This is a genomic window from Gluconobacter sp. P5E10 (assembly GCF_018812145.1).
Taxonomy (GTDB): Bacteria; Pseudomonadota; Alphaproteobacteria; order Acetobacterales; family Acetobacteraceae; genus Gluconobacter; species Gluconobacter cerinus.
In genome coordinates this window covers 1-55,841 of sequence record NZ_JACRVZ010000010.1, presented here as the reverse complement: position 1 = coordinate 55,841, position 55,841 = coordinate 1, and the positions used below count along the sequence as shown (strand labels likewise).

Below are 55,841 nucleotides of genomic sequence, written 5' to 3'. Positions count from 1 at the left end.
ATGATCGGGCAGGGATATTACGACACGGTTCTTCCGCCGGTCATTCAGCGCAATATTCTGGAAAACCCGGCCTGGTACACGGCTTACACGCCGTATCAGCCGGAAATCAGTCAGGGCCGCCTTGAGGCGCTTCTGAACTTCCAGACGCTTGTGGCCGATCTGACAGGGCTCGATATCGCCAATGCGTCTCTGCTGGATGAGAGCACGGCCTGTGCGGAGGCGATGGCGCTGGCCAAGCGCGTCTGCAAGTCCAAGTCCGAACGCTTCTTCGTAGATGCCGACACGCACCCGCAGACGCTGGCTGTTCTGAAGACGCGGGCCGAGCCGCTGGGCTGGGAGATTGTCGTGGGTGATCCGGCGACGGATCTGGATGCGGCGTCCGTGTTTGGTGCGCTGCTGTCCTATCCGGGGTCGTCCGGGGCTGTGCGTGACCCGCGGAGTGTGATTGAGGCAGTTCATGCTCAGGGCGGTATTGTTGCCGTGACCTGTGATCCGCTGGCTCTTGTGATGCTGGAAAGCCCGGGGGCTCTGGGCGCGGACATCGCCATCGGGTCCATGCAGCGTTATGGCGTGCCGATGGGTGGTGGTGGCCCGCATGCCGGGTTCATGGCGACGAAGGATGCTTATAAGCGGCATATGCCGGGGCGTCTGGTCGGTGTTTCACGTGATAGCGCCGGGCGCCCCGCTTACCGACTGGCGTTGCAGACCCGTGAGCAGCATATCCGCCGCGAGAAGGCAACGTCCAACATCTGCACGGCGCAGGTTCTGCTGGCTGTCATTGCGTCCATGTATGCGGTGTATCATGGACCGGAAGGGCTGAAGGCGATTGCGGGTCGCACGCATCGTCTGGCGGCTATTTTGGCTGCGGGCCTGAAGGCCTTGGGTGTGACGGTTGAGACGGAAACGTTTTTCGACACGCTGACAGTTCAGGCTGGTTCCGAGGCGCAGGGCATTCTTGCCAAGGCTCTGGATGCCGGGATTAATCTGCGTGATGCGGGCGAAGGACGGATTGGTCTGTCCTGTGATGAGACGACGACGCCTGAAACCATCCGGGCGCTGTGGCAGTGCTTTGGAGCGGATGAGGCGCGTGTTGCGGTTCTGGAGCGCGAGCTTTCCGTGGAAGAAGCTCTACCGCAGGCGCTGTCCCGTCAGGCGGCTTTGCTGATGCATCCGGTGTTCCATGTTCATCGTTCGGAGACGGATCTGCTGCGGTATATGCGGTCTCTGTCTGACAAGGATCTGGCGCTGGATCGGACGATGATTCCGCTGGGCTCCTGCACGATGAAGCTTAATGCAACCGCAGAAATGATTCCTATCACCTGGTCTGAATTTGGGCGGATTCATCCGTTTGCGCCGAGGGATCAGCAGCTTGGGTATGCGGAACTGTTCGCATATCTGGAGCGGACGCTGTGTGCGATTTCTGGCTACGATGCTGTGTCGCTTCAGCCAAATTCTGGCGCGCAGGGTGAGTTTGCGGGCCTTCTGGCGATCCGTGGGTATCATCAGGCGCGCGGAGATATGGATCGGGATGTGTGCCTGATTCCGGCGTCCGCGCATGGGACAAACCCGGCGTCTGCCCACATGGTGGGAATGCGGGTGGTTGTTGTAGCCTGTGACAGCAACGGGAACGTTGATGTTGAAGATTTGAAGGCAAAAATCGCGCAGCATGACGGACGTGTGGCGGCCATTATGATTACCTATCCTTCTACGCATGGTGTGTTTGAGGAACGGATTGTCGAGATCTGTGATCTTGTTCATGCGGCTGGTGGGCAGGTTTATCTGGATGGTGCGAACCTGAATGCGCAGGTCGGTCTGGCGCGGCCGGGTCTGTACGGGGCTGATGTTTCGCATTTCAATCTGCACAAGACGTTCTGCATTCCGCATGGCGGTGGTGGACCGGGCATGGGGCCGATTGGTGTGGGCAGCCATCTGGCGCCGTATCTGCCGGGCCAGAACGGAATTGCCGTTTCTGCTGCACCGTATGGGTCAGCGTCCATTCTGCCGATCTCTGCGGCGTACATCATGATGATGGGGGATGAGGGACTGCGCCGTGCAACGGAAGCGGCCATTCTGAATGCGAACTACATCGCGGCGCGTCTGGAAGCGCATTACCCGGTGCTGTATCGGGGCAGCAATGGCTTTACGGCGCATGAGTGCATTGTTGATCTGCGGCCCATCAAGGATGCGGTTGGTGTAACGGTGGACGATATTGCCAAGCGTCTGATTGATCACGGGTTCCATGCGCCGACGGTCAGTTTCCCGGTGGCGGGGACATTCATGATCGAGCCGACAGAGTCCGAGGGGAAGGTCGAGCTGGATCGGTTCTGCGATGCGATGATCGCCATTCGGGCAGAAATTGCAGATGTGGAAGCAGGGGCAGTTGCCGTAGAGGATAGCCCGCTACGGTTTGCGCCTCACACGACGGCTGACTTGGCCGGTGAGTGGGGTCGCCCCTATGCGCGGGAGAAGGGCTGTTTCCCGGGTGGGGTTAACACGTCCAAGTACTGGTCGCCTGTCGGACGGCTGGATAACGCGTGGGGCGACCGGAATCTGGTGTGTTCCTGCCCGGATATTTCGACTTACGCAGACGCGTAATATTAATCTGTTTTGTGAGTAGAAAAGGGCGCCCTCAAAAGGAGCGCCTTTTTTATTGTCTATCAGGATATGACGGTGACCCATTGTGCAGACGTCAGTTCTGCCAAACGCGCCGGGGTGAGCATGACAGAGGCATTGGTGGCACCTGCAGCAGGGATCACGATGTTAAATGCGCGAAGAGACTCATCGCAATAAACGGGAAGTGGCTTTGATAGTCCAAAGGGGCAAACGCCGCCGGGCGGATGGCTTGTAAGTGCCAGCACCTCGTCTCCGTTAAGGAAGCGGGGGCGCCCTCCCAGAGCGTCTTTTGTCAGACGATTATCCAGACGTTTGGTTCCTGCCATGACGATCAGCACAGTTTTAGCTTGTGGCCCTGACCCAACCTTCACACCGAGTGTTTTGGCAATCTGATCGGGCTCGACATTGTGTGTGGCAGCAGCTTCTTCAACGGTAGCCGTGGAACGCTCCGTCACAATGATGGAGAGATCAGGCGCGCGCTGGGCGAGATCAGTCCTTACGCTTTCAAGACTCATGAGTAGGTGCCTCCGGAAATTTCAGGAAGATGTTTCATGTGAAACATGGGGGAGATTTCAGAAAACGTATCTTGTAGAAATGGCAGCGCACAGGGGCGAGGGCCATCAGTTTACCGATGGGAACCAGATCCTGTATCTTTTTTTGTGAGGAAAACATCGTGAGTCATGCTGCCTGTGTTGTCGCCATTCTGACTGTATCGTCTGACCAGGCACGAGAGCTGGAGCTGGAACTGGTACGCTGCATTGTTGCATCACGTGCGGAAGAAGGCTGCCAGCGTTACGTAATCAGCCGCGATCAGGACCATGCAGGACGCTTCACGGCCGAGGAGCGCTGGGCTTCGACGGAGGCTTTCGAGCAGCATTTGGAGACGCCACATTTTAGGTCTCTTGCCGCGTTGCTGGATCGTCTGGATGCTTCTGTGCAGTTGATGAAGGTGACGCCGCTTGATGAAATCAGTGACGCGATCTGAAAGCTGTTTCAATTCCAGCGGGAATATGTCTCTTCTGATGTGTCGCTGTTGGGGCGGCAAACCATGCACGAAGGAGAGACACCCATGACAGCAACCGTAACATTTCAGGTCGAAGGCATGTCCTGCACAGGGTGTTCAGGCAAGCTCCAGAAAGCCCTTGAAGCTGTTCCTGGCGTTTCTGCTGCGGATGTAACCCTGGAGCCAGCACAGGCTGTCATTCAGTATGACGATGCCAAGGTTTCTACGGCGGCGCTGAAAGAGACAGTGGAAGACGTTGGCTTTGATGTTGTTGGCTGACTGAGAGATTGCCTTTGGCGGTCAGAGCCTGAGGTGCAGGCTCTGGGCTGCCATAATGAAGTGGACGCCTGTTGTATTGCCCGCTTCCAGTTCTTCATGAATGCGCAGAACGGGATCTTGCTGGCGTCTGAGTGTCGGTTTGACGTGCGTGATTACGACGGGCAGATTTTTGAGCGAAACGCCTGCGATCTGCTGAAGATCTTCCAGTTCTGCCTCTACCCAGTGCGGCGTCAGATGCCCGTACAGGTGGCTATCGGAAATGGAGTTGTCATAAGAGCACTCTATCATGATGGCATGGAGATGTTTCTGACGCACAAGGGGCGCGACAGCCTGCCAGAGACGATGGAGGTGATCTGAGTGCTGTGGGGCGTCTGGCCCGGTATCTCCGAGATAGAGCAGGGCGTCTTGGCCGTTTGTGAGCAGAAATGCTGTTGATTCCACACCTCCGTGGTTCAATGGATAGGCCTGAACCTGCAAAGATGTTCCGCTAATAGGTGTGGGTTTCTCGGGTGTTAGATCGTCATAGCGGTATGTGCTGAGCCGGGGTTTGACGCCTTGGTCGCCCATGTTGGGCCAAATCTGCCAGTTGAAGATATGTTCGGCGAGAATGGCGTTGACGGATGCGAGAGCCATGATCGGTTTGGGTGTGTCATCCGGGGAGATGGCGACCAGACCGGCAATATGATCCAAGTGAGCATGGCTTATCAGATAGGCCGCAATGGTCGTGTGAAGGATTTCCCCTTCCGGCGTCAGTGTTGCGGACTTGAGAGAAAGGGTTTTGAACGCACCCTCTTTTGCGGCGTCTTTCAGGCCATGCAGAACGGTTCCCGCATCGCAGAGAACGCCTTTGTCAGAACCTTCAGGCCGGATCAGGTAGGCGCTTAACGTTCCGTCATCCAGGCCCCCGGCGGCTCCCAGTACGACGATATCAAAGTCTGAGGCGTGCGCTATGGGGGCACAAAGAAGCAGAGGGAGAGCGGCTAGAAGTCCCTTCAGGACGGGGGCGATGCGCATGAGCGGATGTTCTTTTCCGTGAGGAGGGGCTATTTTCGATAATGCGGCAGCGACAGTCCCTTGAGAAGAGCAAGTGCGCGAAGGGCAAACCCTGCGAAAATGGCGATGGCAGCTGCCAGTGTGGTGTCACACCCTGCTTTTGTCAGGAGCACATAGCTGCACGATGAGAGGGCAACAGCAGTAACATACAGCTCTGGACGAATGATGATGGATGGGACGCCAGCCAGCACATCGCGAAAAATGCCTCCCATGCAGGCACTGACAATTCCCATCAGAGCGGCTGGTACAGGTGGGATGCCATAGGCAATGGCTTTGGCTGCGCCATACACGCCATAAGCCGCAATCCCCATCCCGTCGAACCAGTCTACGGCGCGCTCGGACCAGAGGCGACCTGGCGTGAACCAGACGAGCAAAGCGCAGGCCATGCAGACCGTGATGCCAGTGGAGTTGTGCATCCATGAGACAGGTGCACCGATCAGCAGATCGCGCACGGTTCCACCGCCAACACCTGTAATGGCGGCGAAGAACATGAAAGTCAGGATTGTCAGGCGTTCCCGTGCGGCGGCGAGGGCTCCTGAAACGGCAAAGACGGCCGTTCCGGCAATATCCAGAATGGGCAAGACAGAAGTTGAGAAAGCCTCGAAAGCGGGATGCATCATGACGGGTGCCGTAACAGGGAAAGCGGGTACGAAAAAGCCCGGCGCAATGGCCGGGCTTCTCCGTTTTGCAGAAGTCTGCTCGGATTAGACCGAGTAGTACATCTCGAACTCGACCGGGTGGGGTGTGTGTTCGAACTTGTAAACTTCAGGCCACTTGATGTCGATGTAGCTCTCGATCTGGTCCTTGGTGAAAACGCCGCCTTCGAGAAGGAATGCGTGATCTTCCTGAAGGGCTTCGAGGGCTTCACGGAGCGAACCGCAGACCGTCGGGATCTGAGCAAGCTCTTCCTTCGGCAGTTCGTACAGATCCTTGTCCATGGCGTCGCCAGGGTGGATCTTGTTGCGGATGCCATCAAGACCGGCCATCAGCATGGCTGCGAATGCAAGATATGGGTTTGCCATCGGGTCCGGGAAGCGGACTTCAACGCGCTTTGCCTTCGGGTTCGTGGCGTGCGGGATACGACACGAAGCTGAACGGTTGGCAGCGGAGTAGGCCAGCAGCACGGGCGCTTCAAAGCCCGGGATCAGGCGCTTGTAGGAGTTGGTGGACGGGTTCGTGAACGCGTTCAGAGCCTTGGCGTGCTTGATGATGCCGCCAATGTAGAACAGTGCGTCTTCGGACAGGTCCGCATACTTGTCGCCAGCGAAGGTTGGCTTGCCGTCTTTCCAGATGGACTGGTGAACGTGCATGCCGGAACCGTTGTCGCCCGAGATCGGCTTCGGCATGAACGTGGCCGTTTTGCCGTAGGAGTGGGCGACGTTGTGCACGCAGTACTTGTAGATCTGCATGAAGTCAGCAGACTTCACGAGCGTGTCGAACTTCGTGCCAAGCTCGTGCTGGGACTGTGCAACTTCGTGATGGTGCTTCTCGATCGGAAGACCCATTTCGCCCATCGTGGAAAGCATTTCGGCGCGGAGGTCATGCTCGCTGTCCACTGGCGGGACCGGGAAGTAACCACCCTTGACGACAGGGCGATGGCCCATGTTGCCTTCCGGGTAGGCTTTCAGAGATGCGCCTGGGCCTTCGATGCTGTCGAGCTGGTACGTGCCAAAGTTCGGGCCGGTGCCGAACTGGACGTTGTCGAAGATGAAGAATTCAGCTTCCGGGCCGAAGAAAGCGGTATCGCCGAAGCCGGCTTCCTTCAGATAGGCTTCTGCAAGCTTGGCCGTCGAGCGGGGATCACGATTGTAGAAGTTGCCTGTCTTGGGATCAATAATGTCACAGAACAGGATCAGCTGCGGCTTTGCGGAGAACGGGTCCATGACGGCCGTTTCCGGATCTGGCAGCAGGACCATGTCGGACTCGTTGATCGCTTTCCAGCCCTGGATGGACGAGCCATCGAACATGAAGCCTTCAACGAACGTGTCGTCTTCAATGGTGGAGACCGTCTGGGTCGTGTGGTGCCACTTGCCCTTGGGATCGGTGAAGCGCAGATCGACGAACTCAGCCGCATGTTCTTGGATCATCTCGAAAACGCGGGCAACGGCCTCGGGCTTCGGTGCTGGTGGCTTGCCAGCTGCGGCGGTTGTCTTGGGGGAAGCAGCCTTGGCGGAAGCGCGGCGTGGAGCTGCAGCTTTCGGTTTGGCGGTGGAGGAAGTAGGGGCTTTTCTGGCCATCGATCTGTCGCCTTGCATCGTGTGAACGGCTTCAAAACGATTACGGGACAATTTCCCATCTGTCGAGTACGACATACACCTTCATTTCATCATCAATTGAAGAAAGAAAGTGTCTCAAAATGGCACTTGGCCTGATTGGACGCGTTTTTCTGGCCGATCAGGGATGGGGAAGCTCTGACTTGCCGGGGTGTTGTCCGATCGGGAAAATTTTATTGATCGGGAATTCCATAGTTACTGGGCGGGTACTGATTCCAAAAAGACGTTTGTTCAACTGAGAACGTGAGGTGAGGACCAAAGCGCAGGGAATGGCTTTTCAGGACGAGCGGGTCCTGCAATGGTGAGGTCTCTCTTCCGTTCCATGTCTTAAAAGCGCTGGTCCATGAAAACGCCCAATACTTATCTGTCTTCGCTGCCCACGACCGTTTTCACGATTATGTCTCAGCTTGCTGCCAGGTATGATGCAATCAATCTGGGGCAGGGCTTTCCGGACACTGAAGGCCCGGCGGATATTATCAACGTCGCGGCTGAGGCGTTGAAGGATAATAGAAACCAGTATGCGCCGCTAACGGGGTTGCCGGAGTTGCGGCAGGCTGTCGCTGAATCAAACCGGCGTTTTTATGGGCTTGAGATTGATCCGGCGACAGAGGTCGTTGTGACGTCCGGAGCAACGGAAGCTCTGGCAGCCTGCCTGATGGCTGTTGTGGAAGCTGGTGATGAAGTGGTTCTGATCGAACCTCTCTATGATACCTATCTTCCCATGCTCAAGATGATAGGCGCGGTTCCCAAGTGCGTCCGTCTTCAGCCGCCACACTGGAAGCTTCCTGAAGAAGAATTGCGTGCAGCCTTTGGTCCCAAAACAAAAGCCATGATCCTGAACTCTCCGATGAACCCTGCGGGCAAGGTCTTTTCACAGACTGAACTTGAGCTGATTGCAGGATTGGTGAAGGAACATGATGCCTATGTGATCTGTGACGAAGTTTACGAACACCTGACGTTTCACGTGAAACACATTCCCCTCATGACGCTGCCTGACATGCGAGAGCGCTGCATGCGCATTGGGAGCGCAGGCAAGAGCTTCTCTCTGACGGGGTGGAAAGTCGGGTATGTCACGGCTCCTTCAGCTCTGGCGTCTGTGGTTGCCAAGGCTCATCAGGTGCTGGTGTTTGCCACGGCTCCTAATCTTCAGCGCGCTGTGGCGCATGGTCTCAATAAAGACGACAGCTACTACAAAAGTTTGTCCGCTGACCTAGAATTGCGCAGAGACATTCTTGTGGAAGGATTGCATCGCCTCGGTTTTGAGACACTTCCCGCAGATGGAAGCTATTTTGTCGTGGCGGATACGTCACGCCATGCTCAGGGACGAACGGATGTGGAGTTTGCCGAATGGCTGGTTGAGCATGCAGGCGTAGCAACAATCCCGGTCTCTGCCTTTTATGACCCGGAGGGCGCTGAACCGCCACGCAACATGATCCGCTTTGCATTCTGCAAGAAGCCGGAAATTCTTCAGGACGCCCTGCGTCGCCTCGAAAAAGCACTCACCTGAAGGCGGCCTCTTTCAATTCGCGTGCTATGACCCATTTCTAGTTCTTCACCATCCTCTCAGCCAGGAGATTATCCCGATGTCCATTGCCGCAAATGCGCTGGGAGCCCTTGCCACAACTGATGCCCTGTTTTTTGACCGCCCCGGTTCCCGACTGACGCGGGAGGGTGCCGAAGCACTGGTTGCACAGGGATTGGCAGGGGTAGATGATGGAGAACTGTTTCTCGAATACCGCGAAAATGAGGGGATCTCACTGGATGACGGGACAATCCGATCAGCGAGTTTCACAACCTCTTCCGGCTTCGGTCTGCGCGCAGTCTTGGGAACAGAAACGGCTTTCGCCCATTCTGATGAAATGAGTGAAGACGCCCTGGCACGTGCGGTTAGCACGGTCGGTGCCGTGCGACAGGGACGAAGTGGCGTGATGGCACCGGGGCCGCGATCAACCAATCAGCGTCTCTATTCTGACTCCCGACCGCTGGAGGGAACGGACTTTGCAGCGCGTGCGGCAGTTCTGGGCGAAATTGACGCCTATGCCCGTGGTGTGGATACCCGTGTTGTTCAGGTCAGTGCCAGTCTGAGTTCCGAGTGGCAGGCCGTGCAGATCATGCGGCGTTCGGATACTGGAGATCGCGTTGCGGATCTTCGTCCGCTGGTCCGTCTTAATGTATCGGTCGTGGTTGAAAAGGACGGTCGTCGCGAGAGTGGCAGTCATGGACAGGGAGGACGGTATGAACTGGATCGTCTTCTGGATGGCGCAACATGGAAAGCAGCAGTTGATGAAGCTCTGAGGCAGGCTCTGCTAAACCTCGATGCAGCGCCGGCACCTGCAGGAGAAATGGATGTGGTGCTTGGACCAGGATGGCCAGGTATTCTGCTCCATGAAGCTGTTGGCCATGGGCTGGAGGGGGACTTCAACCGGAAGGGAACATCCTCCTTCACCGGTATGGTTGGGAAGCGTGTGGCTGCTCCTGGGGTGACGGTTATTGATGATGGCACCCTGCCGGAGCGTCGAGGATCTTTGAGCATCGACGATGAAGGAACGCCAACAGGACGGACTGTTCTGATCGAAGACGGCATTCTGACGGGCTATTTGCAGGATCGCCTGAATGCCCGTCTGATGGGGGTGTCTTCCACGGGAAATGGCCGTCGGGAATCTTACGCTCATGCTCCTATGCCACGTATGACAAATACGGTGATGCTTGAAGGAACAGCGACGACCGACGAGATGATCCGCTCTACAAAGCGTGGACTGTATGCTGTCAATTTTGGCGGTGGTCAGGTTGATATTACGTCCGGGAAGTTCGTTTTCGCGGCGTCTGAAGCTTATCTGATTGAAGATGGAAAAGTGACGCGCCCGGTGAAGGGTGCGACGCTCATTGGAAACGGTGCAGATGCCATGAACCAGATTTCGATGATCGGATCAGATGTGGCGCTTGATCCAGGAATTGGGACATGCGGCAAAGCTGGTCAGGGCGTACCTGTCGGAGTGGGGCAACCAACGTTGAAGTTGTCTGGCCTGACGGTAGGTGGCACAGCCTGACAGGGTAAAACTCTCCGGCTTTCCGGCTCTTAAAGTAGCCGTAACTCATTTCCGGATATTGCAGCTGGCAGCATCGTGCCTATTTAAAAGGCATAAGATGTTTTGAGCTGTGATGTCCGGTTTTTTTGTTTTTGCCATGGTCATTGCAGCTCAGGAGTTCACGTTGTGAAAGGAGCTCCACCATGGGGCATAATTACGCCAAGCCACTGACCAGTCAGGTGCGGATGGAGCGTGTGTTAAGCCGCTTGCCTGAAGACTGGTCTGTTCGCATTGAACGTGAGCCTAGAAAAGGGTGGCGCGCCTGGATGCAACCGCCGACGCACTCAGGCCAGTGGAGTGAGCCGCATAATGACTTGGCTGATGCGCTGGAGGAAGTGTGGCGCGCAGTCCGGTAAGTCTTAGAAAGCCGGGTGGTAAATCAGCATGGCGAACACACGGTTGACCAAGGGATAGACCAGAAACTGGATTGCCAGCAGCAGGACCATCGGCGCGAAGTCCATGCCGCCTGTGCTGGGAAGGATATTCCGAATAGGGGCCAGAATCGGTTCGACGACGCGCGCGAGGGTGTTGAAGAGCGAGTAGAAAAACCGGTTACGAATATCCAGCACGCCAAAGCCCAGCAGCATGGACAGGATACAGTAAGCCAGAAGAGCCCATACGAATGCCTGAATGATCATCAGGATAATGGCGTGCAGGGCAAGCATGCTGAAAACCTCGTCGGAAAACGCGGAAGACCGGGTAAGCGGCCAGCTAGGAACAGGTTTTGTATCTGCCTCGGCGAGACAGGACAACCTCATCCGGATTGCTTGACAGAAACCGGGCTGATGGGAACTATCAAAAGTGCCATGGGGCTGTAGCTCAGTTGGGAGAGCGCCTCGTTCGCAATGAGGAGGTCAGGGGTTCGATTCCCCTCAGCTCCACCATGGCAATTTCCAGAAATTTAGTCTGGGGCGAACATGCCCAGGTCAAGATGATGACCGTTTGAGTAGTTCAGGCCTTGGATACGGCCATATTCTACGATGCTGAGGTTGGTTCGGTTCAATGCATCCCGAAAGGTCTTTTCATCCTTTCGGTCTACCAGAGCGAGGGTGCAACGAGGATTCTGCTGGAGATAAGCTGCCGCTGCTTCTGGGCCAATCAACTGCGTGTGTTCACCCACCAGGAAGACCAGGCTTGGCTCGGAATAAGATGTCGAGACAAGCACAGTTTGAGCGCATGGCTTCACGTCTTCAAAAAGTGCAGCCACTCGGGGAGCCAGGCGAATGGTTTGCAGGTTGGGGATTACGGCCAGGAAGAGGCCGGCCTGTGCAATGACAGCGGCACCCATCGCGCAAAACGCTGCCTGCTGACGATGATTGCGGATTAAAAGAAGAATTGCTCCTCCCATGAGAGGGAGTGCTCCGCAGAGCGCCAGGCATTCGCGGATCGAAAGCATGTGCTGCATTTTATACAGCACGACCGTGCCAGCGAAACAGAAGGCCAAGCCAACTGCGGCCCATATTACGCCGTAGAATCCGAGAGCGATTTTGCTCCATTTGGAAAGAGCTGGACGACTCCAGATCGTTAGAGCCGCGGCAGTCAGGATTGCAATGGCCGGATATGTGGGGAGCACGTAATGCGGAAGCTTCGTGGCGATTAGTTCAAAGACCAGCCAGTGCGGGATAATCCAGCTCAGCAAAAACCGGACCTGAGGCAGTTTTCGATTTTTCCAGACTGACGGAATTGCCAAAGCGGCAAAAAAAGATCCAGGCCAGAATGCCAGCGCAAAAACAATAAGATGGAATCCTGGTGGTAGGCCGTGAGCTTCCTGGCCATGTGCCACTTTCCCCAGAAAGTTACGGCCAATGGCGCGTGAAAAGAAGTCCCCGTGACTGACAACATCAATCGCGACACACCAGGGAACGACTACGGCAAGCATGAGCAGCCAACCCCAGCGTGGACGCAGTCTGGACCACCACTCTCGATCACGTTCGACAGCCCATAGGGCCAGTGGGGTACAAAAGCCTGGAATGAGAACAACAGGGCCCTTGAGCATTAGGCCGACGCCCAACGCCAGCCAGTAACCGCACGCAACCCAAACAGATGTCGGACTGTTCTTCTGACGATCGAGAAATGCCTTCAGAAGCATTGCTTCAAAGCACAGGATATCCAGGAGTAGGACTGTATCGATTGTCGCCATATGGCTTTCGGCAACAAAGAGCGTCGAAACCATCAGGAGGCCTGCAGCCATCAGACCGGTGACGGCTCCGAAGAGTGCGCTTCCCATCCAGGCTGTCAGGGGGATGATAAGGGCGGCGGCTATGAGGCTTGGAATGCGATAGGGCCAGGTTTTGCGAAGGACGTCTGAGCCAAAGAGTTCTTCCGCAATTTTTGCTGAAGAGGCTTCAAGCCAGTAGATGCCAGCCGGCTGCAAATAGCGTGGCTTGTCCTGAAAGCGGACGTCTACGAAATTTCCGGACGTGAGCATCTGCTCTGACGCTTCCATATAACGTGGCTCGTCACGATCCAGCGGGGGCAATGTCATGCGTCCCGGCAAGGCAAGCAGAAAGGTCACTAGCCCGAGGAGGGCATAATGCCGGAATGTCAGTTTCATGCAGAGGCTCCGTTCCGGTCCATCAGAGAATGGTGGCCAGAAAGTGTCTGAAAGGCCATCCTCGTTACAGGATGGATCAGTGTTCGGTCAGACGATCGGGCAGGTGGGTTCGGTTTTGCAGCCACATGACACCCAGAAGATCACGGATGCCAACAAGAGCCCGATTGAAGTTGGTATATTTTGATGAGCCGTGCAGACGAGCACGGTGCTGAACTTCATGGCAGATCAGCGGGGCGCCATAGTGTCCGAGGAGGGCCGGTAGAAAGCGGTGTACACCCTCAAACTGCGGAATACGCAGGAACATCTCACGAGAGAAAAGTTTGAGGGGCGCTCCGGTGTCCGGGCAACCATCATTCAGAAGGCGACGGCGCAAGCCGTTGGCCAGCTTTGTCGCAATGCGCCGGGAGAGACGGTCATTCCTTTTTCGACGGACACCAACCACCAGCGGCGGCTTGGAATTGGCTGAACGCGCCAGCTCAAGCATGCGGATGATGGAAGAAGGATCGTCCTGACCATCGCCATCAATGGTCGCCATCCATTCGCCATGAGCGGCTGTTGCTCCGGTTCTCAGAGCAGCAGATTTGCCAAGGCGCCGTGGGTGGCTAAGAATTCTGAGATTTGGAAGATACTGACGTCGTGCTTCAAGAAGCTTCTCGACGGTGGCATCTGTACTGCCATCGTCGATGGCAAGAATTTCAGTATTTTCCGGGAAGCCATCAAGAACTCCGGCGAGTTCCTGACAAACAGGTAGAATATTGTCCGCCTCATTCAGGACTGCCATGACAATGGAAAGCGTCACAGGAGTCTGGGATGGGCGGACGGATGTCATAAACTCAGGCCGCAGAACGGCGCAGCGCTTCAGGAAGGTTCTGAATGCTCTGCTCAATCAGCTGAGCAGCAATGTCCGGGCTTTCGGAAAGACGGGAGGCCACAACATCGCGAGCTGCCGAGATGGCAATGGCTGTTGCGCGCTCTTGAACTTCACGGATTGCAGCGCGCTCTGCGGCTTCAATCCGGTCATGTGCCATCTTCTCGTAACGGCCGGCTGCTGCTTCTGCTTCGTGACGGGCGCGTTCTGCCAGAGCAGCAGCTTCCGTCTCTGAGCGGGCAATCATGGCCTGCGTTTCTGCCAGCGTCTTCTCACGCTCGCGGGTCGCATCTTCGAGCATCTGCTCTGCCTCACGGCGGAGACGGGCTGCCTCGTCCAGATCGCGGCGAACGCCTTCTGCACGGGCATCAAGATGGCTCGTGATGACGGCCCAGAGCTTGCGACCAAAGATCACGAAGAAGAGGACAAATGCCAGGGCAGTCCAGAAACGGGGTTCTTGGAACATCGTCGTCTCCTTAGGCGCTGACGCGTTTCACGGCGCTGGCGACAGTCTGTTCATCCTGTTCCCCGATCAGACGGGAGACTAGGTTCTGAGCGGTACCAGTAGCAATCGCGGGGAGGCTGGAAAGAGCCTGCTCGCGGGACTGGGCAATCCGGGCTTCGGCGTTTGCGACTTCAGCTTCGAGACGCTTTGCGGTTTCCCGTGCATGCGTTTCAGCGCTGAGGCGAGCCTCATTCTGGATGCGCTCTACATTGGCCCGGGCCTGTGCGGCCGCTTCATGGCGGGTGCTCAGGAGTTCGGCGCTTGCGCGGTCGGACTCGGCTTTCGCACGGCGGGCAATATCGAGGTCGTTCTGGATGCGGGTGCGTCGGTTCGACAGCACGCGCTCGATCCGCGGCAGAGCGGAACGGCTAAGGACGACATAGAAGCCGGCAAAAATGACGGCTCCCCAGGCGACCTGTCCGATCAGCAGCGGATCATGGACGTTCAGCTGCGGCATGCCCGCAGCCACAGCTCGGCCCGGCACAGCCGCCAGCGGAGCGGCGAACAGGAAAAGACGTGGCGTGCGGTGCATGTTCGACCTCAGGCGAACAGGATCAGGAAGGCGATCAGCAGCGCGAACAGAGCAACGGCTTCCGTCAGCGCGAAGCCGAGCATGCCGAGGCCGAAAACGTGCGGGCGGGAAGCCGGGTTGCGAGCGATGGAGCTCACGAGCGTCGAGAAGATGTTGCCGAGGCCGATGCCGACGCCTGCGAGGGCGATTACTGCAATACCGGCGCCGATGTCACGAGCGGCTTGAACGTCCATGGTCAGGTTCCTTTAGGGTCGATACAGGGGTTGTGCAAAACCGCGCTCAGTGAGCGACGGCCTCGCGCAGATAGATGCAGGTGAGAATGGCGAAAACGTATGCCTGAAGCACACCCACCAGCAATTCCAGAGCCGTCAGCGCAATGTTGATCGCGATCGGGGCAACGGCCAGGATATGACCGAAGAAGCCCAGACCGGCGAGCATGATTGTGAAGCCGGCAAACACCTCGAGCAGAACGTGACCGGCCACCATATTGGCGAACAGACGGATCGACAGGCTGACGGGGCGAGAAAGAAAAGAAAGGATCTCGATTGGCACGAGCAGCGGCGACAGCCACACAGGGGCGCCAGCTGGCATGAAGTGCTTGAAGAAACCCAGACCCTGAAAGCGCAGGGAAGCCAGGATCGAGATCACGAACACCGTTACGGCCAGCGCAAGTGTCACTGCGATATGGCTTGTATAGGTGAAGGAGAAGGGAAGCAGGCCGAGGTAGTTGCCGGCGAGAATGAAGAAGAACAGAGCGAACACGAACGGGAAGAAAGCAGCGCCTTCTTCACCCATCGTGCCGATGGCAAGGTCATGAATGAAGTCGTAACCAATTTCGGCTGCGGCCTGAAGACGGCCAGGAACGACGGAGGCTGGGCGCATTCCGATAAAGAGGAATGCGAGCACCAGCACAACGGCGATCAGCATGAACAGTGGAGACTGTGAGAACCGCAGAGCTTCGCCCAGAGATCCGAGAACCGGATGGAGCTCGAACTGTCCGAGCGCGTCAATCGTCGATCCGGCTGCCACGCTGGCTTCTCCCGTCATCTTTCAGCTCGGGCACCATGCCCGGCCCATTCAAAACCCGCCAGACATTCATCATGCCGGCACCAAAACCTAGCAGGGCAAAAATCAGAAGGAAAAGAACCCTGTAACCCAGCCAGCGGTCAAGAGCGTAGCCTAATGCCACACCAACCGCCAGACCGGCTACGAGCTCCGTTCCGACCCGGATCGCAACACCGAAAGATGCGATAGAACCCGCATCTCCATCGGAGGACTTTGTGGAAAACTCTTCCGCGTGGGGATCAAGCTTTTTGCTTGCGCGCTTCAGGCGCACATCAAAGCTGTCATCCTCGTCGGAAGGGGCGTGTCCCACGCTGTCTGATCCCTTACCCTGTGCGCATCCTGTCCACCGGGCACAATGACCGGATTCCTTCTCAGCGCAGGCGCTAGCTACCGACGTGTCCGCAGGCTGTCAATGTATTCCAGCAGCGCAGACGTCGGAAGACGCCATATTTTCATCAACTCACCAGTCTGAGGCGTCGACCGCGGGGTGTATCGCCCGACGAATGATCGAACGGCAACATAGGAGATGTATCTTCCGCGTTGGGTTCAATCTGTGGTGCGTCTGGCATGTGCTGCCCGAGATAAGCCTCCGAAAGTGTTCGGAAGGCGTAATCGAGCATCGACGATGCATAGGCTGCGCCCGGATCACCTTCGACCGTACCCGCAGGCCCGAAGCGGGTATAAGCGAATCGTTCGACAAAAGCGTCCAGCGGCGCGCCAAATTGAAGACCAATGCTGACAGCCTGCCCGAGACAATCCATTAAACCCCGGGCCATTGGCGTTTCTCGGGTCGGGATGATGCTGACTTCACCCAGGGTGCCATCTTCAAACTCGCTCGTGCGCATGAAGAGACTGTGACCGCCGACAGCAGTACGTTGAGTGAAGCCGGTTTGACGCATTGGAAGCTGACGCCGAGCGCCCCGTTCCAGTCTGGCACGCAGATTCGCCAGTTCGGGTTCTGGCAACTCCGGAAGAAAATCGACGGAGCGTTCCATGGCCTTATGCATGGCGGCATGGGCTTCCGGCCTTGTCGGAGGAAGGGGAGCTTCACCAGCAAGCGCCATTGCAAGGGCGGATTCGGGCGTCAGGCCTCTGTAAGCCAATCGGGCAAGGGTCGAGGCGCGGAGATGTCCGTCGCTTCGCAGGGGCGAAAAGACCGGCGCCAACCCACAGGATTCAACACCTAGAAGTGCATCGACAGGCCCGGGTCCGGAAAATCCCGTTTCTACAGGGGAAAGATGCTGGCCTTCCATGGCCGCGCAGGCCTCTGCCGCGAGAGCGCGCAGCCCCGGTAGGGATGCGCAGGCGGGAATGGTCGGGAGCGAGAGATTTGTGCCTGCATGTGCGATGCTCGTGGCCAGCGCTGCAATGGCTCTGGCGGCCTCTCGTCCTGCATCACTGTCGTAGTCGAGCCCCATGGATGCGAGGCAAGCGTCCAGGTCCGTTAGCAGGATAATGCCTGCGGGTTCTTCTGACGGATCAGCGGGCAGATCAAAGAGCGGCAGTTCGCCTGTTCGCTCCACGCGTGTTGTAGCGTGAAGTCGACGCAGGGAATCGCAGGCCAGCTTCAGGCAGGCTACGAAATGCTCTGGTGCGAAACCGTCCTCCTGAACAAAGCCAGACAGTCGCACAACAAAACCTGGAATTTCGTCAGGGTGACGTTCCCACAGGGCAATGTTGGGGGCGAGCTGACGCATCAGCAGAAGATAAGACAGGCTCCGGGCAGGAGAGGGGGCATTGGCTGGCGTGCCGGGGAGAGGCGGACACGCATCAATTGTGTCAACCCAACGTGCCGCTTCCGTCGAAAGGCGGATGGGGCCACCATTTTGCGTGATCTGGGCCAGCGCCTGCGCGGCATCATCCTCCCAGGCGGCCGGAAGGGTGACGGAGCGCGTGGCGCTGTCGTCCGGATCGGTGGTGACCCGAAGCGTTCTCATGCGAACGCCGGTCCAATGAAGACGGGCTGTCATGCTGCGAATCTACGCTGCGTTCCGGTGCCCCGGAAGCGGGAAAACGTGCCTTTTGGCCGGGTTAATGGGTGGGAACATGGGGATATGGGGGATAACATTTTCCCAGGCTGATAATCTCTGTTTCCAAAGGGAGGGTTGGACTGCGGCGATGGAGTCCGCTAGTGCAGGAAAATGATTTTTTCGAAGGTGATGTCATGAGCGCAGCCACGGGAACAGCGCCTGCCGCAGCTCGCCACGATCGGCTTGAGCTTCTGGCTGGGTTTCTGGTGCTGGTCTTTCTGGTCGGGATGCTGGTTCTGGCGATGCTGGGTCATCATCAGCATGATGATGGTGGCTACCAGGTTCATGCGTCTTTCAGCCAGATTGATGGTCTGAATGTCGGATCAGATGTGCGTCTGGCTGGAATTACCGTCGGCCATGTGATGTCTGAGGTTGTGGACCCGAAGACTTTTCAGGCGCAGGTGACGTTCACACTGTCGCCGGACGTGAAGCTGCCAACGGATTCTGCCGCGATTGTGACGTCTGACAGCCTGTTGGGCGGAAAGTACATTGCGTTGTCACCGGGTGGCGCTGACTCCCTTATCAAGGCTGGCGGAGCGCTGACGGAGACACAGGGGTCTATCAGTCTTGAGCAGCTTCTGAGCAAATTCATCTTTTCGGTCACGGATACGCTTCAGAAGGCTCAAAAGCCCCAGAAGCCTGCTGGTGGCCTGTCAGACGAGCCGTGAGCTCCAAGGATTTTCCCTGGCTGGATCGTGATGGGCAGCCAGTGGCCTGCGTTGAGAAAGTGCGTGTGCTGAGAGAAAATGATGCCGAATTGCGTCAGACCCTGCAGGATGCGTTTGAGGACGGTATTCTGATGGGTGTTTCCCCAGATGCCATGCGCCAGTCCTTCATTGCCATGCTTGCCGATCTCGTGGACCCGAAATCCCAAGGAAACGCCTGATCATGACCAATCGGTTCCTGTTTGCCGGTGCGGCGCTTCTGGCTCTGTCTGTAACGTCATCGGCGTTTGCTGCTGTAGGGGTTGCTCCCCCGGCGATGTACCCGGCTAATACCTGGCAGGGACGGACACAGGCTGTCATTCGTGTTCTGGATCGGCTGGATGCCCATATTGAAACGCTGACGATTCCGGTGGGTGCAAATGCCTCCTACCGAACGCTTTCGGTCGCTGTTGAGGCGTGTGTCAGTCGTCCGGAAACATTGCCGGCTGACTCTGGTGCGTTGCTGCACCTGCGTGATTCGGGAGATTCGGCTCGACCACCCTTCGACGGATGGATGTTGCAGAATGAGCCATCTCTCGGGACTTATGGCAGCTCGCTTTATGATGTGCGTGTTGTGGCGTGCACGGGAGATCGTGTTGCGCCGGACGCTGGACCGCTGCCCGTCATAAAAGCGCCTCAACTGGCCGGTACGATAGCAACGGAAGATGAAGGGGGGACCGATCAGTCCGGTTCTTCATCATCATCTGAAGGAGGAGCGGTTCCGCTGGCGCCAGACAGCCACGCACCGATTCCTCTCGCGCCACCTTCTGGTGGTGCGCAGTCTCTTGTGCCTCCCGCACCACCGGCATCAGCCGGACCGTCCTTGCCTCCTCCCGCAGCCGATCCCGGCCTGGAATAAGGAGTGGGCGGAGCGGGGGTACCCCTGAAACTGGAAAGAGAAGCCTACTCATGATCCAGATTCCTTTTCCGCCTTCAAAAGCTGCAATCCTGCTGGATTTCGACGGAACACTGGTCGATATCGCTCCTACTCCTGAAAGTGTGGTTGTCCCCCCGGGACTGGCAGACGATCTCCTCCGCCTGAAAGATATGCTCGGCGGAGCGCTGGCTATCGTGACTGGCCGACCGATCGCCCAGATCGACCATTTTTTGCCCGGCATTCCTCATGCCGTAGCGGGGGAGCATGGAGTGGCCGTGCGGACCTCGCCTGAAAAAGACATCACCCATCCTGCTCTCCCCTCTGTGCCAGCTGACTGGCTACAGAAGGCGGAAGATATTGTCTCTTTGCATCCCGGTGCGAGCGTGGAACGCAAAAAGGCTGGAATGGTCCTGCACTATCGTCAGGCGCCGGAGGCTGAGACGGCGTTTCGGGCGTTGACGGAGCAATGGTCACCGGAAGCTGGCGGTTTCCGTTTGCAGGACGCTCACATGGCTATCGAGCTTCGTCCGTTGGGCGTGGACAAGGGAGGAGCCGTGCGGGAGTTGATGTCTGAAAATCCTTTTCGCGGTCGCTTGCCACTCTTTGTCGGGGATGACGTTACAGACATGGACGGAGTGAGGGCTGCGCGCCAGATGGGTGGTGCTGGCTGGCTCATTCCGGATGATTTTCCTGATGCAGTCACGTTCCGCCGGTGGCTGCACGATTTATCGGAGGGGCATGGATGGGGCGCCTGATAGTTGTTTCCAATCGTACACCAGCGCCCGGAGAACGGACGCAGCCTGCGGGTGGTCTGACTGTTGGGTTGTATGATGCTGTTCAGACACGGGACAGCCTTTGGTTCGGCTGGTCCGGGGAACAGTGCGAAGACGCACTGGACCGGCCTGTCATGGAGGACCGTGCTGGGAATGTGACGTATGCCACATTTGATATGACGCCCCGGCAATATGACAGGTTCTATCTGAACTTCTCCAATGGCGTTCTCTGGCCGTTATGCCACTACAGAACGCAGCTTATCCGTTACACGCGTGAAGATTGCGAGGCTTACTACGAAGCCAATGCCGTCTTTGCCGATCGTCTGGTTCCTCTTCTGAAAGAGGACGATACGATCTGGATTCATGATTATCATCTGTTCCCGCTGGCTGAGATGCTGCGGGACAGAGGGGTCACGGGCCGGATTGGCTTTTTCCTGCATATTCCTTTTCCACCCTGGAGTGTGGCCCGTCTCCTGCCGCAATTGCAGCGCCTTTTGAAAGGGCTTGCAGGTTGTGACCGAATTGGCGTGCAGACACCGGAAGATGCCCAGAACCTTCGGGGATGTTTCGCGGAGTATGGCCTCAAAGCAGAAGTAGAGGCAGTTCCGATCGGGATTGATCCGATCCGTTTCAGGCAGCAGGCCATTGAAAGTGCATCCACGGAAGACGTGGAGCAGATTGTGGACAGTCTGGTTGGAAAGCGCCTGATTATCGGTGTGGATCGGCTGGATTATTCCAAAGGTCTGCCTGAGCGGATGCGGGGGTATGAAATGCTCCTGAAAAACTATCCAGAATATCGCGGCAAGGTGACGTTCTTACAGATCACGCCCGTCTCCCGGACGGGCGTGGAAAGCTATCGGCTTCTCAAGGAAGAGCTTGATGGCCTGGTGGGAACGATCAACGGGGCATATGGCACGCCGGACTGGGTGCCGATCCGTTATACGACCTGGCCAATTTCCCGGAATGTTCTGGCAGGGCTCTATCGGGTGTCTGATGTCGGTTACATCACCCCGTTGCGCGATGGCATGAATCTTGTCGCCAAAGAGTTCATCGCGGCTCAGGATTCCAAGGACCCGGGCGTGTTGGTTCTGTCACGGTTCGCTGGTGCAGCACCTGAGATGCCAGAGGCGCTTCAGGTCAATCCGCTGGACGCTGAGGGGATGGCAGATGCACTTCATGCGGCACTCACCATGGACGTGCAGACCCGTCATGAGGCATGGTCCGCACTTTACGGCGAAGTCTCTCGCAACACAGCGGGAAGCTGGGCCAAGCAGTTTCTAGATAGCCTGGAGGCCTCTCGCACATGACACTGACCGGAACGAAGCAGCCCGATATGACCAGGATACTGGGAGGGCTGTTCGTTCTGGCCGGGGTTTTGGCGCTCGGGACGGCATGGTTTGCGGAGCATCGGCTTCTGCTGGCGCCGTGTGAACTGTGTCTGTGGGAGCGGAGGCCCTGGCGGGTTCTGATCGGGATTGGCGCTTTGACGTTGCTTTTGCCGCGACGTTACGCGCGATATCCCGTCTTTGCGGGTCTGCTGTGTCTGGCGGTCAGTATCGGGTTGGCAGTTCTGCACGCTGGCGTCGAACACAAGTTTTGGCCAAGCCCTGCTGCCGAGTGCCGTGCGCCGGTTTTTCATGGCGGTAGCTTCAAGGACTGGATGGCAGCGATGCCGGCCCGGCCGAACAAGCCCTGTGATTCGCCCGATTATCTATTCGGCCTTCCGATTTCCATGACGGAAATGGGCGGTTTGTATGCTGTAGTCGTATTTGTAGTGGCCAGCCTCGGAAGCGTGCGCATGCTGCGCTCCCGAGGCTGAAACCTGTCAGAGTCTCGGGCGACCGCGACCGAAGATCAGGCTGATGATCAGCAGTACGAGGAAGATGAAGAACAGGATCTTGCCGATATAGGCGAAATCTGCCGAAATCCCACCGAACCCGAGCACGGCGGCGCACAGGGCAAGGATGAGGAAGACAACCGTCCAGCGAAGCAGATCCATTGGTAAGTCTCCTGGGTCATAATGTTCCTCCGGTTGGAGAAACGGGGTGAGCAAGCCAGAACGGCACAGAGCCTCTCCGGTTCAATTTCGTAATGGCTGTATCGCTGAACATATTGAAACGTGGCGCCCGCTTCTGCGTCGCCTGGGTCTGAGAGAGGCACCATGACCAGATTCCGCTCACTTTATCATCAGGGCTTTGCCCGGATTGCGGCCTGTACGCTTCCCGTTTCGCTGGCTGAACCGCACGCCAATGCGGAGAGGGTTCTCGAGGTCCTGAAGGAATGCGACCGCCAGCGTGTTGCTACGGTTGTTTTTCCGGAACTGGGACTGACTGGCTACACGCTTGATGATCTGCGGTTTCAGGATGTGGTGCTGGATGGTGCCCGAACTGCCCTTGAATGGCTCGCCAGGCAGACGGCTGACCTGATGAGTGTTGCTGTGGTCGGGCTGCCGCTTTGCCGGGGGGAGCTGCTCTATAATTGTGCAGCAGTCATTCATCGTGGGCGTATTCTGGGTGTGGTTCCCAAATCCTATCTTCCACGATACCGGGAATTTTATGAGCCCAGACAGTTCACGTCTGGCTTGGGAACGTCCGGACTGGTGCGGATTGGTGGCGCTGAGGTTCCGTTTGGCGCGGACCTTCTGTTTGAAGCACATGATCTGTCGGGTCTGACGCTGGGCGTCGAGATTTGTGAGGATTTGTGGGTGGCCAACCCTCCTAGCGGAATGCTGGCTCAGGCGGGGGCGAGTGTTGTTCTCAATCCTTCTGCGTCGCCAGTCACTATTGGCCGTACAGATGATCGTTCTCTGCTGTGCCAGGCTCAATCCATGCGGACTTTGACAGCGTATGCGTATGCAGCGGCTGGGGAAGGGGAATCCACCACTGATCTGGCATGGGATGGTCAGGTTTCCATTCACGAGAATGGCCGCCTTCTCGCGCAGTCAGATCGCTTCCCTCAGGGAGAGCGGCTGGTGGTGGCGGATGTGGATCTTGATCTTCTTCGGCAGGAGCGCTTGCGGACGGGGCAGTTTGGTGTCGGGTGTGACCGTTTCAGAACCATTGGGTTCGCCTTGTCTGCCCCACTGGAAGACCTTGGGTTAAAGCGCGACGTTGCAAGATTCCCATTTGTTCCCTCTGATCCGAAGACGCTGGCTCGGGATTGCTATGAAGCCTGGACCATTCAGGTGAGCGCGCTGCGTCAACGGTTGCAGGCGAGTGGTGCCCAGCGTGCTGTCATTGGTGTTTCCGGCGGACTTGATAGTACGCTGGCGCTGCTGGTCGCTGTCAGAGCTGCTGATGAGCTTGGCTGGCCCCGAACGCATGTCCTTGCCTACACGATGCCCGGATTTGCCACTGGCAGTGAAAGTCGTGGGCTTGCTCATGCGCTCATGTCAGCGCTGGGTGTAGAAACCAATGAGCTCGATATTCGGCCTGCGGCCGAGACGATGCTGGCGGGCATTGGTCATCCTTATGCAGAGGGCAAGCCGGTTCATGACATCACCTTCGAGAATGTGCAGGCAGGACTGAGAACGGACTTTCTCTTCCGTCTGGCCAATCATCGAAACGGCATTGTCATCGGGACGGGTGATCTCTCCGAGTTGGCGCTGGGGTGGTGCACCTATGGCGTCGGGGATCAGATGTCTCACTACAATGTGAACGCTGGAATGCCGAAGACGCTGATCCAGCATGTCATTCGCTGGTTGGTCCGGGAAGGGGGGCTGGAAGGCGGTGCACCAGACGTTCTGGAGAAGATCGTCAATGCTGAAATCTCCCCTGAGCTCGTTCCGGATGTGGGGCAGGGAATTCAGAGTACGGAGCAGATAATTGGGCCGTATGCCTTGCAGGATTTCACGCTTTTCTATGTGCTAAGATATGGATTTCGCCCTTCACGTATCGCCTTTTTGGCTGAAAAGGCATGGGGACGTGTTACAACCGGTTCGTGGCCGATGCATTTCCCTGAAGACCGGCGAAAATCCTATGATCTGGAAGAAATCTGTCACTGGTTAAGGATTTTTATCCACAGGTTTTTTGCTACCAGTCAGTTCAAGCGCTCTGCCATGCCAAATGGGCCAAAAATCGTTGCTGGCGGCTCTCTTTCTCCGCGCGGAGACTGGAGGGCACCGTCCGATGGTAACGCACGAGCATGGCTGGAAGAGCTTAAACAGAACACGGCTATGTGAACTTTCAAACTTTTGAGGGGTTGGGGGTTCCGTACCATGGCTTTCATGCCAATATGCAGGGTACCATTTTATTCAACGGAGATTTTCCGTCATGGCTTACGCTACGACCAATCCATATACGGGTGAAACACTTAAAACCTTCCCGGAAGCAACTGACCAGGAAGTTCAGCAGGCGATCACCGACGCGTATGAGGCATTTAAGAGTTGGCGCGACGTTTCCTTTGCAGACCGCGCCAAGGTTATGGCTGCTGCAGGCGCAATCCTTCGTCGTGATATCGATAAATATGCGAAGCTTCTCACCCTTGAGATGGGCAAGCTTTATGAAGAAGCAAAGCTGGAGACCATTCTCTCCGCTGAGATCTTTGAATATTACGCCAAGAACGCAGAAGAGCTTCTGAAGCCGGAAAAGCTTCCGGTTGCTGATCCGAAGGAAGGCGAAGCCATCCTGATCCATCAGCCGCAGGGTATTGTCTTTGCGATTGAGCCTTGGAATTTCCCATACTACCAGATCGCTCGTATCATCGCACCGCAGCTCTCTGCCGGTAATACGGTTCTGCTGAAGCATGCATCCAATGTGCCGCAGTGTGCTGCCATCTTCGATGATCTGATGATCGAGGCCGGCCTGCCCAAGGGCGCATTCCACAATCTTTATGCTGCCCGTCATCATACGGCCGTGATCCTGAATGATCCGCGCGTCTGTGGTGTGGCGCTGACTGGCTCTGAAGGTGCGGGCGCTATTGTGGCCAGTACGGCTGGTCAGGCGCTCAAGAAGGCAACGATGGAACTCGGCGGTGCCGATGCATTCGTTGTGCTTGAAGATGCCGATGTTGAAAAGGCTGCCAAGTGGGCTGCTTTCGGGCGTCATTGGAATGCCGGCCAGGTCTGCGTGTCTTCCAAGCGCCTGATCGTTGTAGACGCCATCTACGACAAGTTCCTTGAGATCTATAAGGCTGAGGTTCTCAAGTTCAAGGCTGGTGATCCGATGGATCCGGCTACGACGCTTGCGCCGCTGTCTTCACAGAAGGCTGCTGATGATCTGAAGGCTCAGGTTGAAGAAGCCAAGAAGCATGGAGCTGTTGTTGAAGTGATCGGCGCACCGGTTCCAGAAAAGGGTGCCTTCTTCCAGCCGCTTCTGATGACGAACCTGCATGGTGACAATGAAGCCCGTCACTGGGAGTTCTTTGGCCCTGTCACGCAGCTTTATCGTGTGAAGGACGAGGCTGAGGCGATCCGGATTGCCAATGACTCGCCGTTTGGTCTGGGCGGCTCTGTCTTTACCAAGGACACGGCGCGTGGCGTGAAGGTTGCCGAGAAGATCCACACGGGCATGGTCTATGTGAACCATCCGACGATGGTGAAGGCTGATCTGCCGTTCGGTGGTGTGGCTCGTTCTGGTTATGGCCGTGAGCTGATTGGTCTGGGTATCAAGGAGTTTGTGAATCACAAGCTGATTGATGTCGTGGATATCGACGCACCTTTCTGATTATGAGTTGGCTGGATCTTGCGATCCGGCCTTTTCATGAAAAACCCCGGACAGGAAACTGTCCGGGGTTTTTTCGTCTGAGAGATGTATCGGAGAGGTCAGACTCTCTGATGGGCCTTCTCTGCTGTCAGATTAATCCAGGGGTGTCTGTCCTGCACATATGCGACGACGCGCGCTTTATGGGCAGCACGCTCTGTCGATGCGTTGGTCATGGAACTGCTGTGTTGCCTGTAATCCGCCAAAATGGCTGGAACCTGCCGTCCTGGTAGTCCAAGTTCAGCAAAAGTGCACCAGAGGTCATAGTCTTCCCAGCCCATTGCTTCACGTGAAACATAGTAGCCGCCGGCTGCTGCCCACGCCCATTTGGCGACCATGGCCATGGCATCAATGCGATTGCCTGAAACCAGTGTCAGGGGATTAGAGGGCAGATCCCCCAGCAGAACGGGTGCGCCGGGCGGTGTCGTCAGATCAGGGGTCTTCTTCGTAACGATTGGCCCGTTTTCGTCGAAGCACTGGATCAGTGGATAGGCGTAGGCGATGCCAAATGTCATGCCAGCCAGCAGGGTTTCACAAGCATCCGGACGCAGGATGTTGTCGGCGTCCAGTTGCAGGGTGTGGGGGGTTTCTGCTGCGTCCATGCCGATGTTTCGTGCGCCACCCAGCCCCGCATTCCGGATGGACCGCCTGAAGATCAGGCGGTTGAAGCGACTGGTGTGTCGTTCCATCCAGATCCTGATGAGGTCAAGAGATTCATCCGTTGACCCATCGTCCACCACGATAAGGTCCAGAGTGGGAAGTGTCTGGGCTGCGACAGAGTCCAGAGCATCCAGCACGTGATTGGCGTAATTGTAGGATGTCACAATGACGGTGACCTCCGCTTCCCCCAGAATATCATGATGGAAGAGGGTCTCGCTCTCCGGAATGATCGGGAGCGCCGGGGACTTTAAACGGCTCCGGGCGAGAAGAGTCTCTGCGGCTTGAGCTGCTTCCACATCACCATTGAGAGAAGAGAGTGCCAGTGACATGCGCCGGGCCTGAGCTTCCGGGCTGAAGGGCCAGAGAACGTCATGATAGGCATTGCGCGCCAGGGTGCGGCGTAGATCCGAGTTGTCGACTAGTTTTAAAAGGGCGCGGGTCCAGTCTTCGGGCGTTTCAGCGAGCAGGCCGGTTTCGTTATCTCTTACAATGCGCCGGAAGGGGCCTGTTGGAGACACGATCGAGGCATTCCCGGCAAGGGAAGCTTCCAGGAATTTGATTTCGCTTTTGGCTTCGCAGAAGACGTTTCCAACTTCCAGCGGAGCAATGGAAATATCAAATCTGGCGAACTCTTCTCCAAGTTCGGACAGCGGGACCATGTCTCGCCATTCGATCTGGTTTTCTACGGCTTTAAGTGCTGGAAACTCTTCCATCAGGAGAACGGGTCGATGATTGTCCTTCTCTCTGAATAGAACCAGCCGTGCATTGGGGTGGGTCTTCAGCACATGTGTCAAAGCGGGATAGGCAATTGCGAAGTCACGTTGGTGCGTCCGCGAGCCTGTGGCGTATCCAATGCGGATCAGTGCGTCTTCAGACGTTGCACGACCAGGCTCTCCGCGAAGGCGGCAGCCGAGACGAGATCGACGCAGTGTTTCATGATCATAGACATTGGGAAGAAGGTGAACGACGGGTCTGAGTTCATGCATCGCAAGAGCCAGTTCGCGCGTCGTCGTCGATCCCTGATCACAGCGGACAAGAGTTCGGCGCATGTCTGCAAAGCAACGCTCGATACGCTCTTCTGTCGCCCCGACAGAGCGAATGCCGTCGATGAAGTCGACGCGGGCGTAATGTGGAACGAAGACAATATCATCAGCATCAAAAATGGTTTTGACGCCTTCCTGCTGGGCGAGATCAAGGATAGTGCTGACATGACCGCTGTATTCTACGCGCCAGAAGATCAGGACGTCGGCCCAGCGGATGTCCTCGTAGCCTACTGCGGCGCAAGGTTGGATGCGCGCTTCATATCCGGCGTTTTGGGCAGCTTCAGCGTTCCGGGTGCATCGATAAGCCACACCCGGAGTGTTGGGTTCTCCGGCGATGAAAAGAACGCGCTGTATGCCATCAGGTGAAGACCCGTGAGTGTCGGGGCTGTCGGTGGTCTCGCTCGAGGCAGGAGACGCACTGGATGAAAAATCCTCCTTGTCCGACTGAGGCTGCAGTTCTGGAAGCGTCGGAATGTAGGGAATGAACGGCTTTCGAAATGACCGTAGAACCCGGCGCCACAGAGGGGCAGGTTGCGAGAGAAAAGCTTCCAGAGACTCCAGACCAGCACGATTTTCCGTGTAGTGATGTTCAAGCTCTGCCCGCTTCTGGCTCTCTTCCATCATTTTTGTGCGGAACACGTCACGTTCCTGACGGATGGGGTCAAGAATGTGCGTTAGGGATGTGATCTTCTCGTTCCGACTGCGAAGATCTCTCGAAAGGGATCGGCTTTCAATCCGAAGAGTATGGACCGCGCGCTCGGCTTGCTCGGCGGATTTTCTATATCGCTGAAGCTCTGTGTTAGCCCGACGCATGGTCAGGTCATGGGCCAGGAGTTGACGAACCCTGTGACGGAAGTTGCGAGAAGTGTCTGACTGACCCTTAAGGAGTTCTATAAGGGGGTGAGTACCTGCGGGGCAGAGCGAAATATAATCCGAAAGGCGTATTTCTTCTGAATGCGGCCGGGAGTTCCTTCCGACTACAACAACTGGAAGGCTGGAGACTGTATTCTGTTTTTCATGTGCTTGCCGACAGAGGATTAGCCCTGCGTCAGTGTTCTGGAAGACGCTAGTGAATCTTGTTTCCGGAAGATTGCCTTCAAGCTCCAGGTGGGTCCTGAGCTGGGAGCCAAGCTCATCGTCAAGAGTTGGGGAAAGCAGGATCGTGGCTGCTTGCTGAGATTTATCCTGCAAGCTTGTTACCAGCCACGTAATTGTTCTGACGGCGTGGTCATCCCAATCTTCCTGCTGGCAGGAGGTTGCCTCGATTGTTGGCCTCTGGGTAAGCAAAATGGCTAAGTCAGCCAGATACTGATCCTGCAGAGCGGGGGAGAGGGAGGTTGGGAATATGTTTGTCACAGGTGCAATTTACAGATTCGTATAGGATTATGGTGTGAAAAGCATCTTAAGGCATTGTAGAGACACAATCCCTCCTTCTGTTTGTTTTTTGTGAAGTATTTTAATTTTTTATTGATTGCCTGCTGTAAAGTTTAACCTGTCATTGCAACTCTTCGTAAAATGCTTCCTTCTGTGATGGGGCATTCCTGCCCCTGCCTGTCTGTGTCTTTTTAAGCACAGTTGGGTATTGCACTGTGAGTGGACCTTTATATTGCTCCGATGTTGGGGTGGTTCTTGTGTAGGTGCGTCAGATCCTTATTGCTTTTGGTGATGAGGCTTTGATATATGCAAGACTCGTCACTCGATCATTTGGGTGGTCTGAGGGCCGCCAGTGCGAGGCAACCTTTTTTAGGAGTGCATGGTAATGGCAATCACTACCGTGGTTGGCGCCTCCGGCCAGATCCTTGCGGTCACGGTCGACGGTGCGCAGGCCCACGCTCTGGCCAGTCAATATTCGTCTGCTATCGCTGGTGTCAGCGGTCTGACGAGCTATGACCTGGTACCAGGCGGAAACAGCAGCCCAAGCAACGCAAGCGTTTCTCAGGGCGTTATCACCCAAGGCGGCAGCTACAGCATCACCGGTGATGTAGCTTATGTTGCTGCGGGTTCATACGCACCGACCGATACGCTTAATGGCGCTGTTTCAATTGACCTTTCAAATGATACCGCTTCCAACATCAAGCTGCTGACAGGCAGCTGGGTCGGCGTTTCGGTTCAGGCTGGAAACCAGAACGGCGTGTTCATCGGTGGCGTTGGCAACAACACCTTCGCGGGCACGAGCAAGACTGGTAACTGGAACATCGCTACCGGTTCCGGTAACGACACGATTTCTGGCACCGATGGCAACAACACCATCGATGGCGGAACAGGCAACAACCTGATCACCCTGGGTTCAGGTACGAACGTTGTTCGTTCCGAGGGCCAGGACACGATCGATGGTTCCGCTGGCACCGACACTGTTACCCTGCTGGGTGGCAGCTCGGTCGTAACTCTTGGCGCCAACGCCACGGTTTATGACACGACGTACGCAAACACCGTATCGGTTGGTAGCAACGGCTTCATCACGGGTGGTAGCTCCAGCACGTACTTCGCGACTGGAACGACTGCTACGGTCGCTGGTGGTCTGAACGATACCATTTCTGCTGCAGGTGACTTCCAGCAGATCCGTGGTACGGGCAACAGCATCAGTGTCGATGGTTCCCTGTCCTTCCTGAACGGTACGGGCAACACCACCATCACGGCTGGCAATGCTACCATGTTCGGTGCATCCGGCCTGAACGCTCAGTTCGATGGTGTGTCCGGTTACAGCCTGTTCGTAGGTAACGATGGTGACGAAGCAATTTCTGCTGCGTCTTCCCACGGTGTCCTGCAGGCTTTCGCAGGTACCGGCAACACGACCGTCATTGGCGGAACCGGTGCCGATACGCTGGTTGGTGGAACGGGCAATGCTACCCTTGAGGGTGGTTCCGGCTCTGCTAACCTGTTTGCTCTGAACAAGGGTGCTGCTGGTGGCAACTACACCATCAGTGACTTTGGCAGCGCAGCTGGTAACCTGATGGCTCTGTACCAGTACGGCCTTCAGAACAACGGTGGGCTTGAGAACGTTCTGTCCAATGCAACTGTTGCCGGTGGCAACACGACCATTGCACTGTCCGACGGTTCCAAGATCACGTTCCTCGGCGTTACAGATCTGAAGGCTTCCAGCTTCAATCTGAGCTAATCTACCCTGTTTGCTGGTTTGCCAGCATTCATGAAGAAAGCTGGGTTCGAAAGAACCCAGCTTTTTTTGTTTGTGCCCACCCCTTCATAGACTTTGGCCTTTTCTCTGATGACAGTGCAGCCCGGCTCCAACGTGACCCTCCTTCCAGGTACAGCTGAAGAAGATTCGCAGAAGGTTTTGCTTGAGAGTTACCGCAGCTCAGCACGTCTGAACGGAATGAGAGCCGATGGACTACAAATTGAAAACACGCATCTGCGGGATCAGATGGCTCTTGTTCAGAGTTCTCTGTCGTGGCGGGTCACCGCTCCACTGCGGCTGGTAAGAGGCTTGTCTCTTGGGCGGCTTCCCTCGGGCAGGCCCCTTAGAGAACTTCCTGATCGCGTTACTGAGCTTTGGAGCAAAGGCGGTCTTCGGGCAGTAGGGGGTGCACTGGCACGCCAGGCTCTTCCTCGCTCTGGCAAGAAGAGAAACTCCGTTCTTTCAAAGGCTACCCAGCAAGTTACGTCTGAAGAAGCTGTGGCTGGCCACTCCGTTTACAGTGATCTGCTTGATGAGGGCGCAGCATCTCTTGCTCCGAAAATTCTGATCATTGCAGAAGTCTCTTTGCGGCAGTGCGCGAAGTATCGTGTGTGGCAAAAGCGGGATCTGCTGGAACGCCTTGGATGGGCTGTTCAGGTTGTGGACTGGCGGGACATTGGTGTTGCCATGTCCGGGTTGCAGCTTTGTACGCGGGTGATTTTCTACAGGGTTCCTGGCTTCGAGACTGTCATGAAGCTGGTCGCCGAGGCCCACCGCCTGCGTCTTGAGCCGTGGTGGGAAGTGGATGATCTTATTTTCGATGCTGAAGAGTATCTTCAGAATGGGAACATCAGCAGTTTGCCTCAGGCAGAGCAGGATCTGCTCATGTCGGGTGTTACCTTATTCAGGCGCTGCATGCTGGGTTGTGGCCGAGGTATTGCTTCGACCCAGGCATTGGCGCAGGCCATGTTGGATGCAGGCCTGACTGACGTTTCAGTGCTGGAAAATGCTCTTGATCATGAGACGCTTGAGATTGCGGCGTCGCTTCCGACCCATGAAGGTACGGACGTGGAGCGTGTGTGGGTTTCTTATGGATCAGGAACCAATACGCATGATGAAGATTTTCGGCAGGCTCAGGCCGGGCTGATTGCTGCGATGGAAGATGAGCCGCGGTTGTGTCTGCGGGTCATTGGTCAGCTTAAACTGTCGGATGACTTTCACAGGTTCGGAGACCGTGTGGAGCGCCTGACAGAACTCTCATATCGCGACTATCTCGCGGCACTCTCCCGAACGGATATTGCGATTGCGCCTCTTGAGCCCACGCTTTTCAATGACTGCAAGAGTAATATCAAATTTCTGGAGGCGGCAGTCGTTGGAGTTACGGCCATCTGTTCCCCTCGGAATGCTTTTCTTTCAGTCATGCGACATGGCGAAAATGGCCTGTTGGCCGTTACCGATGATGATTGGAAGCAGAGTTTCCTGACCTTGGCACGAGATGTGCCATTGCGTCAGCGTTTAGCGATTCAGGCCCGTCAGGATGTGATGGAGCGATACGCGCCTGAAGCAATGGCTGTCACGCAGGGGCGGGCTGTTTTTGGTACGCCTGTGATACCGGAGCGGAAAGCTCTGCGAGTGCTGATGGCGAATGTCTATTACGCTCCCCGCTCGTTCGGGGGAGCGACGATCGTCGCAGAGGAACTGGCAACCCGGCTCACGCAGCGCGGTGTTGAAGTGGGAATCATGACATCCCGCCCACGCCTGGACGAGAATTTGTCAGGAAGTATTCGCTACGTCATCAACGGTACGGACGTGTTGTCGGCGGTTATCCCGGAGGGAACGGACCTTATTGGTGCCCTGGACAACCCGCAGATGGCTGAGGTGTTTGCCGGTTGGCTGGATGCTTACCAGCCTGATGTGGTGCATGTGCATGCCGCTCAGGGGCTTGGTACTGCCATGCTGCGGGTTTGTCAGGAACGGGGAGTTCTCTATGTTCTGACACTGCATGATGCGTGGTGGCTATGCGACAGGCAGTTCATGGTTCGGGAAGATGGGCATTACTGCTTCCAGACCCGTATTGACCAGCAGGTTTGCCAGATGTGTCAACCTCATGCCCGACACTTGCGAGATCGTGTGACGATCATGCATCAGGCTCTGGCTGAAGCGGCTTTGTTGATCAGCCCGTCTGAGGCACATCGTCAGCTTTATCTTGCCAATGGCGTTGAGCCTGAGCGGATTGTTGTGAACCGGAATGGCTTTCGGTGGCCTGAACGACCTCGTCGTCAGCGAACGCCTGGTTCTCGAATCCGGTTTGGATTTGTCGGTGGGACAGAGGCCGTAAAGGGATATCCACAACTCAAAAAATGTATGGAGTCTCTGGAGCGATCTGACTGGGAACTGGTTCTGGTCGATAACAAGATCAATCTTGGTTTCAGGTCCATTCATGCTGAAGACTGGTCAGTGAAGGGGGAACTGAAAATTGTTCCTGCCTTCACACAGGCTGGACTCGATGATTTCTATGACCAGATTGATGTCTTGCTGTTTCCGTCCCAATGGAAAGAGAGTTACGGTCTGACAGTTCGTGAAGCTTTGGCGCGTGACGTCTGGGTTGTGACGACAGCTCCTGGCGGACAGTCAGAGGATGTGGTCGACGGAGTGAATGGAACGCATCTCCCGCTTGATGGACGTCCTGAGACACTGGCTGCGGCCGTCAAATCTTTGCTTGGTCAGGCTGAAAAATTTGATGGATACGTCAATCCATTCAAGAGCAGTCTGGCAACGTACGAAGCGCAAACAGAAGAGCTCCTTGGCTTTCTGGAGCGCGTGGTGAAGCGTAAAGCTAATCTAGTGACCCATTAAAAGCGCTGGTAAAGCACGTAGTCTGTCTTCACTGGCCAAGGCCTGAACCAGTCGCGCTCGGAAACCGGCCTTTTTGTGCTGAACGCGCGGCGGGTTGTTGGCCAGGTAGAGTGCGATCCAGTCGGGGTCGAAAAAGGTTTTGTCAGGAATTTCGCTTCGCCAGAGATGGACTGACGCTACTCCACTTGGGTTGTCGCGGAGAAGCTCTGTCTTGATGAACGGTGCTTGCCCTGAGTGAAGCACGGTGCGCCAGTCTGTATGCATTGGGTTCAACGAAAGAAGGCGTGCCAGCCCCCGTTTGCTGCTCCAGGAGGCTGTCATCTCCAGTTCGGCTGCATGTATAGCCAAGCCGAGGCCTAACTCACCATGCAAGACAATTTCCGGCTTACTCATGCTGTTGAATGGTTGCTCAAACACGCGCCTTATGGCGGGATGATCGAGGGTTTCCCGTGTCATGACAAGAAACCATGACTGGAGATGGGCTGTAATAGCCTCTGACCGCACCATACCCCAGACAGGGGAATGATGGGCTCGCATGTTGTCCACAATTGGCTGCAAGGGCGTCATAGGCCCAAAAATACTGTCATTCGCAAAGAGAATTTCAGTCGCTCCCGCATCGCAGTTCCTGGTGAGCAGGTCCTGCCAGGCACCAAAATCAAGACCGGAGTTTTCTCTGGGATAGAGGGTCGCTGCGATTGGTGTGGGGCCAGAAGTAAAACTGTTCTGAAGGACTGTTAATCCTTCCGCATCGTTTGGGTCCAGGCCGGAGACGGCGACATGCAGTTCAAACCCGCATCCCGCAATCTGATCGAGGAGATGGCGGGTATGGGGGGCCAGTGTTGGTGCAGGCGCGTGATAGGCGAAAAGGCAGATGGAACGCGACATGAAATTCCTGACGATGGAACGCTTGGGCTGCTGAAGCGATTATATCATCGTTGCCTAATGGTATTGTAAGAAATACTTAGGAATGCTGTAAAAGATGGTGAATGTTCAGGTGTTGGAGCTGCATCCTGAGACAGGGACGCACAAGAGGAGAAAAATGCATCTATGAGTAAGGCATTTCTCGCAGCTGTTCTTCAGGACTCCATAGACTGTACAGGCGTTGCTGCACAGCGAGCGGCTAACGATCTTGTAGATGCTATTATTGATGAACTGAGACGTGAAGGAGGGTTTACTATCTCCTCTTTTGGTACGTTTACCGTGTGCGAAACAAAAGCGCGCCAAGCGATAAACCCGCGGACAGGAGAACCGGTGGAAGTTCCCCCGGGACGGACCGTCCGGTTCAAGGCAAGCCCTGGATTGAAGCAGAATTTATAAAGATTTGGCTGGGGCGGGAGGATTCGAACCTCCGCATGGCGGAATCAAAATCCGCTGCCTTACCGCTTGGCTACGCCCCAGTAGATCGCGTTTACGAACGCGATGGATCGGCTTTTAATCCGAACCAATGCGTCTCGTAAAGCCCAATATCAGAATTCAAGTTCCAGTTCGTGATCTGGCAACCCTGTAGTGCGCATAGCTTCGTCCATTTTGCGGCGGGCTGAGGCCTTCAGGATACCGAGACGCTCAGCTTTGTTGAGCGCCTGATCCAAGGCAGCCATGGTGCTTCCAAGATCCTGGCTTTCGTCTTTTTCCCAGGCCCGGAGCGCGTGTCCCCAGACGGCGGTCAGGGCATTAATGCGCCAGAGGCCGCCGAGACCAGAACAGTCCATACCTGCTGCGTCAGCGAGCCAGCGCATGGAGTCCACAGTTGCTCCGGCTAAAAGTGCTGCCAGGGCGGGGTCATAGGGAACGGCGTGAAGGACAGCTCTGACGCCTGTGCGATATTCTTCGAAAATATCGAATCGACGCATCATGAGATCGAAAAGGTATTCGCGAAGTGTGCCGCCATTTCCTTCGTCGCGGAGTGCGCTTTCATCGGCGAGCCGTCCCAGACGCAGCAGCAGCAGTGCTTTGACCGGATAGCGGGAGCGCACAGCATCAACAGGCAGGCCTGCCTCGCGCGCTGCATCAACTAGGGAAAACCGGTGCCAGCCGTCTGAACCGGCGAGGCTCAGGGCAGACTGGAGGAGAGCAATATCGAAGGCTTCCCTGTCCAGTTCCGGTGTGCTGTCTGATGCCAGCTCATCGGTATCAAATGGGTCCTGCCGCTCTTCCATGCCGGTCTCCTGTAGAAAACTTGTTTCTTAATGGTGGGAGCGTTTGCCAGTGTCAGCAAGTTCCCACCAGAGAGAAACGATCAACCGGCGAGTTCGTCGGCCCGTTTTGTGGCCGCGTCAATGGCTTTTGAAATATTTGACGGCCATGCGTCTGGCGCCATGAGAACATTCAGGGCGGCAGCAGTTGTTCCGTTTGGGCTGGTGACAGCTTTGCGCAGGTCGGCAGCATCGTCGGGCATGTCATCCAACATCCGCCCGGCGCCGTAAATCGTTCCCCGTGCCAGACGGCGTGCTGTCGTTTGGGACAGGCCGTGTGCCTCTCCAGCTTTTTCGAGCAGTTCCGCAAGAAGAAACACATAAGCAGGGCCCGAGCCGGAGACGGCTGTTACTGCCAAAAGATCTTCCTCACTATCGACCCGGACAACATCGCCAACGGCGAATAGCAGTTCGTGGCAGAGGCTTGTCTGCTCTTCTGTCGCCTGAGGAGACGCATAAAAGCCGCTGATACCTGCACCGATTGCTGACGGTGTGTTCGGCATGGCGCGAAGAATGGGGAGAGTGGCGCCGCTTTTAGATGTCGCATCTGACAGGGCGGCACAGGTTCGGCCGGCCATAACGGAAAGCAGAGCAGCCTTCTTCATGCGAGAGCCCAAGGACTCCCCTAGGGCGCTGATCGCGTCTTCCGCTGTCGCAGGTTTTACGGCCAGAACGATAATATCCGGCGTAAAGGTCGATGGAATGTCAGACGCGGCCCGAACGACTGAAAAGGTATCGTCCGAACTGGATCTGTGTCGATCAACGACAATGATATGGGGAGGTGTGGGAGAGGCGAGCCACCCGTCGAGAAGCGCGCCTCCCAGTTTTCCACAACCAACCAGCAGAATTGAAGGTGTTGATGGCAAGGTCATGCGTCTCCGACACAATCAAGCATGGCAGCGTCCAGTGCATCCTGAGGGGATTTTCCGCCCCAGAGAGTGAACTGGAAGGCGGGGTAAAAGCGTTCACATTCTGACATTGCGATATCGATCAGGTCTTCCATGCTTTCGCCTGGAGGGGTTGAGACACCACGCATCAGGAGCGTATGGCGAAAGGAGGGAACACCGGTTTCCGGATCAATAATGAAATGACCAACCCAAAGCTTGTTGTTGGCGAGGGAGACCAGTTCATGCACGTCTGACCGACGTGCTGTGGGGGACCGTAGATCCAGTGTGCAGTTCAGATGCAGGGCTGAAAGCTCGTCTGACCAGGTGAAATAGAGAGAGTAGTCACACCATTGACCTGGGGCCTGAGCCGCCATTTCGGACTGGCCAAGGCGCTCGAATTCCCATTCGTAGAGGCCCATGACCTGTTCCATGAGGTCAAGCGGATGGGATTCTGTTTCTGTGGTGAGTGAGGTGCTCAGGGCAGGCATGTCGGATCTCCCAAGGCCGTGGAGGCCGGAACCGGTCATGCACCGGTACGGCGCTCCAGATGTCTGCGGCCAGGAGGGGAATGACCTCTCCTGACGTTGATCACGTTATGTGGCCTTGGTGAAGTGTGCAAGTATCACGCACAGCTTCAATCAGTTCGTACGAAGATGTGTTGCATCCGGATCGCAACGAAAGCGACCGTTTCAGCCCTGAGGGCCACCCTTTTCTTCAGTTGCGAGGTCTTCGAGTGCTGTCAGGCGCGATTCGATGGCAGCAAGGCGTGCTTCTGCCTCGTCCTGTGCCATGCGCGCGCGTGTCGCCATTTCCTGAACGGCATCGAACTCATCACGACGAACCAGTTCCAGAGAGTTCAGGACTTCGTCAACGCGGGTACGGATGATGGAGTGAAGTTCTTCGCGTGCGCCGGTAACAGCCGAAAAAGCATTGCCGGCAAGACCTGCGAGGTCATCAAAGAAGCGGGGTCTGTCAGACATGGGAGAAACTCCTGCAGAGAGGCGGCGTGTCGTGTGTGGCGCGTCGCTTGGATCGTTTTCGGGGGCAGACTATACAGGAAGGATGATTATCGTCACCGGCGGAGCCGGATTCATTGGATCGTGCCTTCATGCCGCCTTGCGTCAGCGCGGGCTGCGGACGGTTGTTGTGGACCGGCTTCGTGAGGGTGTGAAATGGCGCAACCTCGCGTCTCATGCGCCGGATCAGATCATCACGCCTGAGGCGCTCCCGAGTTTCCTCGAGACAGCGCCAAAGATCGAAGCGGTCTTTCATATGGGCGCGATCAGCGCAACGACTGCACGAGACGGAGACCTTGTCTGGTCGACTAACGTGGCGTTGTCGCAGTTTCTCTGGCGTTGGTGCGCCCAGAACGATGTCCGGATGATTTACGCTTCATCTGCGGCGACATATGGCGCTGCGGACCAGCCTGAGATGTTCCGTGACGGGCTGGACGCGATTGATCATCTCAAGCCGCTGAACCTTTACGGATGGTCAAAGCAGGTTTTTGATCTGTGGGTAAGGCGTGAGCTGGAAGCTGGGCATTCGGCCCCACCGCAGTGGGCTGGACTGAAATTTTTCAATGTTTATGGCCCGAATGAGTATCACAAAGGGTCCATGATCTCCGTCGTGAAGGTCAAGTATGATGATCTTCAGCGTGGGGCTGCGGCACGACTGTTCAAATCTGACGTTCCAGGAATGGCCGATGGCCAGCAGAAGCGTGATTTCATCTGGGTCGGGGATGTTGTGAACGTCATGCTATGGCTTTTCGACCATCCGGATGTCAGTGGTCTTTTCAACTGCGGAACCGGTGTGGCGCGGAGCTATCTGGATCTGGCGCATGCAGTTTGTGACGCTGCGCATCGGGCGCGGGATGTAGAATTCGTCGAGATGCCTGAGAAGCTTCGTGGGCAGTATCAGTCCTTCACCTGTGCGGATATGAGCCGTTTGCGTCAGGCAGGATATGATGCGCCGTTTACGTCTCTTGAAGACGGAATACGGCAGTATGTGCGTGATTATCTTTCCCGAACGGAGTCAAACCTTTGAGCCAGCCCTTGATGTTCCCTGGGTTTGACCCCGTTGCGTTTCATGTCGGCCCGCTGCCGGTGCGCTGGTATGCCTTGGCATATATGGTCTCGTTCATCATCGCGCTGCCAACTGCGAGACGATTGAACAGGCTGGCACCGGAAGTAGCGACCAGTGAACAGGTCGATGACTTCCTGTTTTACGCTATTTTGGGTGTTTTGCTGGGGGGGCGTCTTGGGTACGTGTTGTTTTACCGACCTCTGGATTATCTCGCGCACCCCGTGGACATCATCAAGACATGGGACGGCGGGATGTCGTTTCATGGTGGGGCCTTGGGCGTCATTCTGGCTCTGGCGTTCTTCTCTTGGAAAAACCGTCTGAGTTTTCTGGCTTTTGCGGATCGGATCGTGCCGGTGGTTCCGATTGGGCTGGCGCTAGGTCGTTGCGCCAACTTTGTGAACGGGGAACTGTGGGGCCGTCCAGCATCGCCTGATCTGCTGTGGGCCATGGTATTCCCCACAGGTGGCCCCGTGGCGCGGCACCCTTCCGAGCTTTATGAGGCGTTGACGGAAGGCGTTCTCCTGTTGTGCGTCATGCTGTTTGCGGCAACCCGCCCTAAATTGCGGGCACATTTCGGATTTCTGTCAGGGTTGTTCCTCTTTGGATATGCCTGCGCGCGGAGCTTCTGTGAGTTTTTTCGGGAGCCGGATGCGAATATCGGCTTTCTGGCCGGCGGGGTCACGATGGGGCAGATCCTGTGTATTCCGATGGCGCTCGCCGGGCTGGGCCTGATGACGTATGCCCTTCGTCGTCCGGCGCAGGAGAGCGCACATGTCTGAGGCTATTCTCAGAAGTGATGGTCTTGGCGTGCCACATGGCTTTTTTACGCGCCTCGGCGGCGTGTCCCCGAAACCTTATGACAGCCTGAACTGCTCTCTGTCGTCTCCTGATGATCTGGCGAATGTGAGCGAAAACCGTGCGCGTGTTGCGCGGCAGATCGGGGTTGAGCCAGAAAAGCTTCTGGGTCTGAAGCAGACGCATAGTGACATTACGGTTCCAGTGACCTTGGAGACGGTTCTCTGGGCTATGGGGCGTGGGCAGGATGGCGATGCGCTGGTGACGGATCGCCCTGACGTCGGGGTTGGGGTGATTACGGCAGACTGCGGGCCTGTTCTTCTGGCTTCCGAGGATGGACGGATTGTGGGAGCCGCGCATGCTGGATGGCGTGGAGCGGTAGGCGGTGTTCTCGAATCTTCTGTGACGCAAATGAGAGCTCTGGGCGCCACGAATATCCGGGCAGTAGTCGGCCCCTGCATCGGGCCTGAGAGTTATGAGGTTGGCCCGGATATGCGGGATGCCGTTCTGGCTCAGGACGGAAACGCAGGTCTATTTTTCCGCGTTGCGGAGCGGGCAGGGCATTTCATGTTCGATTTACCAGAATACTGCTCGACGCGTTTGAAAGCTGCTGGTGTTCAGCAGGTTGAAGTACTGGGTGTGGATACATTGACGGACCAGAGGTTCTTCAGCCATCGCCGAAGGACACTCGCAGGTGGTGGCCATATTGGTCATCAGATTTCTGCAATCCGGCCTCGCGTTTCATCATAGTATTGCAGAGTGCCCCAGCGCTTGTGCGGATCGCTGGGACTGTTATCGTTCCGGTATGAAAATGCTTCGTCCTGCTCAGATTCTCTGTTCCATGCTGGTGGCCGCCTGTGCCGGGGGCGTAGCCTACGCCGAGCCGTCTCATCTTCTGGTTCGTAACGCCCTGATTTTTTCGATGGCCGATGGGCAGAAAGCGCCTTTTAAAGGGTATTTTTCTGTCCGTTCAGATGGCGTGATCGATCATATTGGCCCCGGTGCTCCTCCCAAGGATCTTCAAGCGGATCAGGACATGGATCTGCACGGGCATTGGGTCATGCCAGGGTTCATTTCCGCTCATAGTCATCTCTGGCAGGCTGCCTATCGTGGCCTTGCGGCGGATCAGACTTTGATGGGATGGATTACGGCTTTGTATTCCGGGAAGGCGAGTGTGGCGCGACCTGAGGATATTTATTGGTTCACTCTCGATGGCGCGCTGGATCATCTCGCTCATGGCGTCACGGCTGCCTATAATTTCAATTATGGCGGGGCGAGCCCGAAGATGGTCGTGCAAACGGATCGTTTGCAGTTTCAGGCTGAAACTGCTTCCGGCATTCGATTTGTACATGGTCTTGAGCCATTGCAGGGTAAAGCCGATGTGTCACTGGCAAAGGCTCGCCAGCATGTTGGGGATTTTCTGGCGTGGTCCGCCGGGCAGCATGTGGGGTCTACGTTCCTGTCCGTGATGATCAATGGTGGGACGGGATTTCACGACACCGGAGACGTTGCGAAGATCGAAGGGGCGTTGATGCGGGAGTATCATCTGTCCAACCAGAGTCATTATCTGGAGCCGCCTGAGAACGTTTTAGCTCAGCAGGCCCGCTTCCACTGGTTTGAAGATGAAGGCATTCTCGGGCCGCATCTGATTTTCGGTCATTTCATTCATACGACGCCTGAGATTATTGCCCGATCCGTAAAGGTTGGGGCGTCCATGGTCTGGAATCCGCTTTCAAATGGTCGTCTGGCGTCAGGGACGGCGGATATTCCGGCCTATCTGAAAGCTGGTTTGCGGGTTGGTATGGGAGAGGATGGGGAAGCCAGTGCGGATCTGGCAGACCCGTTTGAGAACATGCGGACCGGGCTTTATGCCATCCGGGACAAGTATCAGAGTGCCGCGATCATGAGCCCGTATGATGTGGTGCGCCTGCACACGCGAGGGAGTGCGGATGTTCTGGAAGTCGGGGATCGGCTTGGAAGCCTAGAAGCTGGGAAATTTGCGGATTTTCTTGTGATTGATCCGACCAATCTTGGGTATGTGTTTGACCCGTATGCCACGCTGGTTTTTGCGGCGGCTCAGGAAAATCTGGAGCAGGTGTATGTGGGGGGCGTGCTGATGGTTGAGCATGGAAAGCCGTTGAAGCAGGATTTTGCACATGTTCGGCAGGAGGCTGATCGGCGGGTTGCCGCCTCTGTTCAGCATTAAAAAAAGCCGGGGTGTGATCCCCGGCTTTTTTTGTGTCAGACGCTGTGGGTTTTGGCTTCACGATCCCAGAAGCGTAGCTTCCGGCAGGTTGCGATGAAGGGTTTAAAATCGCCATCGTTTTTGATGGCGATTACACCATCGTCCATCTCGTCGGGCGTGATGCCGCCTTTTGCTAGAAGCGGGGCAGCGTCCGGGCCGTAGGCGATGAATTTGGCGTGGGCGAAGGCATCTGCCACGAAGTCACGGGCTGTTGCTTCCCTGCTCAGAAGCTTTGTCCCTTCCGCGGAAGGGAGCAGCACGACGGCGTCGTAAAGCACGGATGGGGCGCCGACGATTTTCTGGCCAGCCGGGATGGTCTTGCCATCTGTCAGCGTTACGCCGCCGACAACGGGGGCGACCAGCTCAATCAGTGTGCCTTCCGCCTTTGCGGCTTTCTGGAGAGCGTCCAGCAGGGCTGCATCCGTACCCTCTGTAATCACGACACCCAGTTTGCGGCCTGCGAAGGAGTCGGGGCCATTCTTGAGGATGCTGAGCGCTGTTGAGGCGGCCAGATCCGTAATGGGTGTACGGGCGGCTGGAGCTGGGGCGGGGAGCTCTTTCAGGCCCAGACCTTCGGCCACGCCCTTGGCCAGCGTTTCATCCACATTCAGAAGATGAGCGATGACGCGGGAGCGAATGTTTGGCGTCTCAACCTTGCTGAGCTCGAAGACGAATGCGTTCTTGATGTGCGTTTGTTCGGGCTTTGTCTGGCTGATGTAGAACTGGCGTGCCTGGCTGTAGTGATCGGCGAAGAGTTCACCGCGTTCGCGGGTCGTGCGACCGTTGTCATCGGGGAAGTGCCTGTAGCCGGTCTTGGGGTTTTCACGCGGACCTGCACCCCAGGAGTTGGGTTCGTAGTTTACGCGACCCTTCGGGTTGTGCATGGCGGCATGGCCGTCCTGCTGGAAGTTGTGGAACGGGCATTTGGGCGCGTTAATGGGGATATGCGTGAAGTTCGGGCCACCGAGACGCTTTGTCTGTGTGTCCAGATACGAGAAGTTCCGGCCTTGCAGGAGCGGATCATTGGTGAAGCCGATACCGGGGACGACGTTCTGGGTGCAGAAGGCGACCTGTTCGGTTTCGGCGAAGAAGTTGTCCACCATACGGTCCAGCACGAGGCGACCGATCCGTCGAACGGGGATGAGTTCTTCCGGGATGAGTTTGGTCGCATCCAGAATGTCGAAGTCGAATTTGTCGGCGAAGGCGTCATCAAAGAGCTGTACGCCCAGTTCCCATTCCGGATAGTCCCCGGATTCGATGGCCTGCCAGAGGTCACGACGGTGGAAGTCAGGGTCGGCGCCGTTAATTTTGACGGCCTCGTTCCAGACAACTGACTGAAGGCCCTGCTTCGGCTTCCAGTGGAACTTCACGTATGTGGATTTTCCTTCGGCGTTGATGAGCCGGAAGGTGTGGACGCCGAAGCCTTCCATGAAGCGGAAGGACCGGGGGATGGCCCGGTCGGACATGATCCAGAGGAGCATGTGGACGGTTTCGGGCGAGAGGGATGCGAAATCCCAGAAGTTGTCATGGGCGGACTGCGCCTGCGGGAAGCCGCGATCAGGCTCTTCCTTCACGGCGTGCACCATGTCGGGGAACTTGATGGCATCCTGGATGAAGAACACGGGCATGTTGTTGCCCACGAGATCCCAGTTGCCCTCTTCGGTGTAGAGCTTCACGGCGAAACCGCGGACGTCGCGGGCGAGATCGAATGAGCCCTTGCCACCTGCGACGGTTGAGAAACGGACGAATGCCGGGACGCGGGTGCCGGTTTTTCCGAGGACGCTTGCGGTTGTGTAGTCAGACAATGAGTCTGTGAGTTCAAAGAAGCCATGCGCGCCGTAGCCCCGGGCATGAACAACGCGTTCGGGGATGCGTTCGTGATCGAAGTGGAAGATTTTTTCCCGGAAATGGAAGTCTTCCAGAAGCGTTCCGCCGCGCGGGCCAGCTTTCAGGGAGTTCTGGTCATCGGCGACGGGAACGCCCTGCTGGGTTGTCAGGGTCGGTGTGTTGCCATTTGCGGTCTGATGGGTTGCGCCCTGAGGGCCGCGCTCGAAGGTCTGGTCACCGATGGTCACGGTGGTGCGTTTGTCTGCCGTGTCGCTCATGGTCCGGTCCGATCTGCTGTCGTCGCGACTGTCCGGACTGAATAATGCCGGGCACGTCGTTTCAAATTCGGTAAGTCGATTTCCGGTTTGGGAAATCCTTCACTTTAGAAGTCTGAGTCCCGGGTAAATGTTCCGGAAAATAATTTGGTGAAATGTTCTGAACTGAAGGAAAGAGTGAGCCGTTACGGCTCCTTACTTGCATCTTTCATGCAGCTCAGGAGGCTTGAATGCCTGTCGATCCTCGCAATCGTTATCCTCAGCCTCCTTTTGAAGGGCAAAGTCAGCCTTTTCCGGGGCTATCATCAAAAATGACGCCGCAGCCTGATTATGGAGAAAAGACCTATCAGGGCTCTGGAAAACTCAAGGGGCAGGTGGCTCTGATTACCGGTGGTGATTCCGGGATCGGGCGCGCTGTGGCGCTGGCTTTTGCCCGGGAAGGGGCGGAGGTTGCGATTTCCTATCTCGAAACCGAAAGTCAGGATGCAAAGGATATTTCAGGACAGATCGAAGCAGAGGGACGTCGTTGCCTTCTGTTGCCCGGGGATATTCGTGAGGCGACGCATTGCAAGTTGCTGGTTGGGCGCGTTCTGGAAGAGTTCGGTCGTATCGATATTCTTGTGAACAATGCTGCGTTTCAGAATTGGGCGGAGCATCTGGAGGATATCAGTGACGACGATTGGAAGCGCCACTTTGATACCAACACGCATGCGCTGTTTTATCTGACGAAGGCTGCTCTGCCTCATCTGAAGCCAGGATCGTCCATCATTAATACGTCTTCAGTCAATCTGAAGACACCGCCTCAGATCCTTGTGCCGTATTCCATGACGAAGGCAGCCATTGCGAACTTTACGGTGAGTATGGCGCAGCAGCTTGCGTCACGAGGTATTCGGGTGAACGGGGTTATGCCGGGCCCGATCTGGACGCCGTTCATTGCGACGGGAATGCCGGAAGAAGCGCAGAAGAGTATTGGGTCTGATGTTCCGCTGGGCCGCCCAGGTCAGCCAGCGGAACTGGCTGGGGCTTATGTGTATTTTGCGGACCCGCTGAACAGTTACACGACGGGCGCTCTGTTACCTGTGAATGGCGGGATGCCGATGCTCTGATCGGGCCGGATATTCTGGATCTCAGTGGAACGCCTGCTCCTGATCGAGCGGGCGTTTTTCTGTTTTGGGGCCGAAGAGAAGGGTGATGCTAGCCCCTATGAGGAGGACGCAGGTTGTGAGGCCGAAGACGCCGGGGAAACCGGCTTTCGGGTAGATCCAGCCAATCAGGACGGGCGACGAGATGGCGCCCAGACGAGCGATTGCGGAGGCCAGTCCCATGCCTCTTCCGCGCAGGGACGTCGGGAAGAGTTCGGGGGTGTAGGCGTAGATGCCGCCGTAGGTTCCATTCATGAACATGGACAGCATAATTCCGAAAAGCAGGACCTGCGTGGGTGTCTGGCTTGCGGCCATGCCGATGGCACTGATCCCGCCGCCGATCATGAAGGTGGCGACTGTGGCGCGTCGGCCGAGACGTTCCGTGCAGAAGGCTGAGGCCAGGTATCCGGGGAGCTGTGCTGCGTAGATCGAGATGGCGTAGGCGAAGCTGCGGGTCACAGTCATGCCGCGCTCGATCATGAGGGTCGGGATCCAGGTGAAGAACGCGTAGAAGCAGAAGGTGATGCTCAGCCACATGGCCCAGCTCATGAATGTGGAGCGTCTGAGGCTGGGGGCGAAAAGATCGCTCAGGGGGCGGTTTGTTTGCCCGGCTGTATCGGGGGTTGTCGAAAGACCGGCGGCCAGTCCGGCGCTTTGTTCGATGCTTCCGACAATTCGGCATGCTTCGTGCGTTCGCCCCTGCTGATCGAGCCATCTGGGGGACTCGGGAAGGGTACGCCTCCACCACAGAAGCATCAGGACGGGTAGGGCTGTGGCAACCAATGCCCATCGCCAGCCATCAGGTGACGAGGGGACAATCATGAAGCCGAGAATGGCTGCGGCGACGTAACCGAAAGAATAGAAGCCGGTTAGGCTGGCCGTGAAGGCGCCGCGATAACGGGATGAGACAAATTCGCTCAGATAGGGGGCGATGATCGTGGCTTCTGCGCCCGCGCCCAGCCCTGCGAGAAGACGGGCGCTGAAGAAACTGCCGAATGTGTGGGAGACTGCCGAGAGAAGAGAGCCGATCGCATAGAGCGCGAGGGCGCTCATCATGACGGAACGGCGGCCAGACCTGTCGGCCCACCAGCCTGCCAGCAGGGAGCCGAGACCGTATCCCAGATAAGTGGCGCTTCCCAGAACACCGAGAGACGGGCCGGACAGGTGCCATTCCGTTTTCAGAACCGGGAGGGTGAAGGCAACGATGGCGGAGTCCAGGCCGTCGAACATGTATCCACAGCCACCAAGGATCAGGAGCCGACGGTGGAAGGGGGTAAAGGGCAGGTGTTCGAGGCGCTGGGCGATGCTCATGGATTCTCTGTGACGCAGGCAACTATGGGGGTGTGACAGACTATCTGGCGGTTTGGCCGTGGGTCCAGCCATGGTTGGGGTAGGCCATCAGGAAGGTAAAATCTGGGAAAAAGGTTGTGTGTGGCGCAGTTTTCCGCTATTTCGCCGCTCGCACAGGCACCCCTGGAGGTCTGTGTGATGACAAAATTCAATACGCAGGAGCGTAACAGTGGCTAAATTGACGACACTTGCTGTCTCGACGCGCGCGAAGGCTGGTAAGGGGGCAGCGCGCGCAACGAGACGTGCCGGGCTGGTTCCGGCAGTAATCTATGGTGGCAAGCAGGAGCCTTCCATCATTGCTCTTGATCCGCGCGTGATCATGAAGGAACTGCACCGTGGTGGCTGGTCCTCCCGCGTGTACAACCTGGCAGCAGAAGGTGCAGAGCCGGTTGCTGCCCTGATCCGTGACGTGCAACTGCACCCGGTGACGGATGCTCCGATTCACATCGACTTCCAGCGCGTTGCAGCGGGCACGAAGGTGCACGTTCAGGTTTCCATCATCTTCGTTGGTGAAGAGAAGGCTCCTGGCATCAAGCGCGGTGGCGTTCTGAACGTTGTCCGTCATTCCGTGGACGTTGCTGCTGATGCAGCCAGCATTCCGGAAAGCTTCACTGTTGATCTGAGTGTTCTCGACATTCATGACAGCGTTCGCTGGTCCGATCTGAAGGGCACGGAAGGCGTGAAGCTGACGGGTCATCAGGCTGCTGATCTCGTGATCGCTTCCATCGCTCCGCCGACCATTGATGCGGAAATGGAAGCTGAAGCTGCTGCCAAGGCTGCTGCCGCTGCCGCAGCTGCTACCGCAAAGCCGGGCGCAAAGAAGAAGTAAGTCATGAGGCTCTGGACCGGTCTCGGCAATCCCGAGCCGGGGATGAGCCGTCATCGACATAACATCGGCTTCATGGCGGTTGATGAAATCGCCAGGCGTCACGGGTTTTCCCCGTGGCGCAAGCGCTTTCGGGGGGAGACTTCCGAGGGCGTTCTTGGGGGGCAGAAAATTCTGCTCCTCAAGCCGATGACCTACATGAACCTGTCGGGTGACAGCGTTCAGCAGGCCGCGCAGTTCTTCAAGATCGCGCAGGCCGACATTACCGTTTTCCATGATGAACTCGATCTTGCTTTCGGCAAGCTGCGTATCAAGCGTGGCGGCGGAGCGGCTGGGCATAATGGCCTTCGCTCAATGGATCGCTGTCTTCCCGGACCGGATTACTGGCGTGTGCGGATGGGCATTGGCCATCCGGGGCATAAGGACCGGGTGCACGGGCATGTTCTGGGGAATTTCGCCAAGGCGGAAGAGCCGGAGCTTGAGCGGTGGCTTGAGGCAGTTGCGGATGCTGCGCCTATTCTGGCCAAGGGCGAGAATGAAGCGTTCATGACGAAAGTGGCGCTGCTTACGGCCTGAGTGCCGCGAGACTTCAGGTCTCTTATGGTCAGCTTTTTTCACTGTTATAACGTGCGTGTATCGTTGCCGGAGAGAGTTCTCGGGCGGGAATCGTACTCTGCTGCCTGTTTTGCAGGGTGCAGGTGTTGTCCGTGGGCGTGGATTCTGCGAACACAAGGCAACTGAATTCTGAGACTGGGCTGACCGATGTGGCGGCCTGAAAGATGGAGAGCACAATGGGTTTCAATTGCGGCATCGTTGGTCTGCCCAATGTTGGCAAGTCCACGTTGTTCAATGCTCTGACGGAAACAGCCGCAGCGCAGGCAGCGAACTACCCATTCTGCACCATTGAACCGAATACGGGCCGTGTTGCTGTGCCGGACCCTCGGCTGGATATTCTGGTGAAGATTGGTAAGTCCCAGAAAGAGATTCCGACTAGCCTTGAGTTTGTTGATATTGCGGGTCTGGTCCGTGGCGCGTCCAAGGGTGAAGGGCTGGGAAACCAGTTTCTGGCGAATATCCGCGAGACAGATGCGATCATTCATGTTCTGCGCTGCTTTGAAGACGATGATATCACCCACGTTGAAGGTGGGGTCGACCCGGTCCGGGATGCGGACATCATTGAGACAGAGCTGATGCTTTCGGATCTGGAAAGCCTTGAAAAGCGCCAGATCAATCTTCAGAAGCGTGCGCGTGGGAATGATCGCGAAGCGCAGGCGCAACTCGAACTCATGGAGCCGCTGATTGTGGCTCTCCGTGATGGCAAGCCTGCCCGCACCGCTGTGCCGAAGGGCCAGGAAGGTGAGGCTGCGCGTCTTCAGCTTCTGACAACGAAGCCGGTTCTGTATGTCTGTAACGTCGAGGAAGCTGCTGCGGCGACCGGCAATGCTCACTCTGAGGCAGTTCGGAAGCGGGCTGAGGAAGAGGGCGCTGGCGTTGTGATCGTGTCTGCTGCGATTGAGGCTGAGGTTAGCCAGTTGCCGCAGGAAGATCGCACGGAGTTCCTTGAGGGGCTTGGTCTGAGCGACAGTGGTCTGGATCGCGTGATTGCAGCGGGCTATCGCCTGCTGGGTCTGCGGACATACTTCACGGTCGGCCCTAAGGAAGCGCGTGCCTGGACCATTACGGCAGGTGTGAAGGCGCCTCAGGCTGCGGCTGTCATTCACAATGATTTCGAGCGTGGCTTCATTGCCTGCGAAACAGTTGCTTTTGACGACTATGTGGCCTGCAATGGTGAAGCAGGCGCTAAGGAGGCCGGGAAGTTGCGGATCGAAGGCAAGGAATATGTTGTGCAGGACGGAGATATTCTCCTGTTCCGATTCAATGTCTGACGCTGCGGCTATTCTGAAAGGGCTGACTGATAAGGCCCGTCAGGCTGCTCGTGGATTGGCGCGAGCAGATGAGGCGACGCGTAATCTGGCACTGAATGCTGCGGCTCAGGCACTTCGTGCCAACAGCGCAGCAATCGTTGCGGCAAACGAGCAGGATCTGGCCGGGCTTTCTGCTGATCGGACGGCTGCATTCCGGGACCGCCTAACTTTAACGCCTGGGCGCGTTGAGGCCATGGCAAAGGGTCTGGAAGACGTCGCAAAGCTCCCTGATCCGCTTGGACGCATTCTCGCAGAATGGGAGCGCCCTAACGGGTTGCTGTTCCGTCGTGTTGCTGTGCCGCTCGGTGTCATCGGCATGATTTACGAAAGCCGGCCAAATGTTGGGGCTGATGCTGCTGCTCTTTGCATCAAGTCTGGCAATGCTGTCATTTTACGTGGTGGAGGCGAAAGCCTGAATTCGGCGCGCGCAATTCATGCGGCAATGGTTGACGGGCTGACGGCTGCGGGTCTTGATCCGGCTTGTGTGCAGATTTTGCCGTCTGCCGATCGTGCTCTGGTGGGGGTGCTCCTTCAGGCTGCTGAGGGCGTGGACCTCATCATTCCACGTGGTGGAAAATCTTTGGTGGAACGCGTCCAGCGTGAGGCGCGGGTGCCTGTTCTGGCCCATGCCGATGGGCTGAATCACACCTATGTTCATGCCAGCGCTGATCCTGAAATGGCGCGTCGGGTTCTTCTGGATGCCAAGATGCGTCGTACGGGAATCTGTGGGGCGACAGAAACGCTTCTGATTGATCGGGCGATTGCTCCGTCACTCCTGCCACACATTGTGGATGATCTGGCTAGCAAAGGCTGCACATTCCGGGCGGATGAGGCTGCCAGATCTATCGTTTCAACCTTGCCTCCTGCCAGCGCCGCCGATTTCGATACGGAGTGGCTTGATTCGATTCTCTCCATCGCTGTTGTTGATGGCGTTGAGGAGGCTCTCGACCATATCGCGTGTCATGGCAGTGCTCATACGGAAGCGATTATCGCTGAAGATCCTGAGATTGCTGCAGCGTTCATGAATGGGACTGATAGTGCGGTTGTGCTGTGGAATGCATCGACTCAGTTCTGTGATGGTGGTGAATTTGGCTTTGGGGCTGAAATCGGCATTGCTACGGGACGGATGCATGCGCGAGGCCCGGTGGGGCTCGAACAATTGACGTGTTATCGGTACGAAGTGCTTGGCAACGGACAGGTGCGAGGCTGAATACGATCCCGACGTTTGGCGATGGCCGACGTATGCGGATTGGGCTGCTGGGTGGCTCTTTCAATCCGGCGCATTATGGTCATCTGAAGGTGGCTCAGCAGGCGTTGTGCTCTCTGCGATTGGATCAGGTGTGGCTGATGGTCTCACCTGGGAATCCTCTCAAGCCTCGAAAGGGCATGGGATCGTTCAGGGCGCGCCTTGCATCAGCTCGGAAGATCGCTGATGGCCGTCGAATCTGTGCTACGGATATCGAAGCAAGGCTGAAACAGCGTTTTACAGTGAAGACTGTGGCATTGCTTCAGAAGCGCTTTCCTCATGTTCAGTTTGTCTGGTTGATGGGAGCAGATGGGCTGGCGCAATTCTCTCGCTGGAAAAACTGGAGGATGCTGGCCCGTATGGTGCCTATAGCGATTCTGCCGCGGCCAGGGAGTGTAACGCCTGCTTTGCACGGCGCTGCGGCGTCTGCTTTACGTCGAAATCGACGGCCTTCGAGGGAGGCTGCTATACTGGCGCAAAGAAAAGGATGCGCATGGACGTTCCTTTCTGCGCCGCAGAACGATATATCGGCTACAGCGTTGCGAGAGTCCGGGCAAATCTGTCTGGAACCGGATCAGGAGTAAAAGCCATCACCAAGACGACCTCAACCGACCCGAAGGCCAAGACCACGCGTCGGAAAACCAGCACCCCTGATGCGGCACTGGCCGAGGCTGCCAAGGTGCCTGGAACGCCTCGCAAGAAGGCTGCTGCTGCTGGCCCCAAGAAGACTGCCGTCAAGCGCGAGCCTGTGAAGCCTGATGTTCTGACAAAAATGCTGTCCATCATCACGGCCAGCCTTGAGGAAGACAAGGCAGAGGACATCGTGGTTCTGGATCTGGTTGGCCGCGCCAACTTTGCAGACCGTATGGTTGTGGCAACGGGTCTGGCAGATCGTCAGATCGCAGCCATGGCGCACCATATTGAGAAAAAGCTGGGCGAAGATGGCTTCAACCGAGTTTTGGTTGAAGGCGCGAATGGCAGCGACTGGGTCCTTCTGGATGCAGGGGATGTTGTTGTTCATCTCTTCAAGCCAGAGAGCCGTGAGCTCTATGCTCTTGAGAAAATGTGGGGCTCTGATCTGGATTCGAGCGAATCCGAAGTGACTGTCGGTAAGGACGAAGAGCAGGGCTGAATGAAGCTCGTTGCTATTGGGCGATTGAAGTCCGGGCCTGAACGGGAACTGTTTGACCGTTACGCCGCCCGGATTCGTCCTGTGCTGACGGTGACAGAGATTGCGCCGTCCAAAGGCTCCGTTATGGAGCAGAAGCGCAAGGATGCTGCGGGGCTTTTGGGAGCCTGTCCTGAGAATGCTTTTGTCATTGCCCTTGATGAGGGGGGAAAGACGTTTAGCAGCCTGCAATTTGCAGCCACGTTTGCTCGGTGGCAGGAAACCAGTCGTCCGTTATATTTTTTGATTGGTGGAGCAGAAGGGCTGGATGGATCAGTGATCCAGAGAGCTGATGCCGTTATTGCTCTGGGGGCGATGACCTGGCCCCATATGCTTGTGCGTGTGATGATTGCCGAGCAGGTCTTTCGGGCTCAGGCTATCAATTCGAACCATCCTTATCATAAAGACAGTCGGCCGGATTAAGCCGTTTCTGAGCGATTGGGCATAAAAAAAGCGGGGCTTAAAGCCCCGCTTTTTGCATCTGAAGTCGTCTTATCGGATGGACCGGTTCGGAGCGTCAGATGTGAATGCATCGTCTGGGGCTTCTGCAACTTCCGTGTTGCTCATCGGATGACTCAGAGCATTCGATCCTCTGAAGATCGCACGATGACGGAAGGTGGTTGCATGGCTTTCGCGAGCGACCATAACCTGCGGAGCTTGGCGACCATCGTCTGCGCGGCCATAGATGAAGCCGTATGTCGGGTAGATGCTACCAAGACGGCCGCTACGGTCGTTGAGGGCAACGCGAACGGCGCTCCAGTCATTGTTGGGTGATACGTCAACGACGCGCACGTTGTGCGCAATGCCATTGGATGCCCAGTGAGACTGGTCAATATAGATCGTACGGTTGTTCTCGACAGCCCGTACCACAGCGACGTGACCCAGAGGCATACGACGGATGCCACGGAAATTTAGAACCGATCCCGCTTCCGGAGCGTTACCACGGGCGTATCGGCCTGCAGCGTTGTACCACCAATCTCGTGCATTGCCGTGCAACACGACGGCAGATGCTTCTTTTGCATAAGCTACGCACTGAATGACGTGCGCAGTTGAAAAGGTGTGATGATGGTACGCATGAGATGCGCGATGGGAGCGGAAGACACCATGACCACCGTGTGAACTACGGAGGTGTTTGGCCTGTGCATGACTCGCAAAGAACATGACAGCGGAGAGCGCCAGGGCAGAGAAAAATGTTTTCCGGCAACTTTTATGCGTCACGATCTTTTTGATCCTGAATAGGCTTGTGTCGTTCGGGTTACAGGGAGCTAACAATCTTCATGCAACCCTGACAAGGGCAGAATGCATCACTGAGGGTTAAATTTTCATTTCTAATGAAAATCTTTCTCGTGTCGCATTCTGCCTTAATTGTGCCGTATTTGGTCGAGTGGCTTATTTCGTGGTTGTCAGCATGATTTCCACGAGGATGCGTGGGTCAGCCATGACAGCCTGAACGCAGGCGCGTGCAGGAGCTAGTCCTTCCGGGAGCCATGCGGACCAGTGCGTGTTGAGAGCATTGCGGTCTGCGATGTCTTTAAGCCAGATCTGTGCCTGAAGAATGCGGGTATTGTCTGTGCCGTGTTCTTCAAGAATGGCATCCAGCTGAGCTAGGACGTCTTTGGTCTGGCCATCGATATCTTGTGACAGGTCTGAGGCAACAACGCCTTGGGTGAAAACAAAGCCATGATATTCCACAGCCTTGGAAAGAATGGCGTTGGGTTCTGTGCGAATGATGCGGCTCATGGGGGTATCCTGATCCCGAGATTGGAAAGCCCCAGAGTGAGGCGGCTTTAAGAAGCGGTCAATCACCTCTTGGCTCCCTTGTCGTAGGGGGTGGGACGCGGTATCGCCGGGAGGTATCGCTAAACTGGCCGTGCGGGAGAAAAAACCGTGGTCCCTTTGAATGTCAAAAGAGTGCCTGTGACGCCGATCCGGCAGAATTGCACGATCCTCTGGGACGAACGGAACCATGCCGTGGTGGTCGATCCAGGGGGCGATGTGGATGAACTGCTCTCTCAGCTCCGTGGGCTGACAGTTGAGGCTATTCTTCTTACGCATGGACATCTTGATCATGCTGGCGGCGCTGATGAGCTCCGGGAACGCCTGAATAAAATTCAATCAGATCCTGTGCCTGTTCTCGGGCCAGATCGGCGTGATGCGTTCCTGCTGAGTAGTATTGAGAAACAGGCTGCGCATTTTGGTATGACAGGGATGGTGAGTGTTGCTCCGGACCGCTTTCTGGAAAGCGGTGAGACACTCCAACTTCTAGGCCATGATATCGAGGTGCGTCATATTCCCGGACATACGCCAGGGCATATCGTGTTTGTGGATCATGGCAGTCGTCGTGCCATTGTTGGCGATACATTGTTCCGCCGGACGGTAGGCCGAACCGATTTTGCTTATGGGGATGCTCCTGCGCTGATTGCAGGTATTCGCCAACATCTCATGAGTTTGCCGGATGAGACTGTGGTGCTGTGTGGGCATGGAATGCCTACGACCATTGGGGAAGAACGCCGGTCCAATCCATTTCTTGTTTCTGAACGATAAATTTCAAAGAGGATTTCCCATGCGTGTGATGGCTTGTTCCATATTGGGTGCGATAGGTATTCTCGCGAGCGGTATGACGGCTTCCGCCTATGCTGCAGAAGAACCTATTCGTCAGGCGCAGCCTGTTCTTCCGACAGCACCTTTGACAATCACGACGCAAGACGGGGTTAAGCACTCGTTTACGGTGGAGTTGGCCAAAACCTACAGGGAACAGGAAGTTGGCGAAATGTTCCGCAAGGAGCTGCCCAAAAACAAAGGAATGCTTTTCCTTTGGCCGCAGCCGCAGGTTTCGGACATGTGGATGAGAAACACACTGGTATCCCTCGATATCGTTTTCATTGATTCCACCAATCATGTTCATGCCATTGCGGAGAAGGCGGTTCCGCTGAGTGAGGCAATCCTGAGCAGTGACGGGGTTGTGGCCAACACGCTTGAGCTTGCTGGAGGGGTTACGGAAGAGTTGGGTATCCGCGTAGGGGATACCGTAAGTAGCCCGGCACTGAAGCACTGATACGTGAAGGTTTTAGTTACCGGGGCGGCGGGATTTATCGGTTTTCACGTCTCGCATGCCTTGCTGGCGCGAGGCATGGAGGTAGTCGGCGTTGATACGCTGAATGATTATTATGATCCGCTCTTGAAAACGGCGCGCCTGAACAGACTGACGTGTCAAAAAGGGTTCGTGTTCGAGCAGAAGGACGTGTCTGACCGCGAGGCTATGCGATCAGTCATGGATGGCCATTCTGATATTGAAGTCATCATTCACCTGGCAGCTCAGGCCGGAGTTCGATACTCACTCATAGACCCGTATTCGTATGTACAAGCGAATGTCATGGGGCAGGTTGTTTTGCTGGAGGCGTCCAGAAACCTGAAAAGGTTGAAGCATTTTGTCTATGCGTCTTCGTCCTCAGTCTATGGTCGCAACCAGTCGTTGCCTTTCAAAGAGAGTGATCGCGTGGATGAGCCGGGTTCACTTTATGCGGTTACAAAGCGCGCAGGTGAGCTCACGGCCTCCGCATATGCTTATCTTCACGGTATTCCACAGACAGGCTTGCGGTTCTTTACCGTCTATGGGCCGTGGGGTCGGCCAGACATGGCTTATTACGGTTTCGCGAAAGCTATCTGCGAGGGGCGTCCGGTCACCCTTTATGAGGGAAAAGGACTGTCTCGGGATTTCACCTATATAGATGACATCACATCGGGTGTTCTTTCGATCATGGACGTTCCTCCTCAAGTGGGTGAGGCGCGCATCTTGAATCTGGGTGGAGATCGCCCGGAAAAAGTGACGACACTGATTGCTCTGCTGGAAAAATATCTCGGGCGATCTGCATGCATAGAACATCAAGCTCGCCCCGTGGCGGATATGGAGAAAACCTGGGCGAGCCTGGAGGATGTGAAAGCATTATGTGGTTGGACTCCGAGCGTCTCGCTTGAGGATGGGGTTATGAAATTTGCCCAGTGGTTCAAGGATTTTCATAAAAAGTCAGTTTTTTGATTTTTATATGATTTTTTGATTGACGGTGTGTGTAGGTGGCCGTATAAGCCCGTTCACCGACGCGGCGGGGCCTTCTTCGAGGGCTTGGCCGGGACGGATTGAGATGATGATCTTTGAAAATTGAATATGGAATTGGAAGGGATATGTTGGCGGCGTTTTGGTGCTGCTGGTTTTGGGATTATTTTCCTGAGACCTGAGTGTCGAACGTTTAGACGCTGATGTATCTTTTTAAGATGCTT

The 55,841-nt window shown here is 56.3% G+C and carries 56 protein-coding genes and 2 tRNA genes (1 of these 58 running past the window's edge); 33 read left to right on the top strand and 25 right to left on the bottom strand.

The window, feature by feature from the left end; all coding sequences use genetic code 11:
- A protein-coding gene (gcvP, locus tag KP707_RS15275; RefSeq protein ID WP_211507057.1) for an aminomethyl-transferring glycine dehydrogenase crosses the window boundary here: on the top strand, positions 1-2,595 show its 3' portion. The gene continues 243 nt to the left of window position 1, outside the view; only the last 2,595 of its 2,838 coding nucleotides appear in the window; its start codon lies beyond the left edge, outside the window; it ends in the stop codon at positions 2,593-2,595.
- A gap of 62 nt (positions 2,596-2,657) precedes the next feature.
- Here the strand turns inward: gcvP and KP707_RS15270 are convergent, their stop codons facing one another.
- Entirely contained in the window at positions 2,658-3,128 is a 471-nt protein-coding gene (locus KP707_RS15270; RefSeq protein ID WP_211503616.1) for a YbaK/EbsC family protein, read from the bottom strand.
- Positions 3,129-3,286: 158 nt separating this feature from the next.
- Here KP707_RS15270 and KP707_RS15265 point away from each other — a divergent pair, with 158 nt between their 5' ends.
- Both KP707_RS15265 and KP707_RS15260 read left to right on the top strand, forming a co-directional pair.
- The gene (locus KP707_RS15265) at positions 3,287-3,598 is read left to right on the top strand and encodes a putative quinol monooxygenase (RefSeq protein ID WP_235271740.1); all 312 of its coding nucleotides are present in this window, start codon (positions 3,287-3,289) and stop codon (positions 3,596-3,598) included.
- Positions 3,599-3,682: 84 nt separating this feature from the next.
- Entirely contained in the window at positions 3,683-3,895 is a 213-nt protein-coding gene (locus tag KP707_RS15260) for a heavy-metal-associated domain-containing protein (RefSeq protein WP_046900368.1), read from the top strand.
- Between the two features lie 21 nt (positions 3,896-3,916).
- Here KP707_RS15260 and KP707_RS15255 read toward each other — a convergent pair whose 3' ends face one another.
- The 3 genes from KP707_RS15255 to glnA form a co-directional block, all read right to left on the bottom strand.
- Entirely contained in the window at positions 3,917-4,909 is a 993-nt protein-coding gene (locus tag KP707_RS15255; protein ID WP_211503617.1) for an MBL fold metallo-hydrolase, read from the bottom strand.
- A 29-nt stretch (positions 4,910-4,938) separates the two neighbouring features.
- Entirely contained in the window at positions 4,939-5,568 is a 630-nt protein-coding gene (locus KP707_RS15250; protein ID WP_211503618.1) for a trimeric intracellular cation channel family protein, read from the bottom strand.
- A gap of 84 nt (positions 5,569-5,652) precedes the next feature.
- Entirely contained in the window at positions 5,653-7,035 is a 1,383-nt protein-coding gene (glnA, locus tag KP707_RS15245) for a type I glutamate--ammonia ligase (protein ID WP_046900948.1), read from the bottom strand.
- A gap of 529 nt (positions 7,036-7,564) precedes the next feature.
- Between glnA and KP707_RS15240 the strand changes: the two genes are divergently transcribed.
- The 3 genes from KP707_RS15240 to KP707_RS15230 all read left to right on the top strand — a co-directional run bounded on the left by KP707_RS15240 (position 7,565) and on the right by KP707_RS15230 (position 10,663).
- Complete coding sequence (locus KP707_RS15240) at positions 7,565-8,728, top strand: aminotransferase (protein ID WP_211503619.1); 1,164 nt, start codon at positions 7,565-7,567, stop codon at positions 8,726-8,728.
- 76 nt (positions 8,729-8,804) lie between these two features.
- Positions 8,805-10,268: a metalloprotease TldD gene (gene tldD, locus KP707_RS15235; protein ID WP_215751669.1), complete on the top strand. Its 1,464-nt coding sequence runs from the start codon at positions 8,805-8,807 to the stop codon at positions 10,266-10,268.
- 182 nt (positions 10,269-10,450) lie between these two features.
- On the top strand, positions 10,451-10,663 hold the full coding sequence (locus KP707_RS15230; RefSeq protein ID WP_211503621.1) for a hypothetical protein: 213 nt from the start codon (positions 10,451-10,453) through the stop codon (positions 10,661-10,663).
- Positions 10,664-10,666: 3 nt separating this feature from the next.
- Here the strand turns inward: KP707_RS15230 and KP707_RS15225 are convergent, their stop codons facing one another.
- Positions 10,667-10,972 (bottom strand): YggT family protein, encoded by a 306-nt coding sequence (locus KP707_RS15225; protein ID WP_046900947.1) that lies wholly within the window; start codon positions 10,970-10,972, stop codon positions 10,667-10,669.
- Between the two features lie 143 nt (positions 10,973-11,115).
- On the opposite strand from KP707_RS15225, the gene KP707_RS15220 reads away from it, so the two are divergent.
- Positions 11,116-11,191, top strand: a tRNA-Ala gene (locus tag KP707_RS15220).
- A 17-nt stretch (positions 11,192-11,208) separates the two neighbouring features.
- Here the strand turns inward: KP707_RS15220 and KP707_RS15215 are convergent.
- The 8 genes from KP707_RS15215 to KP707_RS15180 form a co-directional block, all read right to left on the bottom strand.
- A complete protein-coding gene (locus KP707_RS15215) occupies positions 11,209-12,861 on the bottom strand; it encodes a glycosyltransferase family 39 protein (protein WP_211503622.1) in 1,653 nt (550 codons plus the stop codon).
- A 76-nt stretch (positions 12,862-12,937) separates the two neighbouring features.
- The gene (locus KP707_RS15210; protein WP_211495733.1) at positions 12,938-13,690 is read right to left on the bottom strand and encodes a glycosyltransferase family 2 protein; all 753 of its coding nucleotides are present in this window, start codon (positions 13,688-13,690) and stop codon (positions 12,938-12,940) included.
- 4 nt (positions 13,691-13,694) lie between these two features.
- Complete coding sequence (locus tag KP707_RS15205; RefSeq protein ID WP_211503623.1) at positions 13,695-14,195, bottom strand: F0F1 ATP synthase subunit B; 501 nt, start codon at positions 14,193-14,195, stop codon at positions 13,695-13,697.
- Between the two features lie 10 nt (positions 14,196-14,205).
- Entirely contained in the window at positions 14,206-14,766 is a 561-nt protein-coding gene (locus KP707_RS15200; RefSeq protein ID WP_046900359.1) for an ATP synthase F0 subunit B', read from the bottom strand.
- 8 nt (positions 14,767-14,774) lie between these two features.
- The gene (locus KP707_RS15195; protein WP_007284348.1) at positions 14,775-14,999 is read right to left on the bottom strand and encodes an ATP synthase subunit C family protein; all 225 of its coding nucleotides are present in this window, start codon (positions 14,997-14,999) and stop codon (positions 14,775-14,777) included.
- A gap of 46 nt (positions 15,000-15,045) precedes the next feature.
- On the bottom strand, positions 15,046-15,795 hold the full coding sequence (locus KP707_RS15190; protein ID WP_046900946.1) for a F0F1 ATP synthase subunit A: 750 nt from the start codon (positions 15,793-15,795) through the stop codon (positions 15,046-15,048).
- Positions 15,773-16,141, bottom strand: a complete 369-nt coding sequence (locus tag KP707_RS15185) for an AtpZ/AtpI family protein (RefSeq protein WP_086634744.1) — start codon at positions 16,139-16,141, stop codon at positions 15,773-15,775. Before KP707_RS15185 ends, KP707_RS15190 begins: the two co-directional genes overlap by 23 nt.
- Before the next feature lie 145 nt (positions 16,142-16,286).
- Positions 16,287-17,801 carry a vitamin B12-dependent ribonucleotide reductase gene (locus KP707_RS15180; RefSeq protein ID WP_211503624.1) on the bottom strand — a complete coding sequence of 505 codons (1,515 nt, stop codon included), beginning with the start codon at positions 17,799-17,801 and terminating at the stop codon, positions 16,287-16,289.
- Positions 17,802-17,995: 194 nt separating this feature from the next.
- Here KP707_RS15180 and mlaD point away from each other — a divergent pair, with 194 nt between their 5' ends.
- Genes mlaD through KP707_RS15150 form a run of 6 tightly spaced genes read left to right on the top strand, consistent with a single transcriptional unit; the run spans position 17,996 to position 22,034 of the window.
- A complete protein-coding gene (mlaD, locus tag KP707_RS15175; protein ID WP_249203071.1) occupies positions 17,996-18,529 on the top strand; it encodes an outer membrane lipid asymmetry maintenance protein MlaD in 534 nt (177 codons plus the stop codon).
- Positions 18,526-18,747: a hypothetical protein gene (locus KP707_RS15170; RefSeq protein ID WP_211503626.1), complete on the top strand. Its 222-nt coding sequence runs from the start codon at positions 18,526-18,528 to the stop codon at positions 18,745-18,747. Before mlaD ends, KP707_RS15170 begins: the two co-directional genes overlap by 4 nt.
- A gap of 2 nt (positions 18,748-18,749) precedes the next feature.
- On the top strand, positions 18,750-19,424 hold the full coding sequence (locus tag KP707_RS15165) for a DUF2155 domain-containing protein (RefSeq protein WP_211503627.1): 675 nt from the start codon (positions 18,750-18,752) through the stop codon (positions 19,422-19,424).
- Between the two features lie 50 nt (positions 19,425-19,474).
- Positions 19,475-20,197 (top strand): trehalose-phosphatase, encoded by a 723-nt coding sequence (otsB, locus tag KP707_RS15160; protein ID WP_046900353.1) that lies wholly within the window; start codon positions 19,475-19,477, stop codon positions 20,195-20,197.
- Positions 20,185-21,522, top strand: a complete 1,338-nt coding sequence (locus KP707_RS15155; RefSeq protein ID WP_211495738.1) for a trehalose-6-phosphate synthase — start codon at positions 20,185-20,187, stop codon at positions 21,520-21,522. The genes otsB and KP707_RS15155 overlap by 13 nt, the downstream gene beginning before the upstream one ends.
- Positions 21,519-22,034 (top strand): disulfide bond formation protein B, encoded by a 516-nt coding sequence (locus tag KP707_RS15150; RefSeq protein WP_211507056.1) that lies wholly within the window; start codon positions 21,519-21,521, stop codon positions 22,032-22,034. Before KP707_RS15155 ends, KP707_RS15150 begins: the two co-directional genes overlap by 4 nt.
- Before the next feature lie 6 nt (positions 22,035-22,040).
- On the opposite strand, the gene KP707_RS15145 is transcribed toward KP707_RS15150, so the two are convergent.
- Complete coding sequence (locus KP707_RS15145; protein ID WP_046900350.1) at positions 22,041-22,214, bottom strand: DUF1328 domain-containing protein; 174 nt, start codon at positions 22,212-22,214, stop codon at positions 22,041-22,043.
- Between the two features lie 162 nt (positions 22,215-22,376).
- Here KP707_RS15145 and KP707_RS15140 point away from each other — a divergent pair, with 162 nt between their 5' ends.
- Positions 22,377-24,395 carry an NAD(+) synthase gene (locus KP707_RS15140; RefSeq protein WP_211507055.1) on the top strand — a complete coding sequence of 673 codons (2,019 nt, stop codon included), beginning with the start codon at positions 22,377-22,379 and terminating at the stop codon, positions 24,393-24,395.
- A gap of 91 nt (positions 24,396-24,486) precedes the next feature.
- A complete protein-coding gene (locus tag KP707_RS15135; protein WP_211507054.1) occupies positions 24,487-25,878 on the top strand; it encodes an NAD-dependent succinate-semialdehyde dehydrogenase in 1,392 nt (463 codons plus the stop codon).
- Positions 25,879-25,976: 98 nt separating this feature from the next.
- Here KP707_RS15135 and KP707_RS15130 read toward each other — a convergent pair whose 3' ends face one another.
- Entirely contained in the window at positions 25,977-28,430 is a 2,454-nt protein-coding gene (locus KP707_RS15130) for a glycosyltransferase (RefSeq protein WP_211507053.1), read from the bottom strand.
- A 946-nt stretch (positions 28,431-29,376) separates the two neighbouring features.
- Between KP707_RS15130 and KP707_RS15125 the strand changes: the two genes are divergently transcribed.
- Positions 29,377-30,732 (top strand): calcium-binding protein, encoded by a 1,356-nt coding sequence (locus KP707_RS15125; protein ID WP_211499300.1) that lies wholly within the window; start codon positions 29,377-29,379, stop codon positions 30,730-30,732.
- 108 nt (positions 30,733-30,840) lie between these two features.
- The gene (locus tag KP707_RS15120; protein WP_215751670.1) at positions 30,841-33,606 is read left to right on the top strand and encodes a glycosyltransferase; all 2,766 of its coding nucleotides are present in this window, start codon (positions 30,841-30,843) and stop codon (positions 33,604-33,606) included.
- On the opposite strand, the gene KP707_RS15115 is transcribed toward KP707_RS15120, so the two are convergent.
- A complete protein-coding gene (locus KP707_RS15115; protein WP_211503632.1) occupies positions 33,592-34,491 on the bottom strand; it encodes a rhamnan synthesis F family protein in 900 nt (299 codons plus the stop codon). The genes KP707_RS15120 and KP707_RS15115 overlap by 15 nt on opposite strands.
- A 162-nt stretch (positions 34,492-34,653) precedes the next feature.
- Between KP707_RS15115 and KP707_RS15110 the strand changes: the two genes are divergently transcribed.
- Positions 34,654-34,923 (top strand): HU family DNA-binding protein, encoded by a 270-nt coding sequence (locus tag KP707_RS15110; protein ID WP_046900345.1) that lies wholly within the window; start codon positions 34,654-34,656, stop codon positions 34,921-34,923.
- Between the two features lie 5 nt (positions 34,924-34,928).
- On the opposite strand, the gene KP707_RS15105 is transcribed toward KP707_RS15110, so the two are convergent.
- The 5 genes from KP707_RS15105 to KP707_RS15085 all read right to left on the bottom strand — a co-directional run bounded on the left by KP707_RS15105 (position 34,929) and on the right by KP707_RS15085 (position 37,665).
- A tRNA-Gln gene (locus KP707_RS15105) sits at positions 34,929-35,003 on the bottom strand.
- A 69-nt stretch (positions 35,004-35,072) separates the two neighbouring features.
- Entirely contained in the window at positions 35,073-35,762 is a 690-nt protein-coding gene (locus KP707_RS15100) for a hypothetical protein (protein WP_046900333.1), read from the bottom strand.
- A gap of 80 nt (positions 35,763-35,842) precedes the next feature.
- Entirely contained in the window at positions 35,843-36,670 is an 828-nt protein-coding gene (proC, locus tag KP707_RS15095; RefSeq protein ID WP_167386114.1) for a pyrroline-5-carboxylate reductase, read from the bottom strand.
- On the bottom strand, positions 36,667-37,173 hold the full coding sequence (locus tag KP707_RS15090) for a YbjN domain-containing protein (protein ID WP_086634776.1): 507 nt from the start codon (positions 37,171-37,173) through the stop codon (positions 36,667-36,669). Before KP707_RS15090 ends, proC begins: the two co-directional genes overlap by 4 nt.
- A gap of 201 nt (positions 37,174-37,374) precedes the next feature.
- On the bottom strand, positions 37,375-37,665 hold the full coding sequence (locus tag KP707_RS15085) for an accessory factor UbiK family protein (RefSeq protein WP_099211189.1): 291 nt from the start codon (positions 37,663-37,665) through the stop codon (positions 37,375-37,377).
- An 82-nt stretch (positions 37,666-37,747) separates the two neighbouring features.
- Here KP707_RS15085 and rfaD point away from each other — a divergent pair, with 82 nt between their 5' ends.
- Genes rfaD through KP707_RS15065 form a run of 4 tightly spaced genes read left to right on the top strand, consistent with a single transcriptional unit; the run spans position 37,748 to position 41,768 of the window.
- A complete protein-coding gene (gene rfaD / locus KP707_RS15080; RefSeq protein WP_211503633.1) occupies positions 37,748-38,728 on the top strand; it encodes an ADP-glyceromanno-heptose 6-epimerase in 981 nt (326 codons plus the stop codon).
- Positions 38,729-38,739: 11 nt separating this feature from the next.
- Complete coding sequence (gene lgt, locus KP707_RS15075; protein WP_215751674.1) at positions 38,740-39,546, top strand: prolipoprotein diacylglyceryl transferase; 807 nt, start codon at positions 38,740-38,742, stop codon at positions 39,544-39,546.
- Positions 39,539-40,312: a peptidoglycan editing factor PgeF gene (gene pgeF, locus KP707_RS15070; protein ID WP_211503634.1), complete on the top strand. Its 774-nt coding sequence runs from the start codon at positions 39,539-39,541 to the stop codon at positions 40,310-40,312. Before lgt ends, pgeF begins: the two co-directional genes overlap by 8 nt.
- A 55-nt stretch (positions 40,313-40,367) precedes the next feature.
- Positions 40,368-41,768: an amidohydrolase family protein gene (locus tag KP707_RS15065; RefSeq protein ID WP_211503635.1), complete on the top strand. Its 1,401-nt coding sequence runs from the start codon at positions 40,368-40,370 to the stop codon at positions 41,766-41,768.
- A gap of 35 nt (positions 41,769-41,803) precedes the next feature.
- Here KP707_RS15065 and KP707_RS15060 read toward each other — a convergent pair whose 3' ends face one another.
- Complete coding sequence (locus tag KP707_RS15060) at positions 41,804-43,912, bottom strand: catalase (protein ID WP_211503636.1); 2,109 nt, start codon at positions 43,910-43,912, stop codon at positions 41,804-41,806.
- Between the two features lie 227 nt (positions 43,913-44,139).
- Between KP707_RS15060 and KP707_RS15055 the strand changes: the two genes are divergently transcribed.
- Complete coding sequence (locus KP707_RS15055) at positions 44,140-45,015, top strand: SDR family oxidoreductase (RefSeq protein WP_211503637.1); 876 nt, start codon at positions 44,140-44,142, stop codon at positions 45,013-45,015.
- Positions 45,016-45,036: 21 nt separating this feature from the next.
- Here KP707_RS15055 and KP707_RS15050 read toward each other — a convergent pair whose 3' ends face one another.
- Positions 45,037-46,362 (bottom strand): MFS transporter, encoded by a 1,326-nt coding sequence (locus tag KP707_RS15050; RefSeq protein ID WP_211503638.1) that lies wholly within the window; start codon positions 46,360-46,362, stop codon positions 45,037-45,039.
- A 208-nt stretch (positions 46,363-46,570) separates the two neighbouring features.
- On the opposite strand from KP707_RS15050, the gene KP707_RS15045 reads away from it, so the two are divergent.
- The 7 genes from KP707_RS15045 to KP707_RS15015 all read left to right on the top strand — a co-directional run bounded on the left by KP707_RS15045 (position 46,571) and on the right by KP707_RS15015 (position 51,989).
- A complete protein-coding gene (locus tag KP707_RS15045; protein WP_211503639.1) occupies positions 46,571-47,230 on the top strand; it encodes a 50S ribosomal protein L25/general stress protein Ctc in 660 nt (219 codons plus the stop codon).
- A gap of 3 nt (positions 47,231-47,233) precedes the next feature.
- Positions 47,234-47,803, top strand: a complete 570-nt coding sequence (pth, locus tag KP707_RS15040; protein WP_064275525.1) for an aminoacyl-tRNA hydrolase — start codon at positions 47,234-47,236, stop codon at positions 47,801-47,803.
- A gap of 215 nt (positions 47,804-48,018) precedes the next feature.
- On the top strand, positions 48,019-49,113 hold the full coding sequence (gene ychF, locus KP707_RS15035; RefSeq protein ID WP_099211167.1) for a redox-regulated ATPase YchF: 1,095 nt from the start codon (positions 48,019-48,021) through the stop codon (positions 49,111-49,113).
- On the top strand, positions 49,106-50,362 hold the full coding sequence (locus KP707_RS15030; protein WP_211503640.1) for a glutamate-5-semialdehyde dehydrogenase: 1,257 nt from the start codon (positions 49,106-49,108) through the stop codon (positions 50,360-50,362). The genes ychF and KP707_RS15030 overlap by 8 nt, the downstream gene beginning before the upstream one ends.
- A gap of 32 nt (positions 50,363-50,394) precedes the next feature.
- Positions 50,395-50,982: a nicotinate-nucleotide adenylyltransferase gene (locus KP707_RS15025; RefSeq protein WP_249203073.1), complete on the top strand. Its 588-nt coding sequence runs from the start codon at positions 50,395-50,397 to the stop codon at positions 50,980-50,982.
- A gap of 95 nt (positions 50,983-51,077) precedes the next feature.
- A complete protein-coding gene (rsfS, locus tag KP707_RS15020) occupies positions 51,078-51,530 on the top strand; it encodes a ribosome silencing factor (protein ID WP_211503646.1) in 453 nt (150 codons plus the stop codon).
- Positions 51,531-51,989, top strand: a complete 459-nt coding sequence (locus KP707_RS15015; RefSeq protein ID WP_211503641.1) for a 23S rRNA (pseudouridine(1915)-N(3))-methyltransferase RlmH — start codon at positions 51,531-51,533, stop codon at positions 51,987-51,989.
- 69 nt (positions 51,990-52,058) lie between these two features.
- Here the strand turns inward: KP707_RS15015 and KP707_RS15010 are convergent, their stop codons facing one another.
- Both KP707_RS15010 and KP707_RS15005 read right to left on the bottom strand, forming a co-directional pair.
- A complete protein-coding gene (locus tag KP707_RS15010; protein ID WP_046900318.1) occupies positions 52,059-52,784 on the bottom strand; it encodes a CHAP domain-containing protein in 726 nt (241 codons plus the stop codon).
- Positions 52,785-52,955: 171 nt separating this feature from the next.
- Positions 52,956-53,306, bottom strand: a complete 351-nt coding sequence (locus KP707_RS15005; RefSeq protein ID WP_046900317.1) for a RidA family protein — start codon at positions 53,304-53,306, stop codon at positions 52,956-52,958.
- 147 nt (positions 53,307-53,453) lie between these two features.
- On the opposite strand from KP707_RS15005, the gene KP707_RS15000 reads away from it, so the two are divergent.
- Genes KP707_RS15000 through KP707_RS14990 form a run of 3 tightly spaced genes read left to right on the top strand, consistent with a single transcriptional unit; the run spans position 53,454 to position 55,602 of the window.
- Complete coding sequence (locus tag KP707_RS15000) at positions 53,454-54,110, top strand: MBL fold metallo-hydrolase (RefSeq protein WP_338085346.1); 657 nt, start codon at positions 53,454-53,456, stop codon at positions 54,108-54,110.
- Between the two features lie 19 nt (positions 54,111-54,129).
- Complete coding sequence (locus KP707_RS14995) at positions 54,130-54,621, top strand: DUF192 domain-containing protein (RefSeq protein WP_211503642.1); 492 nt, start codon at positions 54,130-54,132, stop codon at positions 54,619-54,621.
- Positions 54,622-54,624: 3 nt separating this feature from the next.
- Positions 54,625-55,602 (top strand): NAD-dependent epimerase/dehydratase family protein, encoded by a 978-nt coding sequence (locus KP707_RS14990; RefSeq protein ID WP_211503643.1) that lies wholly within the window; start codon positions 54,625-54,627, stop codon positions 55,600-55,602.
- The last annotated feature ends 239 nt before the right edge of the window (positions 55,603-55,841 follow it).

Coding starts and splice junctions, on each gene's coding strand:
- KP707_RS15270 (WP_211503616.1), bottom strand. CDS start 3,128: ATGAGTCTTGAAAGCGTAAGGACTGATCTCGCCCAGCGCGCGCCTGAT.
- KP707_RS15260 (WP_046900368.1), top strand. CDS start 3,683: ATGACAGCAACCGTAACATTTCAGGTCGAAGGCATGTCCTGCACAGGG.
- KP707_RS15255 (WP_211503617.1), bottom strand. CDS start 4,909: ATGCGCATCGCCCCCGTCCTGAAGGGACTTCTAGCCGCTCTCCCTCTG.
- KP707_RS15250 (WP_211503618.1), bottom strand. CDS start 5,568: ATGATGCATCCCGCTTTCGAGGCTTTCTCAACTTCTGTCTTGCCCATT.
- glnA (WP_046900948.1), bottom strand. CDS start 7,035: ATGATCCAAGAACATGCGGCTGAGTTCGTCGATCTGCGCTTCACCGAT.
- KP707_RS15240 (WP_211503619.1), top strand. CDS start 7,565: ATGAAAACGCCCAATACTTATCTGTCTTCGCTGCCCACGACCGTTTTC.
- tldD (WP_215751669.1), top strand. CDS start 8,805: ATGTCCATTGCCGCAAATGCGCTGGGAGCCCTTGCCACAACTGATGCC.
- KP707_RS15230 (WP_211503621.1), top strand. CDS start 10,451: ATGGGGCATAATTACGCCAAGCCACTGACCAGTCAGGTGCGGATGGAG.
- KP707_RS15225 (WP_046900947.1), bottom strand. CDS start 10,972: ATGCTTGCCCTGCACGCCATTATCCTGATGATCATTCAGGCATTCGTA.
- KP707_RS15215 (WP_211503622.1), bottom strand. CDS start 12,861: ATGAAACTGACATTCCGGCATTATGCCCTCCTCGGGCTAGTGACCTTT.
- KP707_RS15210 (WP_211495733.1), bottom strand. CDS start 13,690: ATGACATCCGTCCGCCCATCCCAGACTCCTGTGACGCTTTCCATTGTC.
- KP707_RS15205 (WP_211503623.1), bottom strand. CDS start 14,195: ATGTTCCAAGAACCCCGTTTCTGGACTGCCCTGGCATTTGTCCTCTTC.
- KP707_RS15200 (WP_046900359.1), bottom strand. CDS start 14,766: ATGCACCGCACGCCACGTCTTTTCCTGTTCGCCGCTCCGCTGGCGGCT.
- KP707_RS15195 (WP_007284348.1), bottom strand. CDS start 14,999: ATGGACGTTCAAGCCGCTCGTGACATCGGCGCCGGTATTGCAGTAATC.
- KP707_RS15180 (WP_211503624.1), bottom strand. CDS start 17,801: ATGACAGCCCGTCTTCATTGGACCGGCGTTCGCATGAGAACGCTTCGG.
- mlaD (WP_249203071.1), top strand. CDS start 17,996: ATGAGCGCAGCCACGGGAACAGCGCCTGCCGCAGCTCGCCACGATCGG.
- KP707_RS15165 (WP_211503627.1), top strand. CDS start 18,750: ATGACCAATCGGTTCCTGTTTGCCGGTGCGGCGCTTCTGGCTCTGTCT.
- otsB (WP_046900353.1), top strand. CDS start 19,475: ATGATCCAGATTCCTTTTCCGCCTTCAAAAGCTGCAATCCTGCTGGAT.
- KP707_RS15155 (WP_211495738.1), top strand. CDS start 20,185: ATGGGGCGCCTGATAGTTGTTTCCAATCGTACACCAGCGCCCGGAGAA.
- KP707_RS15150 (WP_211507056.1), top strand. CDS start 21,519: ATGACACTGACCGGAACGAAGCAGCCCGATATGACCAGGATACTGGGA.
- KP707_RS15145 (WP_046900350.1), bottom strand. CDS start 22,214: ATGGATCTGCTTCGCTGGACGGTTGTCTTCCTCATCCTTGCCCTGTGC.
- KP707_RS15140 (WP_211507055.1), top strand. CDS start 22,377: ATGACCAGATTCCGCTCACTTTATCATCAGGGCTTTGCCCGGATTGCG.
- KP707_RS15135 (WP_211507054.1), top strand. CDS start 24,487: ATGGCTTACGCTACGACCAATCCATATACGGGTGAAACACTTAAAACC.
- KP707_RS15130 (WP_211507053.1), bottom strand. CDS start 28,430: ATGCGTCGGGCTAACACAGAGCTTCAGCGATATAGAAAATCCGCCGAG.
- KP707_RS15125 (WP_211499300.1), top strand. CDS start 29,377: ATGGCAATCACTACCGTGGTTGGCGCCTCCGGCCAGATCCTTGCGGTC.
- KP707_RS15120 (WP_215751670.1), top strand. CDS start 30,841: ATGACAGTGCAGCCCGGCTCCAACGTGACCCTCCTTCCAGGTACAGCT.
- KP707_RS15115 (WP_211503632.1), bottom strand. CDS start 34,491: ATGTCGCGTTCCATCTGCCTTTTCGCCTATCACGCGCCTGCACCAACA.
- KP707_RS15110 (WP_046900345.1), top strand. CDS start 34,654: ATGAGTAAGGCATTTCTCGCAGCTGTTCTTCAGGACTCCATAGACTGT.
- KP707_RS15100 (WP_046900333.1), bottom strand. CDS start 35,762: ATGGAAGAGCGGCAGGACCCATTTGATACCGATGAGCTGGCATCAGAC.
- proC (WP_167386114.1), bottom strand. CDS start 36,670: ATGACCTTGCCATCAACACCTTCAATTCTGCTGGTTGGTTGTGGAAAA.
- KP707_RS15090 (WP_086634776.1), bottom strand. CDS start 37,173: ATGCCTGCCCTGAGCACCTCACTCACCACAGAAACAGAATCCCATCCG.
- KP707_RS15085 (WP_099211189.1), bottom strand. CDS start 37,665: ATGTCTGACAGACCCCGCTTCTTTGATGACCTCGCAGGTCTTGCCGGC.
- rfaD (WP_211503633.1), top strand. CDS start 37,748: ATGATTATCGTCACCGGCGGAGCCGGATTCATTGGATCGTGCCTTCAT.
- lgt (WP_215751674.1), top strand. CDS start 38,740: ATGTTCCCTGGGTTTGACCCCGTTGCGTTTCATGTCGGCCCGCTGCCG.
- pgeF (WP_211503634.1), top strand. CDS start 39,539: ATGTCTGAGGCTATTCTCAGAAGTGATGGTCTTGGCGTGCCACATGGC.
- KP707_RS15065 (WP_211503635.1), top strand. CDS start 40,368: ATGAAAATGCTTCGTCCTGCTCAGATTCTCTGTTCCATGCTGGTGGCC.
- KP707_RS15060 (WP_211503636.1), bottom strand. CDS start 43,912: ATGAGCGACACGGCAGACAAACGCACCACCGTGACCATCGGTGACCAG.
- KP707_RS15055 (WP_211503637.1), top strand. CDS start 44,140: ATGCCTGTCGATCCTCGCAATCGTTATCCTCAGCCTCCTTTTGAAGGG.
- KP707_RS15050 (WP_211503638.1), bottom strand. CDS start 46,362: ATGAGCATCGCCCAGCGCCTCGAACACCTGCCCTTTACCCCCTTCCAC.
- pth (WP_064275525.1), top strand. CDS start 47,234: ATGAGGCTCTGGACCGGTCTCGGCAATCCCGAGCCGGGGATGAGCCGT.
- ychF (WP_099211167.1), top strand. CDS start 48,019: ATGGGTTTCAATTGCGGCATCGTTGGTCTGCCCAATGTTGGCAAGTCC.
- KP707_RS15030 (WP_211503640.1), top strand. CDS start 49,106: ATGTCTGACGCTGCGGCTATTCTGAAAGGGCTGACTGATAAGGCCCGT.
- KP707_RS15025 (WP_249203073.1), top strand. CDS start 50,395: ATGCGGATTGGGCTGCTGGGTGGCTCTTTCAATCCGGCGCATTATGGT.
- KP707_RS15015 (WP_211503641.1), top strand. CDS start 51,531: ATGAAGCTCGTTGCTATTGGGCGATTGAAGTCCGGGCCTGAACGGGAA.
- KP707_RS15005 (WP_046900317.1), bottom strand. CDS start 53,306: ATGAGCCGCATCATTCGCACAGAACCCAACGCCATTCTTTCCAAGGCT.
- KP707_RS14995 (WP_211503642.1), top strand. CDS start 54,130: ATGCGTGTGATGGCTTGTTCCATATTGGGTGCGATAGGTATTCTCGCG.